The organism is Ferdinandcohnia sp. GQ5, assembly GCF_059759275.1.
Map to the genome: position 1 here is coordinate 1 of NZ_JCAXEW010000025.1, position 57,671 is coordinate 57,671.

The 57,671-nt window shown below is 37.2% G+C and carries 52 protein-coding genes (1 of these 52 running past the window's edge); 9 read left to right on the plus strand and 43 right to left on the minus strand.

Going from position 1 to position 57,671, the window contains the following annotated elements:
• Positions 1–1,216: 1,216 nt before the first annotated feature.
• The 12 genes from coaE to citZ all read right to left on the minus strand — a co-directional run bounded on the left by coaE (position 1,217) and on the right by citZ (position 14,987).
• Entirely contained in the window at positions 1,217–1,819 is a 603-nt protein-coding gene (gene coaE / locus AC6CHV_RS23130; protein ID WP_440273285.1) for a dephospho-CoA kinase, read from the minus strand.
• 27 nt (positions 1,820–1,846) lie between these two features.
• Positions 1,847–2,482, minus strand: a complete 636-nt coding sequence (gene ytaF, locus AC6CHV_RS23135; protein ID WP_121447448.1) for a sporulation membrane protein YtaF — start codon at positions 2,480–2,482, stop codon at positions 1,847–1,849.
• Positions 2,483–2,613: 131 nt separating this feature from the next.
• Positions 2,614–3,456, minus strand: a complete 843-nt coding sequence (gene mutM, locus AC6CHV_RS23140; protein WP_498079754.1) for a DNA-formamidopyrimidine glycosylase — start codon at positions 3,454–3,456, stop codon at positions 2,614–2,616.
• Between the two features lie 21 nt (positions 3,457–3,477).
• On the minus strand, positions 3,478–6,108 hold the full coding sequence (polA, locus tag AC6CHV_RS23145) for a DNA polymerase I (RefSeq protein WP_498079755.1): 2,631 nt from the start codon (positions 6,106–6,108) through the stop codon (positions 3,478–3,480).
• A gap of 140 nt (positions 6,109–6,248) precedes the next feature.
• Positions 6,249–7,178: a protease modulator HflC gene (gene hflC / locus AC6CHV_RS23150; protein WP_341330663.1), complete on the minus strand. Its 930-nt coding sequence runs from the start codon at positions 7,176–7,178 to the stop codon at positions 6,249–6,251.
• On the minus strand, positions 7,175–8,143 hold the full coding sequence (gene hflK / locus AC6CHV_RS23155) for an FtsH protease activity modulator HflK (RefSeq protein WP_341330662.1): 969 nt from the start codon (positions 8,141–8,143) through the stop codon (positions 7,175–7,177). The genes hflC and hflK overlap by 4 nt, the downstream gene beginning before the upstream one ends.
• A 394-nt stretch (positions 8,144–8,537) precedes the next feature.
• Positions 8,538–9,968, minus strand: coding sequence for a two-component system histidine kinase PnpS (gene pnpS, locus AC6CHV_RS23160; protein WP_498079756.1), 1,431 nt, complete (start codon positions 9,966–9,968; stop codon positions 8,538–8,540).
• Positions 9,961–10,677 carry a response regulator transcription factor gene (locus AC6CHV_RS23165; RefSeq protein ID WP_440273281.1) on the minus strand — a complete coding sequence of 239 codons (717 nt, stop codon included), beginning with the start codon at positions 10,675–10,677 and terminating at the stop codon, positions 9,961–9,963. Before AC6CHV_RS23165 ends, pnpS begins: the two co-directional genes overlap by 8 nt.
• Before the next feature lie 116 nt (positions 10,678–10,793).
• On the minus strand, positions 10,794–11,270 hold the full coding sequence (locus AC6CHV_RS23170; protein WP_341330659.1) for a MaoC/PaaZ C-terminal domain-containing protein: 477 nt from the start codon (positions 11,268–11,270) through the stop codon (positions 10,794–10,796).
• 86 nt (positions 11,271–11,356) lie between these two features.
• Positions 11,357–12,298: a malate dehydrogenase gene (gene mdh, locus AC6CHV_RS23175; protein WP_121447440.1), complete on the minus strand. Its 942-nt coding sequence runs from the start codon at positions 12,296–12,298 to the stop codon at positions 11,357–11,359.
• Between the two features lie 209 nt (positions 12,299–12,507).
• Positions 12,508–13,782 (minus strand): NADP-dependent isocitrate dehydrogenase, encoded by a 1,275-nt coding sequence (gene icd / locus AC6CHV_RS23180; RefSeq protein ID WP_341333508.1) that lies wholly within the window; start codon positions 13,780–13,782, stop codon positions 12,508–12,510.
• 86 nt (positions 13,783–13,868) lie between these two features.
• Complete coding sequence (gene citZ, locus AC6CHV_RS23185; protein ID WP_440273280.1) at positions 13,869–14,987, minus strand: citrate synthase; 1,119 nt, start codon at positions 14,985–14,987, stop codon at positions 13,869–13,871.
• A 571-nt stretch (positions 14,988–15,558) separates the two neighbouring features.
• Between citZ and ytvI the strand changes: the two genes are divergently transcribed.
• On the plus strand, positions 15,559–16,674 hold the full coding sequence (ytvI, locus tag AC6CHV_RS23190; RefSeq protein ID WP_121447437.1) for a sporulation integral membrane protein YtvI: 1,116 nt from the start codon (positions 15,559–15,561) through the stop codon (positions 16,672–16,674).
• A 33-nt stretch (positions 16,675–16,707) separates the two neighbouring features.
• Here the strand turns inward: ytvI and AC6CHV_RS23195 are convergent, their stop codons facing one another.
• From AC6CHV_RS23195 to AC6CHV_RS23230, 8 genes are all read right to left on the minus strand, one after another.
• Positions 16,708–17,100 (minus strand): FxsA family protein, encoded by a 393-nt coding sequence (locus AC6CHV_RS23195; RefSeq protein WP_498079757.1) that lies wholly within the window; start codon positions 17,098–17,100, stop codon positions 16,708–16,710.
• A gap of 256 nt (positions 17,101–17,356) precedes the next feature.
• On the minus strand, positions 17,357–19,117 hold the full coding sequence (gene pyk, locus AC6CHV_RS23200; RefSeq protein WP_121447435.1) for a pyruvate kinase: 1,761 nt from the start codon (positions 19,115–19,117) through the stop codon (positions 17,357–17,359).
• A 75-nt stretch (positions 19,118–19,192) separates the two neighbouring features.
• Entirely contained in the window at positions 19,193–20,152 is a 960-nt protein-coding gene (gene pfkA, locus AC6CHV_RS23205; protein ID WP_341330655.1) for a 6-phosphofructokinase, read from the minus strand.
• Between the two features lie 344 nt (positions 20,153–20,496).
• Positions 20,497–21,477 carry an acetyl-CoA carboxylase carboxyl transferase subunit alpha gene (accA, locus tag AC6CHV_RS23210; protein WP_121447433.1) on the minus strand — a complete coding sequence of 327 codons (981 nt, stop codon included), beginning with the start codon at positions 21,475–21,477 and terminating at the stop codon, positions 20,497–20,499.
• A complete protein-coding gene (gene accD / locus AC6CHV_RS23215) occupies positions 21,471–22,334 on the minus strand; it encodes an acetyl-CoA carboxylase, carboxyltransferase subunit beta (RefSeq protein WP_121447432.1) in 864 nt (287 codons plus the stop codon). Before accD ends, accA begins: the two co-directional genes overlap by 7 nt.
• Positions 22,335–22,828: 494 nt before the next feature.
• Positions 22,829–23,437: a GntR family transcriptional regulator gene (locus tag AC6CHV_RS23220; protein WP_498079758.1), complete on the minus strand. Its 609-nt coding sequence runs from the start codon at positions 23,435–23,437 to the stop codon at positions 22,829–22,831.
• Between the two features lie 19 nt (positions 23,438–23,456).
• On the minus strand, positions 23,457–24,686 hold the full coding sequence (gene ystJ, locus AC6CHV_RS23225; RefSeq protein ID WP_440273290.1) for an NADP-dependent malic enzyme: 1,230 nt from the start codon (positions 24,684–24,686) through the stop codon (positions 23,457–23,459).
• 213 nt (positions 24,687–24,899) lie between these two features.
• Positions 24,900–28,271, minus strand: coding sequence for a DNA polymerase III subunit alpha (locus tag AC6CHV_RS23230; protein WP_440273277.1), 3,372 nt, complete (start codon positions 28,269–28,271; stop codon positions 24,900–24,902).
• A 170-nt stretch (positions 28,272–28,441) separates the two neighbouring features.
• Here AC6CHV_RS23230 and ytrH point away from each other — a divergent pair, with 170 nt between their 5' ends.
• From ytrH to AC6CHV_RS23245, 3 genes are all read left to right on the plus strand, one after another.
• Positions 28,442–28,780 carry a sporulation membrane protein YtrH gene (gene ytrH / locus AC6CHV_RS23235; protein WP_099362160.1) on the plus strand — a complete coding sequence of 113 codons (339 nt, stop codon included), beginning with the start codon at positions 28,442–28,444 and terminating at the stop codon, positions 28,778–28,780.
• Complete coding sequence (ytrI, locus tag AC6CHV_RS23240) at positions 28,753–29,283, plus strand: sporulation membrane protein YtrI (RefSeq protein ID WP_341330652.1); 531 nt, start codon at positions 28,753–28,755, stop codon at positions 29,281–29,283. The genes ytrH and ytrI overlap by 28 nt, the downstream gene beginning before the upstream one ends.
• A gap of 150 nt (positions 29,284–29,433) precedes the next feature.
• Positions 29,434–29,622: a YtzJ family protein gene (locus tag AC6CHV_RS23245; protein WP_121447429.1), complete on the plus strand. Its 189-nt coding sequence runs from the start codon at positions 29,434–29,436 to the stop codon at positions 29,620–29,622.
• Positions 29,623–29,656: 34 nt separating this feature from the next.
• On the opposite strand, the gene AC6CHV_RS23250 is transcribed toward AC6CHV_RS23245, so the two are convergent.
• A complete protein-coding gene (locus AC6CHV_RS23250; protein ID WP_440273276.1) occupies positions 29,657–30,598 on the minus strand; it encodes a DHH family phosphoesterase in 942 nt (313 codons plus the stop codon).
• A 117-nt stretch (positions 30,599–30,715) separates the two neighbouring features.
• Between AC6CHV_RS23250 and AC6CHV_RS23255 the strand changes: the two genes are divergently transcribed.
• Positions 30,716–31,015, plus strand: a complete 300-nt coding sequence (locus AC6CHV_RS23255; protein ID WP_341330650.1) for a YtpI family protein — start codon at positions 30,716–30,718, stop codon at positions 31,013–31,015.
• Between the two features lie 52 nt (positions 31,016–31,067).
• Here AC6CHV_RS23255 and AC6CHV_RS23260 read toward each other — a convergent pair whose 3' ends face one another.
• From AC6CHV_RS23260 to AC6CHV_RS23270, 3 genes are all read right to left on the minus strand, one after another.
• Positions 31,068–32,378: a DRTGG domain-containing protein gene (locus AC6CHV_RS23260; protein WP_121447426.1), complete on the minus strand. Its 1,311-nt coding sequence runs from the start codon at positions 32,376–32,378 to the stop codon at positions 31,068–31,070.
• 357 nt (positions 32,379–32,735) lie between these two features.
• Entirely contained in the window at positions 32,736–32,978 is a 243-nt protein-coding gene (locus tag AC6CHV_RS23265) for a hypothetical protein (RefSeq protein WP_440273275.1), read from the minus strand.
• An 85-nt stretch (positions 32,979–33,063) separates the two neighbouring features.
• On the minus strand, positions 33,064–33,747 hold the full coding sequence (locus AC6CHV_RS23270; protein ID WP_440273274.1) for a metal-dependent hydrolase: 684 nt from the start codon (positions 33,745–33,747) through the stop codon (positions 33,064–33,066).
• Positions 33,748–33,964: 217 nt separating this feature from the next.
• Between AC6CHV_RS23270 and AC6CHV_RS23275 the strand changes: the two genes are divergently transcribed.
• Positions 33,965–35,059, plus strand: a complete 1,095-nt coding sequence (locus AC6CHV_RS23275; protein WP_440273273.1) for a M24 family metallopeptidase — start codon at positions 33,965–33,967, stop codon at positions 35,057–35,059.
• Positions 35,060–35,113: 54 nt separating this feature from the next.
• Here AC6CHV_RS23275 and AC6CHV_RS23280 read toward each other — a convergent pair whose 3' ends face one another.
• Complete coding sequence (locus AC6CHV_RS23280; protein WP_440273272.1) at positions 35,114–35,851, minus strand: hypothetical protein; 738 nt, start codon at positions 35,849–35,851, stop codon at positions 35,114–35,116.
• A gap of 136 nt (positions 35,852–35,987) precedes the next feature.
• Positions 35,988–37,109 carry an alanine dehydrogenase gene (gene ald / locus AC6CHV_RS23285; protein WP_341330645.1) on the minus strand — a complete coding sequence of 374 codons (1,122 nt, stop codon included), beginning with the start codon at positions 37,107–37,109 and terminating at the stop codon, positions 35,988–35,990.
• 211 nt (positions 37,110–37,320) lie between these two features.
• Between ald and AC6CHV_RS23290 the strand changes: the two genes are divergently transcribed.
• Positions 37,321–37,770, plus strand: coding sequence for a universal stress protein (locus AC6CHV_RS23290; protein ID WP_341330644.1), 450 nt, complete (start codon positions 37,321–37,323; stop codon positions 37,768–37,770).
• Positions 37,771–37,929: 159 nt separating this feature from the next.
• Here the strand turns inward: AC6CHV_RS23290 and argH are convergent, their stop codons facing one another.
• Together argH and AC6CHV_RS23300 are read right to left on the minus strand one after the other, a co-directional pair.
• Positions 37,930–39,306 (minus strand): argininosuccinate lyase, encoded by a 1,377-nt coding sequence (gene argH, locus AC6CHV_RS23295; RefSeq protein WP_440273271.1) that lies wholly within the window; start codon positions 39,304–39,306, stop codon positions 37,930–37,932.
• The gene (locus AC6CHV_RS23300) at positions 39,303–40,511 is read right to left on the minus strand and encodes an argininosuccinate synthase (protein ID WP_341330642.1); all 1,209 of its coding nucleotides are present in this window, start codon (positions 40,509–40,511) and stop codon (positions 39,303–39,305) included. The genes argH and AC6CHV_RS23300 overlap by 4 nt, the downstream gene beginning before the upstream one ends.
• A 185-nt stretch (positions 40,512–40,696) precedes the next feature.
• Between AC6CHV_RS23300 and AC6CHV_RS23305 the strand changes: the two genes are divergently transcribed.
• Positions 40,697–41,008: a hypothetical protein gene (locus AC6CHV_RS23305; RefSeq protein ID WP_440273269.1), complete on the plus strand. Its 312-nt coding sequence runs from the start codon at positions 40,697–40,699 to the stop codon at positions 41,006–41,008.
• Positions 41,009–41,138: 130 nt separating this feature from the next.
• On the opposite strand, the gene AC6CHV_RS23310 is transcribed toward AC6CHV_RS23305, so the two are convergent.
• From AC6CHV_RS23310 to sppA, 9 genes are all read right to left on the minus strand, one after another.
• The gene (locus AC6CHV_RS23310) at positions 41,139–41,660 is read right to left on the minus strand and encodes a MogA/MoaB family molybdenum cofactor biosynthesis protein (RefSeq protein ID WP_341330641.1); all 522 of its coding nucleotides are present in this window, start codon (positions 41,658–41,660) and stop codon (positions 41,139–41,141) included.
• A gap of 3 nt (positions 41,661–41,663) precedes the next feature.
• Complete coding sequence (locus AC6CHV_RS23315) at positions 41,664–42,497, minus strand: EcsC family protein (protein WP_341330640.1); 834 nt, start codon at positions 42,495–42,497, stop codon at positions 41,664–41,666.
• A gap of 135 nt (positions 42,498–42,632) precedes the next feature.
• Positions 42,633–43,820, minus strand: a complete 1,188-nt coding sequence (locus AC6CHV_RS23320) for an acetate kinase (protein ID WP_341330639.1) — start codon at positions 43,818–43,820, stop codon at positions 42,633–42,635.
• Positions 43,821–44,055: 235 nt separating this feature from the next.
• Positions 44,056–45,060 (minus strand): class I SAM-dependent methyltransferase, encoded by a 1,005-nt coding sequence (locus AC6CHV_RS23325; protein ID WP_341330638.1) that lies wholly within the window; start codon positions 45,058–45,060, stop codon positions 44,056–44,058.
• A 122-nt stretch (positions 45,061–45,182) separates the two neighbouring features.
• Complete coding sequence (gene tpx / locus AC6CHV_RS23330) at positions 45,183–45,683, minus strand: thiol peroxidase (protein ID WP_341330637.1); 501 nt, start codon at positions 45,681–45,683, stop codon at positions 45,183–45,185.
• Between the two features lie 1,320 nt (positions 45,684–47,003).
• On the minus strand, positions 47,004–47,480 hold the full coding sequence (gene ytfJ / locus AC6CHV_RS23335) for a GerW family sporulation protein (RefSeq protein WP_341330636.1): 477 nt from the start codon (positions 47,478–47,480) through the stop codon (positions 47,004–47,006).
• 20 nt (positions 47,481–47,500) lie between these two features.
• Complete coding sequence (locus AC6CHV_RS23340) at positions 47,501–48,199, minus strand: DUF2953 domain-containing protein (RefSeq protein WP_498079759.1); 699 nt, start codon at positions 48,197–48,199, stop codon at positions 47,501–47,503.
• Positions 48,200–48,320: 121 nt separating this feature from the next.
• Complete coding sequence (locus AC6CHV_RS23345; RefSeq protein ID WP_498079770.1) at positions 48,321–48,812, minus strand: RDD family protein; 492 nt, start codon at positions 48,810–48,812, stop codon at positions 48,321–48,323.
• 18 nt (positions 48,813–48,830) lie between these two features.
• Complete coding sequence (gene sppA, locus AC6CHV_RS23350) at positions 48,831–49,841, minus strand: signal peptide peptidase SppA (protein ID WP_498079760.1); 1,011 nt, start codon at positions 49,839–49,841, stop codon at positions 48,831–48,833.
• Positions 49,842–49,993: 152 nt separating this feature from the next.
• On the opposite strand from sppA, the gene AC6CHV_RS23355 reads away from it, so the two are divergent.
• A complete protein-coding gene (locus tag AC6CHV_RS23355) occupies positions 49,994–50,791 on the plus strand; it encodes an NAD kinase (RefSeq protein ID WP_341330634.1) in 798 nt (265 codons plus the stop codon).
• A gap of 46 nt (positions 50,792–50,837) precedes the next feature.
• Here AC6CHV_RS23355 and AC6CHV_RS23360 read toward each other — a convergent pair whose 3' ends face one another.
• The 6 genes from AC6CHV_RS23360 to ezrA all read right to left on the minus strand — a co-directional run.
• Positions 50,838–52,427, minus strand: a complete 1,590-nt coding sequence (locus AC6CHV_RS23360; RefSeq protein ID WP_498079761.1) for an amidohydrolase family protein — start codon at positions 52,425–52,427, stop codon at positions 50,838–50,840.
• Positions 52,428–52,518: 91 nt separating this feature from the next.
• Positions 52,519–54,099, minus strand: a complete 1,581-nt coding sequence (gene mbcS, locus AC6CHV_RS23365; protein ID WP_498079762.1) for an acyl-CoA synthetase MbcS — start codon at positions 54,097–54,099, stop codon at positions 52,519–52,521.
• Between the two features lie 169 nt (positions 54,100–54,268).
• Positions 54,269–54,472: a small, acid-soluble spore protein, alpha/beta type gene (locus tag AC6CHV_RS23370; RefSeq protein ID WP_121447407.1), complete on the minus strand. Its 204-nt coding sequence runs from the start codon at positions 54,470–54,472 to the stop codon at positions 54,269–54,271.
• Between the two features lie 98 nt (positions 54,473–54,570).
• A complete protein-coding gene (thiI, locus tag AC6CHV_RS23375; protein WP_121447406.1) occupies positions 54,571–55,770 on the minus strand; it encodes a tRNA uracil 4-sulfurtransferase ThiI in 1,200 nt (399 codons plus the stop codon).
• Positions 55,760–56,917: an IscS subfamily cysteine desulfurase gene (locus tag AC6CHV_RS23380; protein WP_498079763.1), complete on the minus strand. Its 1,158-nt coding sequence runs from the start codon at positions 56,915–56,917 to the stop codon at positions 55,760–55,762. The genes thiI and AC6CHV_RS23380 overlap by 11 nt, the downstream gene beginning before the upstream one ends.
• A gap of 92 nt (positions 56,918–57,009) precedes the next feature.
• A protein-coding gene (gene ezrA, locus AC6CHV_RS23385; protein WP_498079764.1) for a septation ring formation regulator EzrA crosses the window boundary here: on the minus strand, positions 57,010–57,671 show its final stretch. It continues 1,033 nt past the right edge of the window; the window shows 662 of its 1,695 coding nt (coding positions 1,034–1,695); its start codon lies beyond the right edge, outside the window; it ends in the stop codon at positions 57,010–57,012.

Sequence of the window (57,671 nt, forward strand, 5' to 3'; positions counted from 1 at the left end):
CTAAATCTGCGAAGACGTGTTCGAAATTCAGCTAGCTTCGGACAAAGATTAACTAAATCTGCACAGACGTGTCCGAAGTTCAACTAGCTTCAGACAAAGATCAACTAAATCTGCGCAGACGTGTCCGAAGTTCAACTAGCTTCAGACAAAGATTAACTAAATATGCGCAGACGTGTCCGAAGTTCAACTAGCTTCAGACAAAGATTAACTAAATCTGCGCAGACGTGTCCGAAGTTCAGCTATCTTCGGACAATGATTAGCTAAATCTCCTTAGTCGTGTCCGAAGTTGAGGTAACTTCAGACAAAAAATGGCTAAATTAAGCGACTTTGTCCGAAGTTGTGCTAGCTTCAGACAAATAATAGCTAAATCTGCGCAGATGTGTCCGAAGTTCAGCTATCTTCGGACAATGATTAGCTAAATATGCGCAGACGTGTCCGAAGTTCAGCTAGCTTCGGACAATGATTAGCTAAATCTCCTTAGTCGTGTCCGAAGTTGAGGTAACTTCAGACAAAAAATGGCTAAATTAAGCGACTTTGTCCGAAGTTGTGCTAGCTTCAGACAAAGATTAACTAAATATGCGCAGACGTGTCCGAAGTTCAACTAGCTTCAGACAAAGATCAACTAAATATGCGCAGACGTGTCCGAAGTTCAGCTAGCTTCGGACAAAGATTAGCTAAATCTGCTTAGTCGTGTCCGAAGTTGTGCTAGCTTCGGACAAAGATTAACTAAATCTGCACAGACGTGTCCGAAGTTCAACTAGCTTCAGACAAAGATTAACTAAATCTGCGCAGACATGTCCGAAATTCAGCTAGCTTCGGACAATGAACAGCTAAATCTGCGCAGACGTGTTCGAAATTCAGCTAGCTTCGGACAAAGATTAACTAAATCTGCACAGACGTGTCCGAAGTTCAGCTAGCTTCAGACAAAGATCAACTAAATATGCGCAGACGTGTCCGAAGTTCAACTAGCTTAAGACAAAGATTAACTAAGTCTGCTTAGTTGTGTCCGAAGTTGTACTATCTTCAGAAATGGGGTGGCTAAGTCACCACAGCTGTAGCCGAAGTTAAGATATATGCTATAAAACCACGCTCTAAACGATAATTTACTAACAAAAAATGAAAGCGTGAATTCGTTTATGAATTCACGCTAAATAAAAATGTTATGTTTGTACCCTAATTGAGAACCCGTTAGATTAGACATACACCTGTTTCTTCGCTATATTTTAACTCCCCATTGCTTGCAAATTTTGTGTAATTGATCCTTTGTGGACTCAATTGTACCGTTGTTATCAATTACAGCATCTGCAAGTTGAATTTTATCTTTAAGCGGCATTTGTGATTGGATCCTAGCTTCTGCTTCCCCCATGCTGAGATTATTTCGATTCATTAGGCGTGCTAATTGTGTCTCATAATCAACATAAACTAATAGGGTTCGATCAACTAATGCAGTTAACTTACTTTCAAATAACAATGGAATATCCAATATAACGGTTTCTTCTCCATTGCTAAGGTGTTCTTCTTTTTCTTTCAGCATTTGTTTTCGAACAGCGGGATGAACAATTGAGTTTAATAACAATCGTTTGTCTTCATTGAAAAAGACGATCGATCCTAATTTTTGCCTGTCAATCGTCTCATCAGGTAATAGAATGTCCTTGCCAAATGATTGAACAATTTGTTCATATGCTTCTTCTCCAACCTCAACTACTTTACGTGCAATAACGTCTGCATCTATAACTACAATTCCAGCTTCTTTGAACATCTGGGATACTGTACTTTTTCCACTTGCAATTCCACCTGTTAATCCGATTGTTAATGCCACGTTTCTATTCTCCCTATTGCATTTTTTTTAGAATTTCCATATACCAATTAAAATCAGTAAGATTCCCGGTAAAAATGAAAATTTTTGTACCCATCTTTTCTTTGAAAAAACAGCACCGCTTTTTATACCTGTATAAACAAAAAGCGAGCTCATTACGGCAACCAGTAAAGCCATTACCAATGGAGAAAATCCTAATAAAGCAGCACCAATTCCTGCACCAAAAGCATCTAGAGAAAGGGCAAACCCTAGTAAAAATGCTTCAAAACCGGTAATCGTTCCTGACTTATCAAGGTCAGCTACCATTGGCTTTTTCAAAATATTGATAACAAGTCCAAGTGATTTTATTTCAACTTTCACTAATAGTTTTTCTTCATTTTGTTCAGATGCTTGGGAAGTTGGTCGAAAAAACTGAACCAATACCCAGACACCAATTAACATGAGTACAATACCACCTAGTCGATCAGCGATTGCAGGTGATAGCAATAACGCAATAGACTTTCCTAATCCCATGGCGGCTGCCATCGTTACTGCTGAACAAAATGCGATTGTAATGATTGATTTAAAAGGTATTTTCATCTTCCTCATACCATATGTGAACCCAACACTAAAACTATCTAAGCTTACTGCAAATGCTAATAAAACAAGTGATGCCAATTGGGACATCTCACAAAGTCTCCTTCCTATCGATTGCTAAGATAGTATATGGAGAGAGCCCATTCCATGTGAAATGTCCTTTGGCAGTCAAAAGTCGAAAGAAAATGATGGATCGAATTTCACTGCATGCTTACTATACATTATTTGGTTTTCGTTTTATTTCTTTGGCATTTTGGACAGAAATGGGTGCCCCTGCCACCAACAACTGTTTTTTCAATCTCAGTTCCACATGTTTGACATGCTTTCCCGTTTTGACCATATACAAAGAGTTGCAATTGGAACATGCCAATTTCACCTTGCGTATTAACGTAAGAACGTATTGTACTACCACCTTTCTCAACAGCTTCCTCCAGGGTTTGAATGATCTCTTGGTGGAGTATTTTCATTTCCTTTTTGGAAAGGGAATTGGCTGCACGTTCCGGATAAATGCCCGCTCTAAACAAAGCCTCATCAACATATATATTCCCAAGCCCTACGAACTTTGTTTGATCAAGCAGCGCCACCTTAATTTTACGGTTGGTCTTAGATAGCTTTTCTTCCAAATATTTTAATGAAAATTCTTTTGAAAATGGTTCTGGTCCTAATTGAGATAGGGGCAGGCTATTTTCTTCTTCACCTTTTTTAAATAAATGCATCGTTCCAAATTTCCGAACATCTCGATAGCGCAGTTCGGTTCCATCAGTAAAAGTGAACAATACATGTGTGTGTTTGTCGTAGGTTTCATCTTTATCGTAGAGGCCGTACCTGCCTTCCATACGCAAATGAGAAACCATAACATAATCATCTAAAATAAACTTTAAAAATTTACCTCTTCTGTCCACATCATGAATTGTCTGTCCACGTAGTGCATCACAGAACTGCTCTGGTTCTTCCGGTTTTTTGATGATTTTTGACCATAAAACCGTTACCTTTTCAATTGTTTTGCCATTTACAAGCTGGATTAACGTGCGACGAACAGTTTCGACCTCGGGTAACTCTGGCATATGATCACGTCCTTTTTCGTCTTACTTGGCATCATACCAAGTCTTACCGTATTCATAATCAACCTTTAAAGGTACTTTCAAGGAAATGGCATTTTCCATAACTTCAGGCACGATCTTCTTTAAAATCTCAATTTCTTCTTCTGGTGCTTCGAAGATCAATTCGTCATGAACTTGTAATAGCAACTTCGTTTGAAGCTTTTCTGCTTCTAATCTGTCCGCCATATCAATCATTGCTTTCTTGATGATATCAGCTGCACTTCCTTGAATTGGAGTATTCATTGCTGTTCTTTCAGCAAAGCTACGGACATTAAAGTTACGAGCAGTAATTTCAGGAATGTATCTTCTTCTATGTAGAAGTGTAGATACGTATCCTTTCTGTCTTACGTCTTCAACAATTTCTTCCATATATTCTTTAACACCTGGAAAGCTTGCAAAATACCGTTCAATAAAGTGGCCTGCTTCCTTCCGAGTGATTCCAAGATTCTGAGACAATCCGAAATCACTAATACCGTACACAATCCCGAAGTTTACAGCCTTTGCCTGACGACGCATATTGGAGGTTACTTCACCTTCTGTTACATGGAACACATCCATGGCGGTCTTTGTATGAACGTCAAGATCATTCGTAAAGGCACTAATCAGATTTTCATCATTAGCTATATGCGCTAATACCCTTAATTCAATTTGGGAATAGTCAGCGGCAAATATAAACCAATCCTTTTTTGAAGGGACGAATGCTTGTCTGATCTTTCTTCCTTCTTCCAAGCGAATTGGAATGTTCTGTAGGTTCGGGTCTGTTGAACTTAGTCTTCCTGTTTGCGTTAAAGCTTGCTGGAAACGAGTATGAACCTTACAAGTATCTTCATGCACAACTTTTAATAAGCCTTCAATATAAGTTGATTGAAGCTTACCTATTTGACGATAATGCAAGATATATTCAATAATTTCATGTTCTTTAGACAGTTTCTCAAGGATATCAGCAGAAGTGGAATACCCCGTTTTTGTTTTCTTGTACACAGTTAGTTGAAGCTTTTCAAAGAGAATGACACCTAGCTGCTTAGGGGAATTAATATTAAACTCCTCACCAGCGAGTTCATAAATTTTTTGTTCTAGCTCCTGAAGGTGTTCCTTTAACTCTTCTCCCATTCCTTTTAGACGTTCTACATCGACCTTTATCCCTATCGATTCCATGTCTGCAAGGATTAGGGATAATGGCATTTCCAAATCAGTAAAAAGCTCATACTGTTCATTTTCTTGAAGTTCGTGCAAGAATAAATCTTTTAATTTTTTAAGGCTAACTGCTTTTCTCACTAAGTGTTCAGAAAGAATTTCTTCGTTAGGAATGCTTTGTTTGGCTCCTTTTCCGTACACTGCTTCATCGGATTTTACATCTGTTATTCCCTTTAATTTTGCCACAGCCGCAACATCTTCAGTTGATTCAGACGGATTTAAAATATAAGATGCAATTAAACAATCAAAGTCAATTCCTTGTAGATTAATACCCTTCCATCTCAAAGCCACAATTGATTTTTTTGCATCAAAAACGATTTTCTTTTTCTCTTTATCGTTTGCCCACTGTTGAAAAGCCTCTGACTCGAGAGCTAGCATTGTTGGAATATAATAATTTCCATTCTCGTTTGAAATTGAAAATCCTTGGACGTCTGCCTTATGATAACTTTCATCAAGCACCTCCACGATTAATGAAGATTCAGCTGTTAGCACATCTTCTGTAATTTCATCGACGATTGTATAGGAAATCTTTTCTAAAGGCTTGTCCTCATCTGGCTCGCTACCCTCTACTTTATCGAGTAAGGAATTAAATCCAAGCTCTTTGAATAGTTTTGTGACTTTTTCTGCATCATAGCCGTTGTATTCCAGCTCAGGAATTCCAATTTCAATTGGGGCTTCACGATAGATAGTCGCAAGCTGCTTACTCATGATCGCTTGGTCTTTATTTTCCTCAAGTTTTTCTTTTAGCTTCTTCCCGCTCACCTTATCGATTGAGTCTAATAGTTCTTCTAATGTTTTGAACTCCTGCAATAATTTTAGGGCTGTTTTTTCACCGACACCAGGAACACCTGGAATGTTATCAGAGTTATCTCCCATTAGCCCTTTCATGTCAATTATTCGTTCAGGTGTAATCCCATACTTCTCTTTAATAAACTCAGGAGTGTAAGAATCTACATCTGTGATCCCTTTTTTCGTTATATCTACTGTAATATGCTCTGAGGCTAACTGTGTTAAGTCTTTATCACCTGTGATAACTTTAACCTCAAAGCCTTCTTTTTCAGCTTGAAGAGATAAAGTTCCGATTATATCATCGGCTTCATAGTTTTCTAACTCATATCTGGCAATCTTGTATGCATCTAGCAATTCGCGTAAAAATGGAAACTGTTCCGAAAGCTCAGGAGGAGTTTTTTGTCTGCCACCTTTATATTCGCTAAAAGTACTATGTCTAAAAGTTGTTTTGCCTGCATCAAAGGCTACTAATATATGTGTCGGTTTCTCCTGTTCTAAAATTCGATTTAAAATCATAGTAAAGCCATAAATGGCATTGGTATGTACACCTTTATCATTATTAAGAAGTGGTAGAGCAAAAAATGCACGATATGCGATACTATTTCCATCCACTAAGACAATCTTTTTATCCAAGAAAAATCCTTCCCTTCTATTACGGCATTCGGACCTTCCATGCACACATCCCTTAAATCATTAAAAATAGCCGTTATTTCCTACTGTTCATTTTATCATGTCATGAACAGAATGAAAAATAACGGCTACCTAATTAATTGTTATTCAGTATATCCCATTAACAATCTCGCATATGGAGAGTCCGCTGGTAAAATGATCACTGTTTCTCCATCAATTGTAGTCTTATAAGATTCTAATGTACGGAATAGGTTATAGAATTCCGGGTCCTTTGAGAAAGCCTCATTGTATATACGAGCCGCTTCTCCTTCCCCTTGGCTTCGGATAATTTCTGCTTCTGCCTGCGCTTTTGCAATAATTTCTTTTACTTCCCTGTCAGTTTCAGCTTCGATTTTGTTTTTCTCAGCATCTCCTTCAGAGAGATAATTTTGTGCTGTTGATTGACGCTCAGAAATCATTCTAGTATATACGGATTGTTCGTTTTCGGCTGGAAGATCTGTACGCTTCATCCGAATATCTGTTACAACAATTCCATATTTATCTTCCTCAAGGTTTTTATTTACAATTTCCGTAATCCGGTCATTAAGGCTACCACGTTCTGATTTCTCATCATTAATGATTTCATCATAATTCAATTGACCTAGCTCTGTTCGAATGGCAGAATAAACGAATTCATCGAGTTTTGCTTCGGCATTCACAACCGTTCTTGTTGTAGAAATCATTTGTTTTGGATCTTCAATACGCCAAATAGCGTAATTATCAATCATCATTCGCTTTTTATCTTTCGTATTGATTTCAGCCTCTTCAACATCATAAATCATTTGATATTTTGGTAATGTCTCAACAGACTGGATAAATGGAATTTTATAGGAAAGTCCAGGTGTTTCTATAATTCGGACAACTTCACCAAATTGGCGAACAACTTTGTATTCTCCTTCTCTTACAATGAAAATATTTATTATTACGATTCCAAGTAAGATGATAGCTATTAGGATGCCAATTCCACCCTTTGTATATTTGCTAAAATTATTGGAACCCTTTTTTTCGTTTAAATCCACAACGTTTTCACTCATTGGTTACCACTCCCTTCTGTTTCTACAGGAGGAACCTGCGTTTGGCTTCCAGCTTGTCGAATTGGCAAGTACTTCATTGTATTGCCATCATCCTTCATAATGTAAATCTCTGTATGTGGTAATACTTCATCTAATGTTTCAAGAACTAGACGTTTTCTAGTAATCTCTGGATTTTTCACATATTCGTTATATAAAGCATTAAATGTGGCAACATCCCCTCGAGCAATTTCGATACGTGCTGCTTTATCCCCATTAGCTCTAGAAATAAGAGCTTTTTCCTCACCTTTGGCTTCATTCATTTTTTGGTTACGGTATTTATTTGCTTCGTTTACTTTTGTATTTCTTGTTTCACGAGCATCTGTTACATTCGTAAATGCCTTACGAACTTCATCGTTTGGTAATTCAACATCCTGTAATTTAACAGCTGTTACTGAAATTCCAATATCATATTTCACTAAAAGATCTGCTAATAAATCTCTTACTTCAGCTTCAATTTCCGCCTTACCAGAAGTTAATGCATCATCAATTTTTGAACTTCCGATAATACTTCTTAAAGATGCAGAAGTAGAATTATATAGGATTTGCTCAGGATCCTCAGAATTAAATAGGAATTTTGATGGATCTGTAATTTGCCATTGAACAACCATATCTGCTAAAACAATATTTTCGTCACCGGTGATCATTTTTGTATCCTTTGGCACGTCAGTGATTTCGCCATTCTTCTGATCATAGCCAAATTGTAAACTAAATGTTGTTTTAGGCAGTTTCTCTACATCTTGAATTGGCCATGGCATTTTAAAATGAAGTCCTGGTTCTGTAATTCCTTCATCTGCTTTCCCAAAGGTTAATATAATTGCTTGCTCTGACTCATCAACAGTGTACCATGATGTAAAACCAACGACACCTAAAATCAAAACGAGCACACTTAGTCCAACAATCGTATATATTCGTTTTAAACTAACCATGCTTTCCCCCCTCAATTTATTGCTACATTGTTTTATACGAATATCATGTAAAAAGGTTTCAAAATTTATCAAAATACGCCTTGGCGTATTTGCGCCCAGATTTTAGTCCCACAGGAAGTGGGTCATAAAGACGTTGCCACAGGAGGTGGCGTTTTTAGTCTTTGATCCTACTGCTCGAAAAGTTACCTTTGAAGATCTGTGGCATCCGCCGGGGGCTTTTTTACTTTATTCAGTCATTTACTGAATAAAGTAAAAAAAATGACAAGGATATTACGTCCTTGTCAAAAAAGTTTGGCCTTCTGAATGAAGGGGTTCTCATATACATCATACGGTTTGTATATTAAGAGAATGTTTTTCCAGTGTAAACATTTTGTAAATTAGGACTTCCTATACATTATATTTTCTTCTTTAAGCGAAATGTAAAAGTCGTTCCTTCCCCTACTTTACTGCTTACTTGTACAGCCCCTTCATGTGCCTCAATAATATGCTTAACAATTGCAAGACCTAAACCTGTTCCTCCAGAATTTCGGCTCCTTGCTTTATCGACGCGATAAAATCTCTCAAAAATACGCGGAAGTTCTTTTTCTTCTATTCCAATCCCCGTATCAATAATTTGAATTTGAACATAATCACTAAGGTTTGTTGCTTTTACCTCAACCTTAGCTCCATCCGGAGAGTAGGACAAACCATTATTAATCACATTGATGAAGACCTGCTTCAACCGATCCATATCTCCATCGATCACTGTTGATTCATCATCTAGTGTAAGCTCTAATTGGATCTCTCTTTCTACTGCTTTGGATTTAAGCATCTGTATACTATTTTCTAAGAGCTCTTTCACATTAACCTGTGAAAGATTAAGTGAAAAACCTTTGTTCTCTATTTTCGATAAATCCAATAAATCTTGAATGAGTAATTGGAGACGATGACTTTCTTCAAGGATAATGGTTAAAAATTGTTTTAAGACATTCCTGTCATTCATAGCACCGTCCAGTAAAGTTTCCGAAAATCCTTTTATAGATGTAATAGGTGTACGAAGCTCATGGGATACATTTGCAACAAAATCCTTCCGCATCTGTTCAAGCCTTTTCAGGTTTGATATATCGTGAAATACAAGAACAACTCCCTTCCATTCTACCTTCGCTCCTAAAACGGGTGCAGCGTATACTTCAAAGTCCTTTTGTTCATTTCCAATTATGAGGTGGACTTGTCTTCGTAATTTTTGTTCGGTCATAAAAATCTCTTCGACTAGCTTTACAATTTCTTTGTGGGTAAGAGCTTCATAATAAAGTTGACCCAATAAATCATCTTGATCAACCTTGAAGATCTCATTTGTTGAGCGATTAACAATGCTTATATATCCTTTACTATCGATAAATAATAAGCCGCTCCCCATATTTTCAATCAGGGTATGTAATCGGTCATGCTGCATTTCATAGGATTTTGTCATTTCTTCAATATTTCTAGCAACGATATTGATGGACTTGCCTAGTAATCCAGCTGTACTTACCTCGTCTTCATATGTTCTAGCACGATAATCTCCTTTGGCCAATTCTTTGACCGCTTCTGTTGCTGAATCAATCGGTTTTGTATAGGTAGTCGTGATTCTAACAATAAGTGAAAGAATAATAATTAATGCGATACCTAGGCAAATTGCCAGAGCAATCCAGACCTGCTTAACTGTTTCTTCGATTGAGGTTCCATGCATTGCATTATTCGTGATAAGACTACTAATAAATTGCCCCAGCATAAAACCCATACAAAGAAAAACAATAATGATTAAAAAGATAATCGCAGTTAGAAGCCTCGAGTGAAACTTATTCATAAATTTTAGGCTCCTCGAGCTTATAGCCTAATCCCCTAACTGTTTTAATAATATTTGGCTTTTTAGATTCTTTTTCAATTTTCTCACGCAAATGACTTATATGAACATCTACAATTCTTGTGTCACCAGCAAAATCATAATTCCAAACCGCACTCAGGAGTTGGTCTCGTGTTAGTACTCGCCCCTTATTCTTTGCCAAATAGGCAAGAAGTTCAAATTCCTTAGGTGTTAAATCAAGCGCTTCTTCGTTAAAATAAGCCTCAAAATTTTCTGGTAAAATACGTAGTGGTCCTATTGTGATTTGCGGAGCTGAAGTATCATCTTGGCTTTTGACAATGTTTTTACTTGTTCTCCTTAGTATTGCTTTAACACGTGCCACAACTTCTCTTGGGCTAAATGGTTTAGTCATATAGTCATCTGCTCCAAGCTCTAAACCTAATACCTTATCAAATTCGTCATCCTTCGCGGTCAGCATTAAGATTGGGATATCTACTTTATTTAAACGAAGCTGCTTACATACTTCGATCCCATCTATCTTGGGCAGCATTAAGTCAAGGACAATAATTTGCGGTTTTTCCGCTAAGGCTTTTTCTAATCCTTCTTCTCCGTCCATTGCAGTAATAACCTCGTATCCCGCCTGTTGTAGGTTATACTGAAGTAATGTAATGATTGACTGTTCATCTTCCACAACCAATACTTTATTCTTCATTGTTTTCCTCCATAAAAAAAGATAAACCCCATCATTTTTCTATCTCTATATAAGATTATTATAGATTAACATTTCGATACTTACCACGAAAACAAAAAAAAGAGAGGCTAAGCTCTCTAAAAGTTCTCTAATATTTTTCCGTCCATTGGCGTTATTCGGTGTGGAGGACAGACTAAAAGTCTTCCTTCAATTGCCAATGATTCATCTTCGTCAAATGCCGTTACTGCTATTTCGACAGTATGGTCGTGAATATTAATTTTGGATACTTCAAATAAAAATTGTATAGTTGCATAGTGATAAAGTGGCTGCAAAAATTCAATTTCCTGTTTGAGAATATGACTTCCTGGCCCTGGTAAATACTTCGAAATCGCAGCTGTGATAATTCCAGTCAGCATGACAGTTGGAACAATCGGTTTCTTAAATGGAGTTTGGGATGCATAATCATGTTGAATATAAAGCGGATTCGCATCATTCGTCAAACCTAAGTATAAAAGCAGATCTTTATCTTCAATTTTTTCAGTTAGTGATAGCTTTTCACCAACTGACATTTCCTCAATCTTTCTACCTAGTTTTCGCTTTTTCCCTAATAGCATGAAAAAGGTTACACCTCCATAGAAATTAAATAGAATATGTACAAAAAATTCGGGGGTTAACCCCGAATTTTTTTGTTAACTCATTATTAGACTAGGATATTCATTACATTTTTAACAGAATCAGCGGATTTGGCAAGTTCAGCTTTTTCTTGTTCTGTAAGGTCTAGCTCAATGATTTTCTCAATACCATTTGCACCTAAAATAGTAGGGACCCCAAGGTAAATTCCGCTGAATCCATATTCACCTTCAAGATATGCAATGGCTGGGAGGACACGTCGTTGGTCTTTTAAGATGGCTTCAACCATTTCCACCAAGGAAGCCGCCGGTGCATAATAAGCACTTCCGTTGCCGAGGAGGTTGACAATTTCACCGCCACCTTTACGTGTACGTTCAACGATAGCATCTAAACGATCTTTTGAAATTAAAGTTTCTAGTGGGATTCCTCCTGCATAGGAGTAACGAACAAGTGGAACCATGTCGTCACCATGACCACCAAGGACAAAACCAGTGATATCTTTTACAGATAAATTTAGTTCTTGGGCAATAAATGTACGGAATCTTGCAGTGTCAAGTACGCCTGATTGCCCTATGACACGATTTTTTGGAAATCCTGATTCCTTAAACACAGTATAAGTCATAGCGTCAACTGGGTTTGTTAAGACAATGATATAGCTATTTGGAGAATGTTTTGCAATTTCCTGAGCGACACTTTTCATGATTTTTTGATTTGTTTGAACTAGGTCATCACGGCTCATACCAGGTTTCCGAGCAATTCCTGCTGTAATCACAACGATATCTGAATCTGCTGTATCCTCGTAATTTGCAGTGCCAGTAATATTTGCATCAAACCCTTGGACAGGACTAGCTTCCAACATATCGAGAGCTTTCCCTTTTGTTGGATTTTCCATTTGTGGGATATCAACTAAAACGACATCTCCTAATTCCTTTTGCGCAAGTAAGAAAGCGGTTGTTGCACCAGTAAAACCACTACCAATTACAGAGACTTTTTTTCGTTTAAATTGACTCATTTTAAATCCTCCCTATTCACATATACAAATAACTACCCTAAGAGGATGTTCAAAAAGTGCAGTGAATATGACGCATCGAATTTCTCTGTTGGCTTGTTTAGCGTTCCTCACGTATTAACTGCTCGGGAGCTTGCGTCGCCTTGAAATTCTCCGCCACTTCATCCTCCTTTTTGAACTCCAAACTATTAGGGTAGTTACTTGTTCTATGATTAGCCTAAGTTTTTGATTAGTTCATTAGCGAACTCTGAACATTTTACTTCTGTAGCGCCTTCCATTAGACGAGCGAAGTCATATGTTACAACCTTAGATTCAATTGTTTTTTCCATTGAATTCATAATTAGAGTTGCTGCTTCATTCCAACCAAGGTGTTCAAGCATTAATACACCTGATAATAGTACAGAAGAAGGGTTAACTTTATCTAAACCAGCATATTTTGGTGCAGTTCCGTGTGTTGCTTCGAAAATTGCATGGCCAGTTTCATAGTTAATATTTGCTCCTGGTGCGATTCCGATACCACCAACTTGTGCAGCTAGAGCATCAGAAATGTAGTCACCATTTAAGTTCATTGTAGCAACAACATCGAACTCACGCGGACGAGTTAAGATTTGTTGTAAGAAGATATCAGCGATTGAATCTTTTACAATGATCTTACCTGCAGCCTCAGCATCAGCTTGTGCTTTATTTGCAGCATCTTTACCTTCCTCTTCAACGATGCGGTCATATTGAGCCCAAGTGAATACTTTATCGCCAAACTCTTGTTCAGCTAGTTCATAGCCCCAATTTTTGAAAGCTCCTTCTGTAAACTTCATGATATTACCTTTATGAACAAGTGTTACAGATTTACGGCCTTGTTCAATAGCGTAGTTGATAGCAGCACGAACTAGACGCTTTGTTCCTTCTTCAGAAACTGGCTTGATACCGATACCAGAAGTTTCTGGGAAACGGATTTTATTTACACCTAGTTCATTTTGCAGGAAGTTGATAAGCTTTTGAACTCCTTCAGAACCTTGTGCATATTCGATTCCAGCGTAAATATCTTCAGTATTTTCACGGAAGATAACCATATCTGTGTCTTCTGGACGCTTAACTGGTGAAGGTACACCTGTAAAATAACGTACTGGGCGAAGACAAGTAAATAGATCTAATTCTTGACGTAATGCAACGTTTAATGAACGAATACCGCCACCAACTGGTGTAGTAAGAGGTCCTTTAATCGCAATTATGTACTCACGAATAAGATCTAATGTTTCTTCTGGTAACCATTCACCAGTTTGGTTAAAAGCTTTTTCCCCTGCTAATACTTCTTTCCAAACAATTGATTTTTCGCCGTTGTATGCTTTTTCAACAGCTGCTTCTAATACACGTGACGCTGCTGCCCAAATATCTGGACCAGTTCCATCACCTTCAATAAAAGGAATAATTGGATTGTTTGGTACGTTAAGTACACCATTTGATACTGTAATTTTTTCTCCTGCCACTAGTATTACCTCCTAAAGTTCTTAAGAAGTATTTCGGGGAAAAAATTCCCCTGAAATACTTCAACCTATTAATATATATATTGTTAGATTTATTAACCTCTTTGTTCCATCGGAACGTATGTCTGCATTCCTGGACCAGTATATTCAGCACGTGGACGGATTAAACGGTTGTTATCATATTGCTCTAGAATATGAGCTAACCATCCAGAAACACGACTTACTGCAAAGATTGGAGTAAATAAATCATGATCAATACCTAAGCTATGGTATACAGATGCTGAATAGAAGTCAACATTTGGTGGTAAAGGTTTTGCACTTGTAACAATTTCTTCAATCTTTGTTGACATCTCATACCATTTTGGTTCGCCAGTAATCGCTGTTAACTTTTGAGACATTGCCTTTAAGTGCTTTGCACGTGGGTCGCCTTTACGGTACACTCTATGACCAAACCCCATGATTTTTTCTTTGTTAGCTAATTTTGTATTAATATAATTCTCTACATTTTCAACTTCACCAATTTCAGTAAGCATCTTCATTACAGCTTCATTAGCTCCACCGTGAAGCGGACCCTTTAAAGCTCCAATTGCAGCAGTAATACCTGAATAAACATCAGATAGAGTTGCAACACAAACACGTGCTGTAAATGTAGATGCATTGAGTTCATGGTCAGCATGAAGTACTAATGCTTTATTGAATGCCTCTACTGCAATTTCGCTTGGTTCTTGCCCGCTAAGCATATATAAGAAGTTTGCTGCGAAGCTTAGATCTGTGCGTGGAGCAACTGGCTCTAATCCTTTACGAACACGAGAAAAAGCGGTAACAATTGTAGGTAATTTTGCTTGTAGGCGGATTGCCTTTTGATAATTAGCTTCTGGTTCCATTACATCTGCTTCTTCATCATATAGTCCTAATAGTGAAACAGCTGAGCGAAGTGCCCCCATTGGATGAACCTTATCAATTGGGTAAGTTTTGAAATGATTGATTAATTCTTGAGGTAAACTCGCATTTTCAGCAAGTTGCTGTTTTAATTCAGCTAACTCCTCTTTATTTGGAAGTTTGCGATGCCATAATAGGTAGATAACTTCTTCAAAACTAGCATTTTCAGCTAAATCATCAATATTGAATCCTGCATACGTTAAAGTGTCATCAATAATTGAACTGACAGAAGATGTTGTAGCTACAATTCCTTCAAGCCCCTTTGTTGCTGTCATATGACCCTCTCCTTTTTTTTATTCCCCTAATCATTTTATAAGGTAAATTGAGCGCACGCTCAAAAACAAAACACATTATCACATCGTTATTTATGCTTTCAACATTGTAATCTAGTGAAGTAAATGCTTTCATTTTTGAAAAAACGCTCATCGTCACAAATATCAATATAATATTGATCGTGACAATAAAAGTTGTTTATGCAAGTGAAAGCGAATCAATAAATATGTAGGAAATAAATAACCTTGACTCTATTATAATAAATAATCAGACTTTTGTGAATCAAAAGCGACAAATTTCCCCTAATAAATTATTATTACACAAAAACATTTTTACGAATAGTTTTGATTTTTCCAGTTAACAGAGCCGTTTACTAGATTTAAAATCATTTAATATGGCTTATTTTGTATTTTGCACTTTAAATTTTTCACTTGCTCATAACGTATGATATCATAAATAAAATTTTTTCTCCATAATTGGAAACTTTATATTTCATTTCTTCGTAATACTTTTAAAGTAATCAAAGAGATTGTAAAATAAAAATATGCAAGAAATTCCTAGGGAGGAAAAAGTTTGAACATTAATTATGTGTATGGTTTTCTTCGATTTTTATTGGTTGTTGCATTAATTGTGATAGGTTTCATCTTGTTCTATTTTCTATTTAGACTTACATATCCGTTTATTTTTGCCTTATTCATTGCATTCCTTATTAATCCACTTGTCAATTTTTTGGAGCGTAAAGCCAGGATACCACGTGGGTTATCGGTATTTATAGGGATTTTGCTTGTATTTGGCATTGTAACAGGTTTACTTACATTATTAATAGCAGAGATTATCTCAGGTGCAAACTATTTAGCAAAAGAAGTACCACAGCATTTTGAAAACCTAGTTGTTTATTTCGAAAATTTAATAGTTGGTCAGATTATTCCTTTTTATGAAAGAATAACGAGTATGTTTGATAATTTGGACCAAGGCCAACAACAAACGATTATGGATAATGTCACAAATGTTGGTACAACTATTGCGACAAATGTTGGAGAATTTGTTAAAGCGTTTTTAGAAAATATTCCAAAGTTCCTCGGATGGCTACCAAATGCAGCAACAGTGATTGTTTTCTCTCTATTAGCCACATTTTTTATTAGTAAAGACTGGAATAAGTTTGTGATTATGGGCCGAAGATTTATTCCAACAAAAGCTCGTACAAGTGGTAAGTCCGTATTTATTGAATTGAAAAAGGCATTATTTGGTTTTATCAAAGCACAAGCAACATTGATTTCCATCACAGCAGGGATCGTATTAGTTGGCCTGTTAATATTACGAGTTGACTATGCAATCACAATTGCGTTATTAATTGGAATCGTTGATCTACTTCCGTATTTGGGAACTGGACTTGTGTTCGTACCATGGATAATTTATTCGGCTTTCAGTGGGAATCTAGCATTTGCAATAGGGCTTGGTATATTATACCTTGTTGTAATTGTACAACGCCAGGTAATGGAGCCTAAGATTATCTCTTCTAGTATTGGATTAGATCCATTGGCAACATTAATATCACTGTTCGTTGGATTTCAATTATTTGGATTCGTTGGGTTAATTATTGGACCCGTCACGTTAGTAATCATTAGAACTCTATATACTACAGGTGTATTTCGAGATGTATGGGGATTTATTATTGGAAAAGAAACATAAATAAAGCCATTGCTTCGCAATGGCTTTATTTTTTTACCAACGACGAATAACTGTGAAATTACCTCTCTCCATTCTTCGTCTTATCCAGTTAGCAATAATCGGTTTTATCAGATTTCTAGTTGCAGGAATAAGTAAGAAAAAACCAGTAAGATCAGAAATATAACCAGGACTTAAAAGCAATACTGCCCCGATCATGATGCAAATTCCATCCATAATGGCTTCACCAGGGACCTGTCCATAATTCATTTGCTGTTGAGCGCGGTGAAGTGTATCAATTCCTTGTTTTTTCGCTAACCACGCCCCCATTACACCCGTAAGAACAATCGACAACAGAGTAATTGGAATTCCAAGTGTTTTACCTGAGAATATAAGGACACTTATTTCTAATGCCGGTACGATAATAATCAATGCTAGTAAAATTCTCATATTGTCCTCCTTAGATGAAGGCTTTTCTTATATTATACGTTTCCTTTACAAATATGAGTAGTAAAACCTAAAGAAAACTGCATGCGGATTTGAAGAGGAACATCGACTAACTATTGCCAAGTCCTATGCATGTACGACAAGTACAATTCAATCCAACTGTATGGTTGCTCTTTGACCTTTTGGATTGACTTGTGACATCGAGGGGCTAAGCGCAGGAACTAGACATCAAAAAAAGAGAAGGTTTCCCTTCTCCTTTTTATAAAACATTTGCATGTCCTTCGTATATCACTCCACGAGATGAATCAACAGTAATATCTTGTCCATCTTTTAAAAGTGTTGTTGCATTTTCTACACCAACAATCACAGGAATTCCGATACTTAATCCTACTACAGCTGCATGGCTAGTAAGACCGCCTTCTTCCGTAATCAAAGCAGATGCCTGTTCCACGTATTTTACCAAATCACGATCTGTTGCAGTTGTGACTAGAACTGCACCGTCATACATTTTTGCTTCTGCTTCCTCAGGAGAGTTTGCTACAACTACTTTACCAAAAGCAGATTTTCTTCCAATACCTTGTCCATTTGCAAGGGTATTACCAACAACATGAATCTTCATAATGTTTGTAGTTCCGCACTCACCAACTGGTACACCTGCAGTTATCACTACCAAATCCCCAGGTTTAATAATTCCAGTATTTAATGCACTTTCAACTGAGTTGTCAAGCATTTCATCTGTTGATTTAGCTACATTACCTGTTTGCGGGTACACACCCCAAACAAGAGAAAGCTTTCTAGTTGTTGATTCGTTGGAAGTAACGGCAATGATCGGAGCCTTCGGACGATATTTTGAAATCATTCTTGCAGTATGACCACTTTCTGTAGGCGTCACGATTGCAGATACGTCCAAATTAAGCGCTGTATGGGCAACTGATTGTCCAATTGCATCTGTAATTGTGATTCCTGAGATTTTACTTCGTTGTGATAAAATTTCACGATGTACTAAAGCACTTTCTGCACGAGACGCAATATTATGCATCGTTTGTACTGCCTCAACTGGGTATGAACCTGCAGCAGTTTCACCTGAAAGCATAATCGCATCTGTACCATCAAAAATAGCGTTCGCAACATCACTTGCTTCTGCACGAGTCGGTCTAGGATTTCGTTGCATAGAGTCTAACATTTGTGTCGCTGTAATAACTGGTTTTCCAAGGGCATTACATTTCTTAATTAATGTCTTTTGCACTAGTGGTACTTCTTCAGCAGGAATTTCAACACCTAAGTCACCACGAGCAACCATTAATCCATCAGATACTTCAAGTATCTCATCGATGTTATCTACACCCTCTTGGTTTTCAATTTTAGGAATAATTTGTATAGCTTCCCCATTATTTTCTTCAAGCAATTCTCTGATTTCTAATACGTCAGAAGCACGACGAACGAAAGAAGCAGCAATATAATCGACATCTTGTTGGATACCGAATATGATATCTTTTGCGTCTTTTTCAGTGATACCAGGTAAATTCACACGAACCCCAGGTACGTTAACACCTTTTTTATTTTTTAATGTTCCACTATTTAATACTTTTGTTAGAATCTCACGCTTTTGTTGATTAATTTCTAATACTTCTAATCCGATTAATCCATCATCTAATAGAATTCTGGAGCCAGGATGAACGTCTTCAATTAAGCCCGGATATGTAATTGAGAATTTTTCCGGTGTACCGACAACTTCTTCCATTGAAAGAGTAATAGTTGAACCTTCAACTAATTCAATCGCACCATTTTCCATTGTATTAGTGCGAATTTCTGGTCCTTTAGTATCTAGTAGGATCGCAATGTTTTTGCCAGTGATTTTGGCAGCTTCACGAATGTTTTTAATACGTGCGCCATGCTCTTCAAAGTCACCATGCGAAAAATTAAGTCTAGCTACATTCATTCCTGCATTCGCTAAAGCAACAAGTTTTTCAATACTTTCACTGGCAGGTCCTATTGTACAAACTATTTTTGTTTTTCTCATTACATTTTCCTCCTCTATAATCGCTTTATATCAGCGATTAGCAACACTTCTATAAGAATTTTACTCAAATGTATTTTAAATGGATAGCTCTTGGGATAGGTCATACATCTTCTTATCAACTGTATGTTTACGGTCTAAAATTTCCATAATATCATGGTCAACTAAATTGTTTTGTTGAATCCCCACAGCTCGTCCACCTTTTCCTTCAAGCAACAATTCAACAGCCTTTGCACCTAGACGACTTGCCAATACTCTGTCTGATGCAGTTGGAGAACCACCACGCTGAATATGTCCAAGGACACTCACTCTAGTTTCAAAGTTTGTAGCTTCTTGAATCTTATTACCAATTTCAACACCACTACCTACACCCTCAGCTACGACAATAATACTATGCTTCTTCCCACGTTCATGGCCACGGTTAAGCTTAGCGATAACTTCATCCATGTCGTGATCTGCTTCTGGAATAATGATTGTTTCAGCACCACCAGCTAATCCCGCCCATAATGCAAGGTCACCAGCATGTCTACCCATAACTTCAATTACATATGTACGCTCATGTGAAGTTGCTGTATCTCTTATTTTATCTATAGCATCAATTACTGTATTTAGCGCTGTATCAAAACCAATCGTAAAATCAGTACCTGGGATATCATTGTCAATTGTACCTGGAACACCAACGCAAGGGAAACCAAGTTCAGTTAGTTTTTGGGCACCACGGTAAGAGCCGTCACCACCGATAACAACTAAGCCTTCTATTCCTAGCTTTTTTAATTGCTCAATACCTTTTTTACGACCTTCTTCTGTTTTGAATTCCTCACATCGAGCAGTATAAAGCATTGTACCACCGCGATGAATGATATCTCCAACAGATCCAATCTCTAATTGTTTTATCTGTCCACTTATTAGTCCAGAATATCCTTGATAAACTCCATATACTTCAACGTCGTGATAGATTGCTTTACGTACAACAGCACGAATCGCAGCATTCATTCCTGGTGAATCCCCACCACTAGTTAAAACACCTATTCTCTTCATTTTTCCACCTCTATGTAAAAAATAATCTAAAAATAATCATAAATCACGAATTGTGATTATTCGCTTTTACTATTTTGTGCAATATGTATAAAATAACACTAATATATAAGTAAAACAACTAAGATAATGTAATAAATACAGAAAAAATTGTGAAATTGTGTAGAAAAATCGAGAATTAAATAGAATACTATGTAGGGGGAATTTTGAATACTGTGTATATTTTAAAATCAGTTGAATATCACTTTCCGATTTCGAAGAATTTCGATTTATTCAATCGTTTTCTAATTATGCGGAAACAAAGTAAAACGTGCCCTAAACATTTCGTTAGATGCACGTCCACTTTATTACTGAACTCCGATAAACTCTTCTTCAGCTATTGTAAATTGGCCTATCTTTTTATATTTTTGATAGCGTTGCTGAACTAACTCATCTTTGTTTAATTTGCGTAATTCTTTTAATGATTGTAAGAGAACGGTATCGATGGAAGCTGCTTGTTCTGCAACATCCTTATGAGCTCCACCTCTTACTTCCGGGATGATTTCATCTACAACCCCTAGTTCTTTTAAGTCTGGCGCTGTTATTTTCATAGACTCTGCAGCTTTTTTAGCAAGTCCTGCATCTTTCCAAAGTAGTGCAGCAGCACCCTCAGGAGAAATAACCGAATAGGTTGAGTTTTCGAGCATATGAATTTGATTTCCTACACCTAATGCTAGTGCTCCACCACTTCCACCTTCACCAATTACAATACATATAACAGGAACCGTTAAGCCTGCCATTTCAAATATATTTTTTGCAATAGCTTCACTTTGACCACGTTCTTCGGCTGCTTTGCCTGGATATGCGCCCTTCGTATCAATGAAACATATGATTGGACGACCAAATTTTTCAGCCTGCTTCATTAAACGTAGTGCTTTACGATATCCTTCTGGGTGTGGCATTCCAAAATTTCTTCTAATATTTTCCTTTGTATCTTTACCTCGCTGGTGTCCAATTACAGTTACAGGTAAACCGTGGTACTTGGCAATACCACCTACTATAGCAGCATCATCGCCATAGTAACGGTCACCATGACACTCGAAAAAATTTGTAAAAATGCGTTCAATATAATCAAGGGTAGTCGGTCTTTCTGGATGACGGGCAATTTGAACGCGGTCCCATGGTTTTAAATGACTATAAATTTCATTCTCCAGTTTTTGAAGTCTTGTTTCTAGTTTTGAGATTTCATCTGTTAGATCCATATTCGAATCGCTTGTAAATTCTTTTAACTCAGTAATCTTTTTCTTTAATTCTACAACTGGTTTCTCAAACTCTAGTTCACCTACCAATTAACCGCACCCCCGTTCATATGAATATCAACAATATTTGCTAATGTATCTTTTAAATCCTGACGATGAATAACAGCATCCAGTTGACCATGTTTTAATAAGAACTCAGCTGTTTGGAAGTCTTCTGGGAGTTCTTCGCGAATTGTTTGTTCAATGATTCTTCTACCTGCAAATCCAATTAAGGCACCAGGTTCTGCGAAATTAAAATCACCTAATGATGCAAAGCTTGCAGATACACCACCCGTTGTTGGGTGTGTCATGACTGAAACAATGAGGCCACCTTGATCACTAAATAGTTTTAATGCGGAACTTGTTTTAGCCATTTGCATTAGGCTTAGAACACCTTCTTGCATTCTTGCACCGCCAGAAGCTGTGAAAATAAGAAATGGAACCTTCAATTCCATCGCCTTTTCAACTGCCCTAGTAATCTTCTCACCAACAACAGAACCCATACTTCCCATACGGAAGCTTGAATCCATGATTGCCAAAACGATACGATTTCCTTCAATAGTACCTTCACCGGTTACCACGGCTTCATTAATACCTGTCTTATCTTGGTCCTTTTTCAGTTTTCCAAGATAATCAGGAAAGTCTAGCGGATTTTCAGAAACCATTTCTTTATCAAGTTCGATAAAAGATCCTTCATCAAGTAAGCTATCGATTCTTTCATAAGCAGTCATTTGATAGTGATAGTCACAGTTCATACAAATTTTATCGTTTTTCATTAATTCTTTCGTGTACATTATTTTTTTACAATTTGGACATTTGCTCATAATACCTTCTGGAACATCTTGTCTAGCTTGTTCCGAAGGAATTGAAGCATATTTTTTCTTTTTTACAAAAAAGTCTTTTAGCAAAAAGGAACCTCCTCACACTTTCAATAGAATAGCTTTTTCGACTTAGTTTATCTGCTTATATTAAGACAAAAAGTTGTGTAACGAAAAAAAGGAAAATCTTATATCTTCCTTCGTTGCCAAAAAAGCATGTACTTATACTTTACTGAATGTCTTCTTTATTTTTTGTAGGAATATGTCAACAAAAACACGACAAATTCCTACAAATGAGAGTGTTCAAAAAGAAGGATGAAAAGGACCACGTCGACAAGAACGCCACGGCCTCATGTCTTGTCGACACTAGCACAGCCTGTGCGTCGAAATTTCAAGGCGGCGCAACTTTGAGTACCGGAGCGAGGCAACTGCTTGAGTTAACTCCTTTGCAGCCTTGCGCTGAGGCATTGACATCTTGAATAATCTAGTAGACGCAAGTGTATAACCAGGTTATTCACAATGTACTTGGAGCAGTTTACGCAGAAATTCGACGTATCATTTTCACCGGACTTTTTGAACATCCTCTACAATTTTATTTTTTCATAGGCAGATAGAGCTCTTGCCACATCTTTTTCACGTAGTCCAGTTACTAACTCTTCAAAGCCTTCTTTGTTTATTACATGAGTCTGTTCCTCATAAATAAACTTAACATATTCATATATGACGACCCATATTCGTAGTAATAATCGATTATTCGTCGCTTCTACAATAGATTTAAAAAGGAATTCCTCTGGGTCCTCAGTATCCCAAAGCTTTTCTTCCAACTCTGTAAGCATCTCTTCGTTCATCTTAGGACATGCTATTTCGATACAAGATTTTTCAAGAGTTTGTTTTGTTTCAAGGAGATCACCCTTTGTTTTATCTCCTTGAATTATGAAGGTACCTAATAAATGAATCAGTTGATGATCACCGAAATCTTTTAAAAAAGTACCTTCACCTCTTCTTGTCTCTATGAGGCCTAATAATTCTAATGACCTTAGTGCTTCCCGAACAGAGGAACGACCTACATTTAGACGCTCGGAAAGTTCCCGCTCAGACGGAATTTTATCACCAGCGGAAAGTCCATCATCTTGAATGATGGACCTAATTTTCTTAACAATTTCAATGTAAACCTTAGAGTTAGGAGATGTCACATTAACCTCTTCCAATCCATTATTCAATGATTGCTAAACGACGTGTCTTCTCTGCAACTTCCTCTGGATTTACAGTAATTCTAGCTACACCTGTCTCCATTGCCGCCTTAGCCACACTTGCTGCAACAGCAGGTGCCACACGTGGGTCAAAAGGTGCAGGGATTACATAATCTGAACGTAGTTCTTCAGAGCTTACCAATGATGCAATTGCTTCTACAGCCGCAATCTTCATTTGTTCATTTATATGAGTTGCTCTTGCATCTAAAGCTCCTCTAAAAATTCCTGGAAATGCGAGAACATTGTTTACTTGGTTTGGAAAATCTGATCTTCCTGTACCAACAACTTTAGCACCCGCTTCTAATGCTTGATCCGGCATAATTTCAGGATTAGGATTCGCCATAGCAAATATAATTGGGTCCTGATTCATCGTCTTTACCATATCAGTTGTTAGTGCTCCTGCAACAGACACTCCAATAAAGACATCAGCATCCGCAAGGACATCTGCAAGAGTGCCTTCTAGACGGTTGCGATTTGTATATTTCGCTACTTCTGCTTTTACGTTATTCATTCCATAGGTACGCCCTTCATAAATAGCACCCCTAGAGTCACACATGATGATATCGCGGACTCCATAGCGATATAAAAGCTTAATAATTGCAATGCCTGCAGCACCTGCTCCATTTGCAACAACTTTTATTTCTGACATTTTCTTGCCCACCAGCTTTAATGCATTCACTAATCCCGCTACTGTAACAATTGCGGTTCCGTGTTGATCATCATGAAAAACTGGTATATTCGCTTCTTTCTTAAGACGCTCTTCTATCACAAAGCAATTCGGAGCTGCAATATCCTCTAGGTTGACTCCACCAAAAGTAGGCTCTAATAGTTTGACTGTTTCCACAATCTTGTCAACATCTGTTGTGTTTAAGCAAATTGGAAATGCATCTACTCCTGCAAAGCTCTTAAATAGCACAGCCTTTCCTTCCATTACAGGAAGAGAAGCTTCTGGACCTATGTTACCTAATCCAAGTACGGCAGTCCCATCAGATACTACCGCTACCATATTCCCCTTCATCGTGTATTCATACACTTTAGACTTATCGTCATAAATAGCTTTACATGGTTCAGCTACTCCCGGTGAATAAGCTAAACTTAAATCCTTCGCATTTCTTACTGGTATTTTTGACTTTGATTCAAGCTTACCCTTATGAATTTGATGAATATGTAGAGCTTCTTCTCTTAGAGTCATTTCCATATTTCACTCCTTGTTATAAAGACAACTTGGTAGTAGCAATTTTCCCACCAGTTGTTTGTCATATTAATTAGGTAGTTAAATCTTGTACAACATATTATGAATAAAGCTGGTAAAATAGAATTTTCTAATTAATCAAAAATAAGTGGTATGGCCACTTCGCTTTTCTATTACAATATAACATAATTGCTGGTCATGTAAAGTGGTTTATTAGTGAATCACCACATTTTGAGGTCCCATCAATTCTCTTAATTCGGATAAAAATTCTTGATTAGGAGTAACCCATAGTTCTTGTTGAAGCTGCATTGTTTTTTGCGTTTCTTCATAATACAAGACCACTGGGGTATCCCCAGGAAATTGCTTTAATAATTTTTTTAAGTGTACTAGTACTTGAGCTGCTTGAACCTTTTTTTCCATTCTGACAAAAAGTTTCTTTTCATCTTCCGGCATCTCGATTTTATCGGGTAAGGCCCCAACTTGATTAATAATCAGTTGTAGTTGATTATTTCGACTATCAAGCTTACCCTTTAGTAAAACTAAAACATCATTTTTTAAAAGCTTTGCCGACTGTGTGTAGGTTCTTGGAAATGCAACTCCTTCTAATTCACCACTTTCATCACTAACCGTCAAAAAGGCCATTACCTCGCCTTTTTTTGTACGAATCGTTCTTTCTTTTGTAATGAATCCACCTATCACAACATTTTGATGTAGATAATGTGAAGCTTCCGAAATCGAGATTGCTCCGTGCTTCTTTAGATAAGCCGAATAACTACTGATTGGATGACTTGATAAGTAGAAACCTAGTGCATCCTTTTCAAAGCGCAGTTTTTCCATTTCCTTAAAAGGTTCAACCTCTACATATTTAGGTTTAAGTCCAAAATCATCTTCAAAAAACATTTCGACTTGATTCTCATCATTTTTTGGTCGTACGAGTTCAGCATGTTCTATCGCAACATCCAAAGTTGCTAATAGAGTCGCTCGGTGTTCCCCGAATTCATCAAAGGCTCCTGAACAAATTAGCGCTTCTATTGTACGACGATTAATACTCCTCATCGATGTTCTGACACAGAAATCAAAGAGGTCTGAATAAGGCTTAACTTTTCTCGTCTCAATAATTTCCTTTAAGGCTGCAACCCCTACACTCTTAATTCCCGCCAAACTAAAACGGATTGCTTTTTTCTCTACATTAAAAGGATAATAGCTTTTATTAATAGATGGGGGCAAAATGGAAATCCCCATTTGTTTGGATTCTCGTATATATTGCCCAAGCTTGTCATCATTACCTACTACACTTGTAAGTAATGAAGCCATAAAATAGAGCGGATAGTTTGCTTTTAAATAGGCAAGCTGATAAGCAATCATACTGTAAGCAACAGCATGGCTTCGGTTAAACCCATAATTAGCAAACCGAACGATTAAGTCATAAATTTCGTTTGCTGTTTGTTCGGTGTATCCTTTTTTTAAACTACCTTGCACAAAATGTTGTCTTTCTTTATCTAGTACTTCTTTTTTCTTTTTACTTACGGCCCTTCTCAATAAATCAGCCTCTCCAAGACTAAAACCAGCCATTGTAGAAGCAATCTGCATAATTTGCTCTTGATACACAATCACGCCATATGTCTTCTCAAGTATGGGTTCAAGGTCTGGGTGCGGATATTGAACCGGTTCCTTTTTATGTTTCCTAGCAATATAGAGCGGAATATTTTCCATTGGGCCCGGCCGATATAGTGCGTTTACAGCAACAATATCCTCTAATTCGCTTGGCTTAAGCCTTACGAGAACACTGCGCATTCCACTTGACTCGAGTTGGAATACCCCCGTTGTATCTCCTTTACCTAACAATGCAAATGTTTTTTGATCATCCATTGCTATCTTAGAAAGATCCAATTTCTTTCCAGTTCCCCGTTGAATCAAGGAATGAATATTATCAATCAACGTTAAATTTCGTAGTCCTAGGAAGTCCATTTTTAAGAGGCCAATTTCTTCAAGCACTTCCATCGGAAATTGCGTTAAATAGATTTCATTATGTCCATCTTGAATGGCAATTAATTCAGTTAATGGCTGTTCACTAATCACAACACCAGCCGCATGTGTAGAAGTATGTCTAGGAAGACCTTCAATTTTTTTTGCTGTTTCAAAGATTTTCCGTCCAATTTCTATATTTTGAATATAGTCCCGTAATCCCTGTGATTCCTCGTATGCTTGCTGTAGGGTAATTCCGAGCTTACTGGGAACTTGTTTGGCAAGAAAATCTGCCTCCTTAGGAGAGATACCCATTACTCTTCCAACATCACGTAATGCAGCTCTTGCAGCTAAAGTTCCAAACGTGATAATTTGGGCAACATGAAGTCTGCCGTATTTTTTTGAAACATACTCAATCATTTCATCTCGTCGATTATCAGGAAAATCTATATCAATATCAGGCATAGAGATTCGTTCTGGGTTTAAAAATCGTTCAAATAATAATTGATGTTCGAGTGGATCAACGTCAGTGATATGCAAAACATATGCCACCAAAGAACCTGCAGCAGAACCCCTTCCTGGACCCGTCACTATTCCTTTCTCATGAGCATACTTCATAAAATCCCAAACAATTAAGAAATAATCACTAAAATTCATTTTTCGGATTACTTGAAGCTCATATTGAAGTCTTTCAAACTGTTCATCCGTAGGATCGTGATATCTTTCATGCAATCCTTTTAAACATATTCGTGATAAATAATCCTCTGCAGATTCTTGATTTGGTACTGGATATTTGGGTAATGCAAATTTCCCTAATTCTATATCCACATTACATCGCTCAGCAATCCGCAATGTATTTTCAAGAACCTCTGGAGTATCAGAAAAAAGCTCACTCATCTGTGATGGACTCTTTAAATAATATTCGTTGCTTGGAAAAACAACTCGATTTTCATCTGATAGTTTTGTATTGTTTTTAATCGACAATAAGCATTCATGAGCAAATGAATCTTCTTGATCTATGTATTGAACCTGGTTTGTAGCAACTAATGGGACTTTTAGTTCTGTTCCAATTTGGAATAGTTTATTATTGACCTGTACATTCTCTCGCAAGTTATGATTTTGAACGGCTAAGTAAAAACTATCCGGTTCAAAAATTTGTTTATAAGAATTTGCTCGTCGAATGGCTTCTTCATAATTTCCATCCTTAATACTTCGTTCAATGTCTCCTTCACGACCAGGAGAAATCCCAATGATTCCTTCTCGATATTGCGAAAGCCACCTTCTTGGGATTCCAACCTTTGACCTTGTCTGAATAGCACTGCTAATTTTTAATAGATTTTGATAACCTTTATTATTCTTTGCAAGTAATACAACCGGATAAGCCATTTCATGACCTTGTTCCTCTTCTGATAATACCGAAGCCGTCATGCCAATAATCGGCTTAATACCATGTTTCCTGCAATGCTTATAAAAGGCTATCGCCCCATACATTATGTTTTCATCGGTTAATGCCAATGCTTTAAACCCTAAGCTGCTAGCTTTTTCAACCAAGGCTTCAACTTTTGCAGCACTTGATAACAGGCTATACGCACTTTGAACCTGAAGATGAACAAAAGGCAATCAAATCACACCTTTTTCATATAATTAATTTCTTCGTCCCACCTATTTGATATTTCAATTATAGACCTATTTATGAAACAAGCAAAACAAAACTCATAGAATGGATTGTTTGTCCATATACATGTATTAAAAGCTTCCGCAACTACAATTATTTAAAAGAAGGTGTCCATATGGAAGTAAAAGAGGCGTTTATGCCTGCATTTATTCATAGTTTTTTTATTGCACTTGGGGTACTTTTAGGTGGTTCCCTTATTGGAGGTCTTGGAGCCTTCATTTCGGGTCAAGCGCCTTTATCTGAAATCTATTCGGTTGCCAGCAAGTTAAAGATTTGGGCACTTGTTGCTGCAATTGGTGGAACATTTGATGCTTTTTATAGTTTTGAAAGAGGAATATTTTTAGGTCAAACGAAAGATGTTTTTAAACAATTTCTGCTAATTGTTTCTGCTATGGGTGGAGCACAATTCGGATGGAGAATAATTGAATGGTTCACCCAGGAGCATATATCATAATGAGAGTCCCCCCTTATCATCAAAAACCAGGCTGGCAACGATTTTTCGCAGGTGTCGTAATCGGTGCCTTGATTAGCTGGTTTGTCTTTTTATTTCAATTTGGGATACTGCAAGATAAACAAATACAAAAAATATCAGAACAAGAGCTTGAAATTGCCGATTTAAAAAAAAGCAAAGAAATTTTAATTGAAGATGCAAAAAAGCTAAATGAAGAAAATAAAAGCAAGTTAAAAATCCAAGATTTTGAAATCGTGTTTGCGAACAGAAAAAAAGTAGAACTCAGTTCACTGGATCTCCACCATATGAAAACCGCTGTGTTGGAGGACCTTAACTCATTAATCGGACAGGATATTCAATCATTATCGAAAAACAAAGAACTTCTTTTTAGAACAATTGAAAATAGACTTTACGAAATGGATGATAAAACTTACAAACTCAAAATCCACACGGTTTTTGTCGATACAACACTTGAAATTTCATTAAATATCGAACTTGTTAAATGACAAAGCTTCCTTCCGGAGGCTTTTTTTGATTTAGGAAAAAGTGACTATTTTGTTACAAATATGTATTAATTTTTAGAAAATTTAAAAATAATGTAGCATTTTTAGGCAAAAATGCAATAAAATAAAAGAAAACACTTAAGGAGGGAATTTATGTATATTAACCGGAGAAAATTATTAAATGAAAAAATGGCTAGAATCAAAAAAGGGTATTCAGCTTATGCAGAATCCCCAGAAGTTGTAAATGCGTTAAAAAAAGAAATTCAAGCATTAGACCTCAATGTCCTTGAAGAAGTAACAGATCTAGGTTCATGGTTCATTCCCGTAAAAGTAGATAGCTGATAAAGTCGCACGCAAATGGAGCGACTTTATTTTTTTAGTTTACCTGATTGCATACCTTCCGTAGGTCAGAAATGACGTTTTCTACCTCTTGCCACGAGTAAATGGTGGCTCCTGATGCAAGTGGGTGCCCACCACCATTGTATTTTTTTGCTACCCCGTTTATCACAGGTCCCTTAGAACGCAGGCGAACACGGATTTGTTCTTTTTCCTCCACGAAAAACACCCATGCCTTAATATTTTCAATATTTCCTAAGTTACTAACCAATTGAGATGCTTCTGTAGGCGTTACTTTGTATTCTTTCAGGATCTCATTTGAAATTACCATAGACCCTACACCATCTTCGGTGACTTTGTAATTTTGAAGGACATAGCCACTTAGGCGTGCTACATTTTCCTTTGTTTTATATAAATTTTCGTAAACATCTGGAAAATGAAAACCAAATTCAATTAATTCTCCAACGTATGTAAATGTCTTTGGATTTGTACTAGGAAATAAGAATCTACCTGTGTCTCCTACAATTCCAGCAAAAAGAAGTCTCGCTGCATCCGTTGAAAGAGTTAATCCGTGATTCTTCCCTTGGAGGTAAAACTCATAGACCATCTCACTGCAAGAGCTGGCACTTGTATCCACCCATAAAAGGTCTCCATATGGATCTTCATTGGGATGATGGTCGATTTTAATTAATTTTTTCCCGCGATTATACCGCTCGTCTGAAATTCTGCCTTGGTTAGCTGTATCACAGACAATCACTAATGCTCCTTCATACATCTCATCTGAAACTTGGTCCATTTCCTTTAGAAAAAGTAAGGAGGGTTCATCCTCTCCAACAACAAAAACTTTTTTAGAAGGGTAGGATGCTTTTAGAATTTCTGCTAGACCACACTGTGAGCCATAGGCATCAGGGTCTGGTCGTACGTGGCGATGAATGATGATTGTCTCAAAATCACTAATTGTTTTAAGAATAGATTGAATCATTAGAGTTCTCCTTTTTCGCTTCTTTTCGTCACCAAGTTTCCACATTCTATTCACTAGCAATTTGAATTGGTTCTGGTTACAATAGGTATAGTAATCTAGAATTGGAGGAAACTTCTCATGCAAATTCTCGTTTTTCTAATCATATTTGCACTTGTATTTTATTTTTATTATAAAACAAAATACTTCCGCACAAGACGTCCAATTGAAAAACAATGGCTCTCAGCGAAATCTAGTATTGCCTTAGGACTTTTTGTTGCGCTATTTGGTTTAAATACGTATTTCGTTCATCCATCTACAATCTCATATGTAATTGGGACAGTCCTACTATTAGTTGGTGGTGGAAGCATTTGGGCAGGCATTCGTGCTTATAAGCATTATCTTCCATACGTACTTAAAGAAGCTGAACAACAAAGTTAATTAGACCGAGAAAAAGACGCGTAACAGCGTCTTTTATTGTTCCTGCTTATCCTTATCGTTCAATTAGCTGTGCCATCATCATAGCTTTTCCTACAACGACTCCGCCATGGAAAACTTCAACATCAACCTTACCAAATCTTCTTCCAACCTCTAGAACTCTTGGATGAATTTCCATTAGACTATCAATTTGAACGGGTCTCATAAAATAAACCGTCATATTCTCGATAACCAAATCTCCCTTTTTAAAGGATTTTAATACCCTACTTGCTGCCTCAGTGACAATCGTTGTAAATACCCCATAGGAAATAGTGCCCAAGTGGTTTGTCATTTGTGGAGTTACTTCACATTGATATATGGCTTCACCATCAGCAGAAATATCCACGAATTGATTTGTCACGATATCATCAATCGTTTCTCCTACTTGAGGTTGGCGACCAATCATTTGCATAGCCTTTAGTACGTCCTGACGACTAATAATCCCTTGCAAACGATTCGATTGGTCCACGACTGGCAGCATTTCAATACCTTCCCACACCATCATATGTGATACAGATGCAACCGATGTTTTTCCATTAACAGTCATTGGTTGTTTGGTCATCACCTTTTCAATGAGCGTATTCAGGTCCTGTCCCATAATATCCTTTGCTGTTACCATTCCAACAACCTTTGATTGATTATCAACAACAGGATAGCGACCATGACCAGTTTCGATATTATGTTCATACCATTTCTCTACCTTATCCGAGGTATGGAGGCTTACCGTCTCAGTTTTTGGCGTTAAGATATCCTCAACTAAGACAATTTCTTTTTTTATAAGTTGGTCATAGATAGCACGGTTGATCATAGTCGCAACCGTAAACGTATCATAACTACTCGAAATAATTGGAAGTTGGAGCTCGTCTGCAAGCTTTTTCACTTCATCTTCTGTGTCAAAACCACCTGTTATTAAAACAGCAGCTCCTGCATTTAAAGCATACTCATGTGCCTTTGTCCGGTTACCAACTATTAAAAGGTTTCCTGCACCTGTATAACGCATCATTGCTTCTAGTTTCATAGCACCGATAACAAATTTATTGAGTGTTTTATGCAGCCCTGCTTTTCCCCCAAGCACTTGTCCATCAACAATATTGACAACCTCAGCAAAAGTTAGCTTTTCGAAGTTTTCTTTCTTTTTTCGTTCAATACGAATGGTTCCGACACGTTCAATAGTACTCACGTATCCCTTATTTTCCGCATCTTTTATAGCTCGATAAGCCGTTCCTTCGCTCACTTTCATATCCTTTGCAATTTGTCGAACTGAAATTTTCTCACCAATCGGAAGTGTGTCAATATACTGTAAAATCTGCTCATGCTTTGTCGCCAAGCTCTTCACCCTCTAATAATCATTCTTTGTCTAGTCCGTTAAATTCTATCAAATGCGCCTTGGCGTATTTGCGCCCAGATTTTTTAGGCCCACACGAGGTGGGTCACAAAGACGTTGCCACAGGACGTGGCGTTCTTATTCGTCTTTGATCCTATGCTCGAAAAGTTTCCTTTGAAAATCTGTGGCATCCACCGGAGGCAGTAACTTTATTCAGCCAAAGTTTGTTCCCATACTGAATTTAGTTACTCTAACGGCATTCATTCTCACTAATAGAAGTAGAGAATTTCTGATGAATAAAGTTATATCTTATTATACGGGTGAAGCAAGGTTTATTCAATTTTATTAGTTATGGAGATATTAGTAATTCCGCATTCTTTGTCGACGTTTTGCAGAGACTGCTTGTGGACTTGTCGTTTTCTGAGCAGACTTCGGGTTATATAATAACCCAATTAAATTTCCACTAACTACAATCAAGGCAAAAACTAACCATGAAAGAGCGAATACTCCTTCTAATCCTTCCGCCCCGATTGATAGTCTAGGAACCCCGTAGTAAAGTAAGACACCACAGAGCAATAAACATAGTAACAATCTATTATGCATCCTTTTACCTCCTCTAGCCTATGCTTGTATCATTCTATGAAGCATGCATAAAAAAAAGACGTGATTCCTCACGCCTTTGTTCGATTTACAATTCAATTGTGTCACCTGCTGTTAAAACCTTGCCATCAGCAGATGTAAGTCTTGAGACAAAATCGTCCGCATCCTGCTTAATAACAGGGAAAGTATTATAGTGAATTGGCACGACAGTTTTTGCTTTTAACCACTCTGCTGCAATTAGCGCATCGTCTGGTCCCATCGTGAAATTATCTCCAATTGGTAGAAAGGCAACGTCAATCTCATTAAGCTCACCAATCAATTTCATATCATAGAATAGTGCGGTATCTCCTGCATGGTAGATTGTTTTTCCTTCAGCACTAAACAAGATACCACCTGGCATTCCTGTGTATACAAATTCCTGTTTTTCAGGAATTTCAACGCTTGAACCATGAAAGGCTAGGGTAAACTTTACCTTCCCAAAATCAAACTGATGGGCACCACCAATATGCATTGGATGTACATTCAAGCCTTGCCAGCCTAAATAGACTGCAAGTTCATTTGGCGCTACCACAAGACTCGAGTTGCGTTTAGCAAGGTCTACAGTGTCTCCGACATGATCTCCATGACCATGTGTAAGTAAAATGACATCCACCTTTTCCTCAGATGCTTTTAAATCTGTATTAGGATTTCCTGTGATAAATGGGTCAATGATGATCGTTTTTCCACCTGTTTCAATTTTTACAACAGAATGACCATGATAGGATACTTTCATATGTATCTCCCCTTCCATAATTCTATATCGGAACCTTACTATATAGTACTTCTTTTTAAAAGCTTACTTTCCTTCTTTTTTATACCCTTTTCCTTCGTAAAACAAACCCTGCTCCAAAAACGAATATGATAATAGGAAAAGGCTCACACCTTCCGCTTCATTCCACAAAGTGCTAAAATAAAAAATGTCGCTTATTATTAAAAAGGAAGTGTTATGAATGAATCAACGATTACAACAACTTTCTAGTTGGTTAACAGAAAAGGACATTACATGTAGTTTTATTACGTCTACTCCAAACGTATTTTATTTAACAAACTTTTATACCGAACCACACGAAAGACTCCTTGGTTTATTCGTTTTTCAACAGGAAGAGCCCATTTTAATTTGTCCAAATATGGAACTTGCCCAAGCACGTAATGCTGGCTGGGAATATGAAATCATTGGATATAGTGATACAGATAATCCATGGGAACTCATCCAAAATTCACTATCTAAACGAAACATTACTGTCTCTACATTAGCTCTTGAAAAAGAACATTTAACCGTTGATCGTTTTGAACAAATTCAAAAATTATTCCCATCCACATCTTTCGTTTCTGCTGAGGAAAAATTACATACTTTACGGATGATTAAAGAAGAGAAAGAGATTTCTATTCTAGAAGATGCAGCAAAGCTTGCGGATTATGGAGTAGAAGTGGGTGTACATGCAATTGCCCAAGGTAAATCAGAATTAGATGTTCTTGCCACAATTGAATTTGAATTGAAGAAAAAAGGAATCCGTCAAATGTCCTTTGATACAATGGTACTAACAGGTTTAAAAACCGCAGCTCCACATGGAAAACCTGGACTTGAAACCATTCAAAAAGGAGATTTTGTTCTTTTCGATTTAGGTGTTGTTCTTGATGGTTATTGCTCCGATATAACTAGAACAGTTGCATTTGGAGAGGTCTCTGACCAACAACGTGAGGTTTATGACACTGTGTTAAAAGCTCAATTAGCAGCGGTGGATATTTGTAAGCCAGGAACCAGAATTGGCGATATCGATCGTGCAGCTCGTACCATTATATCCAATGCTGGATTTGGTGAATATTTTACCCACCGAATTGGACACGGACTTGGAATTGATGTTCATGAATTTCCTTCTATGAATGAAACAAATGATATGCTCTTACAAAAGGGTATGGTATTTACAATTGAACCAGGAATCTATGCTCCAGAAATTGGCGGAGTTCGAATTGAAGATGATATGATTATCACCGCTGATGGAGCCCAAACACTTACAAAATTCCCTAAGGAACTACTCATAAAATAAATGAAAAAAGGACCCTGAGCGGTCCTTTTTGTACTTTATTAGTCGTGAGATTTCCTAATTCACTGCATTTTTTTCCTCCTCAAATTGTGAGCAGAGGTATTCAAACAGTTTATGGTTAAAATTATCCTGATTACGTAAATAATCAAATAAAATATCGTATTGCTCTTTATTATCCTGTAAACCATTTAGTACCTTGAAAAATAGTTCCTTTTGCTCTATCATGGTTGATGCAAATTCTTGGTCTTTTTCGTCATTTTTCTCAAAGTAATTAGCAATGGTTTCATTTATTATTTCATGATTTTTTAGAGAATCAATAATTTGGTCAAATTGCTTTTTCACTAGGTTAATATTTTCAGAGACTTTATTGTTAAATAGTTCTTGATTTTGTACAATTTTTTGGAGAATTTCAAGCTGTTCTTTATGATCCACTTGTTGCTTCGCAGTTGTCTCATTATATTTTTCCTGTTTCTTCATAAAGCCAATAAATACCTCCAATAAGTTTTTCTGTTCCGTTATTTTTTTAGAGAACTTTTCATCCTTCTCCATTTGATTTTGTTCAGATTTAAAAAACTGGCGTTGTAGTCCTTTTTGTTCTTCTGCTAAATGCTTGATTAGCCCTTCATTACTTTTAATGTACTCTTTGACGAGCCCATTATATTTTTCCTGCTGTTTAATATGTTCAGAAACAAAATTAGAATAATAAGTTTGTTGATTTGGATTATCTGGTGAGGAACTAGCTGGTCGATGAACAAATCGGGCTAACGATTCATTATAATAAACAGATGAACCCATTTTTCAGCACTCCCTTACTAGTTAGGTAGACGTTTGTCTTCATTCAGACTTTCTTTATCTTATTTTTATGCATAAAAAATGGTGACAATGATTAAGAACATAAAAGGGATACCTAAGGAAAGGTATCCCCAAAAAATTATCTGTTTTCTAAGAGTGTTTTTGCATCTGAGTAAGAAGTTCCATGTGCTTCTGCAACTGCCTTGTAGGTAACATATCCATCTAATGTATTAATCCCTTTAAACAACGCATCATTTTCTATACAAGCTTGTTTAAATCCTTTATTAGCAATTGACAATGCATATGGAACGGTTACATTTGTCAGTGCAAACGTTGATGTACGTGGTACAGCTCCAGGCATGTTCGCAACTGCATAGTGAACCACGTCATGTTTGACATATGTTGGATTATCATGGGTTGTTATTCGATCTGTCGTTTCAAAAATTCCGCCTTGGTCAATCGCGATATCTACGACCACAGAACCTGGTGTCATTGTTCTAATCATTTCTTCCGTTACTAGTTTTGGCGCCTTTGCCCCAGGAATGAGGACTGCACCGATTACAAGATCTGATTCCTCAACCGCTTCCGCTATGTTAAGTGGGTTTGACATTAGTGTAGTTACATCCGCACCGAAAATGTCATCAAGCTGGCGAAGTCGCTCAGGATTTAAATCAATAATTGTCACTTGGGCACCAAGACCAATTGCCATTTTAGCTGCATTCGTACCTGCAACTCCTCCACCAATAACCGTTACTTTACCACGATGAACGCCTGGAACACCAGCAAGTAAAATCCCTTTTCCGCCATGTGGCTTTTCTAAAAATTGCGCGCCTATCTGAGTTGCCATTCTTCCTGCAACTTCACTCATTGGGGTTAGTAATGGAAGTGAACGGTTTTGGAGCTGCACTGTTTCATATGCTATCCCAATTACTTTTTTCTCGACTAGAGCTTTCGTTAATTCAGGCTCTGCAGCTAAATGTAAATATGTAAATAAGAGTAAGCCTTCACGGAAATATTGATATTCCTCTGGAAGTGGCTCTTTTACCTTCATAACCATGTCCACTTGCCATGCCTCACTTGCAGTACTAACAATGGTAGCCCCTGCATTAACATATTGTTCATCCGTAAAACCAGATCCAAGCCCCGCATTTGTCTCAATATACACTTCATGACCGAAGCCTACAAGATTCACAACACCTGCCGGAGTCATTGCAACACGGTTTTCGTTATTTTTTATCTCCCGAGGTACACCAATTCGCATGAAAAACACTCCTCATCTCATTTTCAATAGATTAATTACTTGAACTAAAAATACGATTACAACAATGATGAAAACACTTACATAATAGTATTTTTCTTCCTAATAATCAAGGAAAAGTTCAAATATTATACAATTATGTATGATATTCAATGTTCTTGCCAGGACTATAATAAATGTAGAAAGATAATTTTATATTTTAGGGGGCTAAAAAATGCTAGTTACCTATAAAAAAGTTCTTGTAGCTGTTGATGGTTCAAAGGAAGCGGAATGGGCATTTAAGAAAGCAATCGATGTTTGCAAGCGGTATCATGCCACACTTAGTATTACTCATATAATTGATTTAAAACAGTTTGCGACGATAGGAGCTTATCAATACAATTTAACAGAACAATCAGAGCAATATGGAAAAGAATTACTTAATCAATATAAGGATATTGCAAGTGAAGCTGGTATTGATGACATCGAAACAATACTAGAATTCGGTTCACCTAAAATAAAAATCGCTAAAGAAATTGCACCAAAACATGATATCGATTTAATCATATGTGGTGCAACTGGGTTAAATGCTGTCGAGCGCTTCCTATTAGGCAGTGTATCTGAAAATATTACACGATATGCAAAATGTGATGTTATGGTTGTACGAACAGAGAAAGACCTTTAACTTAATCAGTTAGGTTTGTAACCCAACTGATTAAGTTAATGCCTCCGGCGGATGCCACGATTTTTCAAAGGAAATTTTTCGAGCAAGCTCGAAAAAAATCTGGCGCAAATACGCCAAGGCGCATTTGATCATTAAACAAACAAAAAAATCGTGAATCAATCACGATTTTTTTGTTTGTTTTATTTTCTCTAAAACCTTACGTACTTCTTCAAAGCCAGTACCGCCTGCACTCTTGCGGCGAGCAACAGCTGTTTCAGGCAGCAATACTTCATAAATATCATCTTCAAATAATAAAGAAGCTTCTTTCAACACATCAAGTGGTAAATCGCTTAAAAAGACACCACGTTTAATACAAATTAACACAAGCTTTCCTACCACTTCGTGTGCTTCCCTAAATGGTAGTCCCTTTGAGGCTAAATAATCAGCTAGTTCTGTCGCATTGGAGAAATCCTTTTTAACAGCTGTTGCCATTACTTCCTTTTTCACCTTCATTGTTGAAACCATTCCTGCAAAGATCTTCAAAGATCCTTTTACCGTCTTCACAGTATCAAACATGCCCTCTTTGTCCTCTTGCATATCTTTGTTATAAGCAAGTGGTGTTCCTTTGAGAACCGTTAATAAGCCAAACAGATTTCCATAAACTCTTCCTGTTTTACCACGAATAAGTTCAGCCATGTCCGGATTCTTCTTCTGTGGCATAATACTACTTCCCGTTGCAAAAGCATCATCCATCTCAATAAAGTTAAACTCCTGTGAGGACCATAAAATCAATTCTTCACAAAAACGTGATAGATGCATCATAACCATTGAACTATTGCTTAAAAATTCAATGATAAAATCACGGTCACTAACAGCATCAATACTATTCTCATAGATTTTTTCAAATCCTAAAAGCTCAGCACTGTAGTATCGGTCAATCGGAAACGTGGTACCCGCTAGAGCACCTGCCCCTAATGGGGATATATTGATTCGCTTTAGCGAGTCTGTTAAGCGTTCCTTATCACGCTCAAGCATCCAATAATAGGCTAATAGATGATGGGCAAATGAAATAGGCTGTGCTCTTTGTAGATGGGTATAACCAGGAGCAATTGTTTCTACATGTTGCTCCGCTTGTTCCACGATTGCATCTTGAAGCTCCTCGACAAGATGAATGATTTCGTCTACCTGTTGTCGCAAATATAAATGCATATCTGTTGCAACTTGGTCATTTCTGCTTCTTCCCGTATGAAGCTTTCCACCAACCTGTCCAATTTCATCAATTAGCATCTTCTCGATATTTAAATGAATATCTTCATTTGCAACAGAGAATTCTAATTCATCACTTTTGGCTTTTTCTAATAAGGTAAGTAGCCCCGACTTAATAGTAGTTGCTTCTTCCATAGAAACAATGCCGCATTTCCCCAGCATTGTCACATGTGCAATACTTCCTTCGATGTCTTCCTTCACCAGTTCCTGATCAAAGGAGATCGATGCACCGAATTCATCTACCCAGCTTTCCGCACTTTTTGTGAATCTTCCTCCCCAAAGCTTTTTCATACTTCAACCTTCTTACTGTTATTTACAATGCTGTTAACCTTTGTTGGTAAGCCCCATAATGAAATGAATCCAACTGCTGCATTATGATCGAACTCATCATCAGAAGTATAAGTTGCAAGTTTCTCATCGTACAATGAATTTTCAGATTTACGTCCTTCTACAATTGCATGACCTTTAAATAGTTTTACACGAACAGTTCCATTTACATTTTTTTGTGTTTCCTTTAAGAAACCAAGTAATGCATCCTTAAGTGGTGAGAACCAAAGCCCATTGTAAATTAATTCAGTAAGCTTTTGTTCGATGACTGGTTTGAAATGAGCGACTTCTTTTACAAGTGTAAGGTCTTCAAGTTCTTTATGTGCTGTAATTAAAGTCATCGCACCAGGACATTCGTAAACTTCACGAGATTTAATACCTACAAGACGGTTTTCTACATGATCGATGCGGCCTACACCATGTTTTCCAGCGATTTGGTTTAATTCAAGAATTAATTCAGATAATGGGTACTGTTGACCATTAATCGACTTTGGAACACCTTGTTCAAAATCGATTTCGATGATGTCAGGTGTATTTGGTGTTTCTTCAAGAGCTGCTGTTAATTCATATGCATCCGCTGGAGGAGCAGCCCATGGATCTTCTAAAATACCACATTCATTACTACGTCCCCAAAGGTTTTGGTCAATAGAAAATGGGCTATCTAGATTGATTGGAATCGGAATATTATGCTTCTTCGCATACTCAATTTCTTCTTCACGAGACCAGCTCCACTCACGAACAGGTGCCAATACTTCAAGGTCAGGATTTAATGCCTTAATTGAGACTTCAAATCGAACTTGATCATTACCTTTCCCAGTACAACCGTGTGCAACGGCTACAGCATTTTCTTGTTCAGCTACTTCAACGAGTTTTTTCGCGATTAGCGGACGAGATAAAGCAGAAACTAACGGATATTTTCCTTCGTAAAGGGTATGTGCTTGTAATGCAGCAAGCGCAAACTCATTTGCAAATTCTTCCTTCGCATCAATTACGTATGAAGATACGGCTCCAACTGTAATAGCTTTCTCTTTAATAAAGGCAAGGTCTTTTCCTTCACCTACATCTAAACAGCAAGCAACGACTTCATATCCTTGCTCCTGTAACCATTTAACTGCAACGCTTGTATCTAGACCACCTGAATATGCTAAAACAACTTTCTTTTTGCTCATGTTGTATCTCCCTCTCGAATATTAATTCATCTGATTTTATATTTATACATTTATAATGTATTACTTTAGCAACTCTTTCTACTTTTTTCAATAGTAAACTGAGAAAAATAAAAAAATTCTTTTAAGATAGAATATAAATTAGTAGTATTGTAAAATGATAGCAAGACCTACGAGGGGTGGTAATAATGGATTTTTTTCATTTTAATGACCGACTTGGGATTCTTCTACCGTATTTAGAAAAAGAGTGGGAAGAATATACAGTGGAAACACAGCAGCTTATCTTGTTCCATTGGGAAAAAATCAGAGGACATATTCCTGATCGAATTGCAGAAATTGAAACCATTATTAACGAAAAACAAGAACAACTCGGCAATGAACTTGATTTTGTCCGTTCATGTGAACTAAACAACGAAATCTCCGATTGTGCGTCCATCATTAATGATTTATGGATATGGTATAGAATGAATCAAGGAATATCTAAAAAAATTCACCAATAAATAAATGCGAAAGGATCCTGTTCACCGGTGACAACCATAAGACGAGCCTAACCTTCAGAAGCGACTGGCTTATGACCTCGAGCAGACGGCTCCTCGAGTTAGACAATATAAAAGGTCTAATCCAATATGATTAGACCTTTTTGATATCCTTTTTTATTTCACTGACAACATGGCCAAGTTCCGGTAGGATTAATTTATTCATTGCAAGCTTTACAGCACCGGAAGAACCTGGTGTTGAAAAGATCGCTGTATCATTGCTAACACCGGCAATTGCTCTTGAAAGAATAGCCGCTGAGCCTATGTCCTCTGTATAACTTAACATTCGAAACAGTTCACCAAACCCGACAATTTCTTTATCTAATAATTTTGTGACCGTTTCAATTGTGACATCACGTTTAGCGATTCCAGTGCCCCCATTTGTTAAAATTACATCAATCTCTTCATGTTCACAGCCTTCACGTATCACTTTTTCGATAAAAGATTCCTCATCCTTTACAACCTCATATTGTAAGACTTTGAAATTATTTTCCTCTAGTAGCGAAATCATAAGCTTACCACTTTTGTCTGTTTCTTTCGTTCTTGTATCACTTATTGTAACCACTTTGCATCTGACTGAGGAGGGTGTAGCTTTTTTATGCTCTTGAACGCTCATTTCTTAATACTCCTTTTCCTTCAAAAAACGTAAACGGTAATAATTATGGGCATAATCGCTAACCTGTCTTGTTAGTTGATAATTCATTCCTGCCCCAATCGCCATGCTAACAAGAGGAATTCCTTGTATCATCCGCTTTCGTAGAATTGAAATGGCCACCGCTTTTACAATATGTTTTAATGGGAGTTCAAGCCAAGTTTCGTCGGTTAAGTCCTCTGATCCATTATAAAAGTATTGGTTCTGGTTAGACCCATCAGTTCCCTGGGTGAGTTCCTCCCAGCCCTGGAAGCGCATGCGCTTTGGCAGCGTAGCAGCATGAAACACTTTTAAAGATGTCATCATTTCATATGGTGTATTTACTTCATAACCATATGTCATCGCAATGAGTTGAACAATACGAAGATTAAGGACCGTTATCCCAGGTATATCCGTTCCAAGTAGGAGAAGTCCCCCTGTACCAGATAGGCCCCCTTGTGCAAAAGAATAAAGGCGATGCTTCGCAATCTGGTTTTCGGTTAAATATATAAGCTGATCTATAGTTAATTCTTTTAAATCAGATATTTCTTCAATATCCTGATTAAAAACACGTGCCGAACGAATAAGACGCTCCCTTGCATCCACTTGAATTTGTGTTCCTTGAAGTATGGCATGTAAATGGAATAGCCAATTATCTAATTTTGAAAAGAACTCCGTTCGTACATTCTCAGGGATAAGGCTTAACGAGTTTTCCAGCCATTTGTCATACGTCATTTCAAAATCGGTTTGCTCATGTTGCATTTGATCCGACCATTTTTCAATCTCGGTTAAAATTTGTATTTCTCGTTCGGTAAGACCCATAATCATCCTCCGTTTCCAGCATTCACTATGTGTATTATACCACCACAAAGAAAAAACCGAAAACCATTAGGAGGAGAATCAACCGTTAGAAAAAGGAAAAAGACAAACCCACTAAGAGTTTGTCCTTCAAATCCTTTATTTTGTTAAACGCATAACATCACGAGCAATCATGACTTCTTCATTCGTAGGAATAACGATAACCTTCACAGGTGAATGTGGATAGCTAATGAAAGTCTCCTTACCTCTTACTTTATTTAAAACTGGATCCCAATATACACCCATGAATTCAAGTCCTGTTAATACCCTTGCACGGATGGTATCACTGTTTTCACCAATACCCGCTGTAAAGATAATTGCATCAACACCATGCATACGTGCTGCATATGATCCAATGTATTTATGAATTCTGCTTGCAAATACTTCAAGAGCTAATTCAGCACGGTTATTTCCTTCAGTTGCTTCTAACTCAATATCACGTAAGTCACTTGAAAATCCAGAAACGCCAAGCATTCCACTTTCTTTATTTAAAACATCTAAAACCTCATCTGCAGTTTTACCTGTTTTCTCCATGATAAATGGAATTAATGCCGGGTCAATATTTCCGGAACGTGTCCCCATTGTTACACCAGCAAGCGGTGTAAAGCCCATAGATGTATCAATTGATTTTCCACCTTCAATTGCAGCAATACTTGCACCATTACCAAGATGGCAAGACAATATACGAAGCTGTTCTACAGGTCTTTCTAAAATTTCAGCTGCACGTTGTGAAACGTATTTATGAGATGTTCCGTGGAAACCATATTTTCGAATTCCATAGTCTTTATAGTAATCATAAGGAAGGCTGTATAAAAATGATTTCTCAGGCATTGTTTGATGAAATGCTGTATCAAATACGGCTACCGCTGGAACATTTGGTAATACTTCTTTAAATGCCTTAATTCCTGTTAAATTAGCTGGGTTATGCAATGGAGCTAATTCTGATAGCTTGTCTATTTCATCAATAACCTCATTCGTAATCACGGCTGAATCTGCAAAAGTTTCTCCTCCATGAACAACCCGGTGACCGATCCCGTCGATTTCATCCAACGATTGAATAATCCCTAATTCTGTCAATTTATCAAGGAGTATTTTTACAGCAACAGCATGGTCAGGAATTTCTGTTTCAGTTGTTTGTTTTTCATCATTAACTGAGATTGTGAAAATTCCCTTCTCAAGTCCAATCCGTTCGAAGATCCCCTTTGTAATAACCTCTTCACTCGGCATTTCAAATAGTTGAAATTTAAGTGACGAGCTTCCTGCATTTATGGCAATGATTTTCGACATTATGTCCGCTCCTTTGTTTAAATCTATACATGTATGTAAATTTTTACTCTACATTATTCTATGCAAAACGACATTGTTTCATAGATACCATTTTCATTTAAACATCGGTACCAAAACATTTCAAGGAGAGTTCTTAATTGGTACCGTTTTCGCCATAAAGTTCTTTAATTCAGATAATAGAAAACGCTACAATTCAAAAAAAGACCCCATTAGTGGGGTCTCCGTGCTCAAACATTTATAGTTTAATTTCGTGTTTCTCTTGTTTAAACCAATCATCAATTTGTTTAATGATACCTGCCATTGCCGTTTGATTTGAAAACTTCGGTAAATTGACAAGTAACGCTTGCTTTGGTGCCTTTACTTCTGGCCCCTTTTTCTGAATGACAAAGATGCTTTTAGCAGCATTTTCATTTTTAAATAAGGATAAAGGTAACTGAATCATCCCTTGTATAACGGATTTCTCTTTGAGGAATGCATTTAATTCCTTAGCATATTCGCTTGTAAATAAATGATTAGGAACTAAGAAAAATAAATAGCCACCCTCTTTCGTATATTTAAGACTTTGCTCGATGAACAGATGATGGGCATACGAATGACCTTCTTTAGCATGCAGCTCAAAGTTAGCCGCTCCAATATCATTCGGATAATAACCGACAGGTAAATCACAAACAATCACATCAACTGGGTCTATGTATAATGGCTGTAGACTATCTTGATTATAAAACTGAATGGAGTGCTGTTGCAGGTTTGCACTTACATATGCCACTTTAACCAAGAGATCATCAACATCGATAGCTGAGGCTTCAATTTCTTTTGATTGATTTTGATTAAGTACGGTTGTGAGTAAGTTTCCTGTACCTACTGCCGGATCAAAGATACTAAATCCCTTCCAGCCTTCTGTAAATTTTGAAACAAGGTATCCAACAAAAATAGAAACAGCATCTGGAGTCATTTCATGGTTTGGTTGGGTCGCCTCTTTCATCCCTTTTAAAGCAGCAAGCTGATAGGCTTTGCGAATTTCTTCAGCAGAATATTGTTTTAGGTTTACCTGGCTGTATTCTTTCTCAATACGCTTTTTTGATATTTCACTTACCTCCTCCTGAAGAATCGTGTTTTGGAAGAGGTTTTCGCCTGTTTCTGCAACTGCCTCAAGATAAGTACATGATAATTCTTCGACCAAGATCATTGATGTGTTATCGATAACGGTAAATAGTTTTTCAACTGCGGATAATTGTGCCATTGTTTTACTCCTTTTTTCGAACTCTCGACATATCACTCTATTTTAAAAGAAATCGTGGTGTAGTTCAACAAAGTTAAAAAAAGAACCCCAAACATGATTGGGATCCTCTTCGTTTTAATCTATTAGTTAGCTGCTTTTGCTGCTTCTAGGGCTGCTTCGTAGTTTGGATGGTTTGTTGCTTCACTAACGTACTCCACATATGTTACAGTATCGTTGCTATCAACAACAAATACTGCGCGAGCCAATAAGCGTAGTTCTTGAATTGCTACACCATAAGCTTCTCCGAAAGAAAGATCACGGTGGTCGGAAAGAGTTTGAACATTTTCAATACCGTTTGCACCACACCAACGTTTTTGTGCAAATGGCAAATCAACACTGACTGTTAAGATTTTAACATTATTTAGACCGGCTGCTTCTTCGTTAAAACGACGAGTTTGTGCATCACATACACCTGTATCAAGTGATGGTACAACGCTAATTAAACGAACAGATCCTTTTGAGTCTGCAAGTGATACTGGTGATAAATCGTTTGCTAATACAGTAAAATCAGGAGCCTTGTCCCCAACTTTTACTTCATTCCCCAATAAAGTGACTGGATTGTTTTTAAATGTGATATTTGCCATTTTACCAAAATCCTCCTTAAATTTTTATGTACAGTGTAAATCATATCTTTTATCTCCCACAATTGCAATTATTTGGTTTTATATTTGTTAAGTAAATCCTTGTGTTTAGTCAGTTTTTTATATCGGTTCTAGCAGGAAGTGAGTATAGAGGTTTTGAGGTATTAGGTTCCTTTTTCTTAGTGTAGGTGGGCTCAGTAGAGTAGAGTTTTGGGGACTGAATTTGAGGATAGGCGAAAAAGTTTGATACGCACTTAATTAGTTTGGCTGAGAAGGGAAAGGCGTTCAGAATCTTGGGCAGAATCCTCTTCATAGGCTGAATGAAGAGGAAAAGCATTCAGATTCTTGGGCGGAATCCTCTTCATAAGCTGAATGAAGGGGGGATGCATTCAGAATCTTGGTTGAAATCCTCTTCATCAGTCGAATGAAGAGGAAATGCATTCAGTTTCTTGGGCGGAATCCTCTTCATAAGCTGAATGACGAGGAAATGCAGGATGATTCTTGAGTTGAATCCTCTTCATAAGCTGAATGACGAGGAAATGCATCCAGTTTCTTGCACGGAATCCTCTTCATAAGGCGGATGAAGAGGATATGTAGGATGATTCTTGAGTTGAATCCTCTTCATAAGCTGAATGAAGGGGATATGCCGGATGATTCTTGAGTTGAATCCTCTTCATAAGCTGAATGAAGGGGATATGCAGGATGATTCTTGAGTTGAATCCCTCTTCATAAGCTGAATGAAGGGGATATGCAAGCTGATTTTTGGACTGAATCCTCTTCATAAGGCGGATGAAGAGGATATGTAGGATGATTATTGAGTTGAATCCTCTTCATAAGCTGAATGAAGGGGATATGCAGGATGACTTTTGGACGGAATCCTCTTCATGAGCACGATGAAGGGGATATGCAGGCCTGATTCTTGGACGGAATCCTCTTCATGAGCACGATGAAGGGGGATGCAGGATGATTCTTGAGTTGAATCCTCTTCATAAGCTGAATGAAGGGGATATGTAGGCTGACTTTTGGACGGAATCCTCTTCATAAGCTGAATGAAGGGGATATGCCGGATGATTCTTGAGCTGAATCCTCTTCATAATCTAAATGAAGGGGATATGCCGGATGATTCTTGAACGGAATCCTCTTCATATGTAGGATGAAGGACCGCACGTATCGGCAATCCCTACATAAAGTCCTTCATACAACTGATGAAGGACCAATCGTTTCGACGAACACAATGTAAAGTCCTTCATCGCAGCCATACCCTTGTTAAATCACCACAAAAAAGGAGTTAACTGTGTGGTGTCCAGTTAACTCACAAAGTTCTTATATGTCAAAATCAGATTTTTTGTCTTGATTTTGTTGGTCTTGGTTATTCTTTTTTAACATTTGTTGGATTTTATCAACTGCCTGTGGTGCTAGTTCAAGTAGTTTTTCATATAAATGAGTGCTTTCATCAAGATGAAGCATTTTCACACCGTTTGCACTAACAATTAAAAAAGCGATTGGTGTAATTGAAACTCCACCACCACTTCCTCCACCGAATGGGAGTTTGGATCCCTGTTGTTGTTGTTGCTGTTGGTCTCCACCTCCACCTCCACCACCGCTATCTTTTCCACCCTCACCTTGTCCTTTGAACTCACTACCTCCTGCAGCAAATCCAAAGCCAACCTTTGAGACCGTTAAAATCACGCTCCCATCAGGTGTTTCAACAGGGTCACCAATAATTGTATTTACATCAATCATCTGCTTTAAGTTTTCCATTGCGGTTTTCATTAAACCCTGTATTGGATGATCAGACATATTAAATTCCTCCTGACATTCTAAACTGATTTTTTATCCGAATCGGTTTCGTTGAGCTTTGAGAGGGTTGAGGAATGAAATTTAGGTATTCCTCCTCGCCACCTTTTAATCACTCTGATTCCTGCCACCATAGCATGCCCGATACGGAAATGAAACATGCATCTTAGACTTGTTTCAGAAACAACAAACTGGAATGAAGGTGTAATTGAATAATCAGGATGAGTTTTGAGATTGAGATGGTGACTAATCAAACCCACAATCGTTCCTTTAATAGACCAACCAAGCCCAGTAAGTACCCCTGTATGAGCAGCATCACCAACACCTATATGGGAATGCCATTCAAATTTTGTCACCGATATTTTCTTTAAAAAGCTTCTAACAATTGGAATCATATCAACAACCCTACTTAAAATTAATTTAGAGTCATGATAATCTGCTAACAAATTTTTAACCGAAAATTTTTCTTTTTTCTTATTAGCACCAGTCGATACGCTTGCTTTCTGTTCCTTTTTAAAAACAATGCTCGGGGATTCCTTATCGACAGCAACCATAGGAATATTAATCGTATATCTAATCAGCCCAAACCAAATGCTGAATCTTATTTTAATATGGTCATCGTCCCTTAAGTGATTTGCTTCTATATAGATTTTTAGCCTCGAAATCATTATTAGCAGTAGTAGTAGGACTAGAAATAATACAACGAATAAGAGCCACTTCATGACACGCACTCCCTTTCAATGTTTAGTTATCACCTACTAGATGGTGAAAAATACATAAAAAGGGGGTCTATGGTAATGTGTTTATAAAAAAATAAGAGTGTCCATGTTGGACACCCTACCCTTACTTTGATGCATGTATAACAGTTGTATCTGAAAGTAAATCATGAATTCCTTGCTTTTTAGGAAGAAAAGCAACAATTAAATAGCCTATAAAGAAAAGCTTTGAGATATATCGTCCTATGAACTCCCTAAAAAGAACTGTCATCCAAGTAAGCGGTTGTTCCTCGAGGGTTACAACCTTTATACCAAACACCATTTTTCCAAGTGTTTGACTAAAAAACTTTGTCATCAGCACAAAATACAGATAAAAAACAACTGCCGTTGCAATTGCTGCAGCACTAAACATATCACTATCAGATAATGGAATGTCTAAAGCTCTAAATATTGGATATATAAGGATACGGTTTATACTTCCAATTACAACAAGATCTAATAAGTATGCCCAAAAACGCATCCAAAAGCCCGCATAGCGAGTTGTGGCATTGGTAATTGGACGGGATGTATGATCGCGAAGATAATTATCTCCCTGTACGCCTTCGTGTGTAAGATCCATATTCAATTTGGTTCCCCCCTATTCCGCATACAAATACATCATTCTAGGTGAATTTGGCTGTGATAGTAAATGAACCATGGTTGCCATTTCGATGTCATCACTAAAGATTTTTTTTGCACTCATAGAGAATAAAGATCCAAAGCCAAAATTAGCTGTGTACTCAACAACATTAATGTCCCCAAGATCATAGTCCTTCTTCATTGCTTCAACCGTATCCTCAAAGTATCCTAATTCATCGATTAAATGATTTTCCTTTGCTTGTCTGCCATCATAAATGCGTCCGTCTGCAATTTTACGAACTTCCGACTCCGACATATTACGTCCATCTGCAATTACATCTACAAACCCTTGATACGCATTATCGACCATCGTTTGCATGATTTGTCTCTCTTCGTCCGTCATGTCACGGTATGAAGACATGATATCCTTGTATGGACCACTTTTGATTGTTTCAAATTTTACACCATATTTTTCAGCAAGTTCACTAAAATTAACGCCTTGCATTATAACTCCTAAAGAGCCAGTCATTGTATCAGGTGTAGCAAATATTTTATCAGCTAGAGCAGAGATGTAATAACCGCCAGAAGCAGCCATAGCGCCCATCGATACATAAATTGGTTTATCTGTAGCTTCTTTTAGATCCGTTAACTTTTTATGTATTTCCGCACTTTCAACAACACCACCACCTGGTGAATTAACCTTTAGAATAATACCCTTTACAGTTTTATCCTCTTCAGCTTTTTCAATCATTTTTAGAAATGATTGATGCTGGTAACCAGCTGATTGGAAAAAAGAAGTGACATCACCTGTGTCTTGAATCACTCCATTAACAGATAGAACGAGAATCTTATTCATTCCCTTTCCTTCGATTACAACATTTTCGAGAAATTCTTCATTGGATGCCCCCAAAATCTCATCTGAAAAATTACTAAAATTTTTCGAGGCTAAGTTAGTTGCAAAATTAAAAAAGATCGAAAATACAAATATGACTGCAGCAATCCCTAAAGCTGCCCATCGTTTCCCATTCATTTCTTTTCCTCCTAGATTTATGGATACTATTCACGAATTGTTCAAAAATAAATACGAATCAAATCCAAAATGGTTTCATTTTATTGTTAAACTAAAATAGATACATATGTACTTTTATTGCCATCATTTGAAAAACACTGGGAGGTAATTACATGGATCGTCGTAACGTCTACTTCTTTTATCGGAAAGAAGATAAAATTATTGAATATGTAGAGAAATTGAATCAGATTGCAAAGGAGCATCAATTTACAATTGTAGATGATGCTAAAAAAGCAAATGTCATTGTTAGTATTGGAGGAGATGGAACTTTCCTTCAGGCAGTTCGCAAGACAAATTTCCGTCAAGACTGTCTATATGTTGGAGTTTCAACAACTGGAGCTTTAAACCTCTATTGTGATTTCCATGCAGACGAAACAGATAAAATGGTTGAAGCGATGTTAAATGAAAAAATTGAAGTTCGCCGTTATCCAATTCTTGAAGTGAAAGTTGATGATAATCCATCTTTTTATTGTTTAAATGAATGCTCCATTCGTTCCGGAATCATTAAAACCTTTGTGTTGGATGTGTATATTGATGATTTGCATTTTGAGACATTCCGTGGCGATGGAATGATTATCTCTACTCCAACCGGCAGCACCGCGTATAATAAATCAGTTAGAGGTGCAGTTGTCGACCCACTTCTTCCTTGTATGCAGGTCACTGAACTGGCATCCTTAAATAATAACCAGTATCGAACATTAGGTTCTCCATTTATTTTAAATGGCGCGAGAAAATTAACTTTACGTGATGTCCAGGATGGAAATGACTTTCCTTCAATCGGTATGGATAATGAAGCACTCAGCATCCGGAATGTAAAGCAAATCGACATTAAGTTGAGTGAAAAAAGAATTAAAACAGTAAAATTAAAGGATAATTCATTCTGGGAAAAGGTAAAGCGCACCTTTTTATAAAAAAGGAATCAAAGTTTTAAGACCAAGCCAATGCTTGGTCTTTTCATTATTTTTCAAACATGATTGTATCGTCAACAACCGTCATCTTCACATTTGTAGCCAGAATATCATCTTCATTTATATGTAAGATATCTTGATCGAGTATTGTAAAGTCAGCCTTAAATCCGGGTGCAATCTTACCCATACACTCTTCTTTTCCAACAGCATATGCACTTCCTGTGGTAAATAACTGTACCGCCTCGAAGACCGAGAGTTTTTGTTCGGGCATGTACACCTCATCTCCACCTGGTTTTTTTCTGGTAACAGCAGCATGAATACCGAGAATGGGGTCAATCGGTTCAATTGGAGCATCTGATCCACCTGCACAATGTAAGCCCTCTTGTATCAATGTCTTCCATGCATAGCAATATTCCATATTCATTTCGCCAATTCTTTCAATTACCCATGGAAAATCTGATACAACAAACCTTGGCTGTATATCAAGAATAAGTGGCAGTTGTTTCGCACGGTCGATTAGTTCTTTCCGTAATATTTGCGCGTGAATCAAACGATCACGATGATTTTGTAATGGCGGTAATTCTTCTATTGCATCCAAGACATATTCAAAAGCCAGGTCACCAATCGCATGGATAGCAACAGGCATCTTAAAACTCCTTGCTTTTTGAACAAGTTTTTTGAGGTTATCTAATGAGTGGATTGCTACACCAGGCGTCTCTGGTGAATCATTATAAGGATGACTTAATAAGGCCGTTCTACCACCAAGTGAACCATCTGCAAAAATTTTCATTGCACCAAGCTCTACAAGATTATCCCCATCTCCATATGAATATCCTAAACCATGCATGTCATTAACAGCTTCATGATGCACTAAAAGATTTGTTCTAAATTTGATTCCTTCATCTTTGATTACTTTTAGAAATCCTCTATATGTTCGCTCAAATCCCCCGTAGTAATTTAAATCCTCTGTATGTCCTCCAATTAGACCTTTGCTTAGACAATCCTTAATGGATAAACGAAGTGCACTTTGAATGTAGTCTTCCGTTACCTGCGGAATTACATTTTTTACGAGTTCCTGAGCCTGATCCAATAAATAACCTGTAGCATGTCCATCTGTATCTCGTACAATAATGCCACCCTCGGGGTTCGGGGTATGTTCCGTGATACCTGCTAATTCTAGTGCCTTTGTATTCACGACAATTGCATGCCTGCAAATTCTTTTTAACATTAGTGGATTATGGGGGGAGAGTTCATCTAACTCCTTGCGATGAAATATCTTTCGGTCAGGAAGCTGATTTTCGTTCCATCCTTCTCCGATAATCCATTCGCCTTCAGGCTTATCTTTTACAAAAGCTTGTATGGAAGTCGCAATTTCCTGGGAAGATGTCATCTCCGAAAAATCCAGTTTCATTAACTTTTCCCCGTGGCCAATAAGATGCATGTGGCTATCAACAAAACCTGGAAACATCGTGTTCCCTTTTAAATCGGTTACTCTTGAAATTCTATTTTTATATCGTTTTTCTAAATCACATAATAATCCTGTATCAACAATGATGCCGTCTTCCACAAAGACAGCTTCTACCGCGGCGTGTTTACCTTCCATTGTGTATATTCTTCCGCCTGTCCAAAGAGTTCCCATTTTCACACCTACTATCCCTACTAATTTAAGCTTACTTTAACATGCAAAAAGCAGATAGTAAAAATACTAGCTGCTTTTTTGTATTTTAGGATTAAGCTTTTGCTTTTTCAGATTCAGCCTGTCTAAGCTCAATTCTTCTGATTTTTCCTGAAGTTGTTTTTGGTAAGTCACTAACAAATTCAATTTTTCTAGGATATTTATATGGTGCTGTCAATTGCTTTACATGTTCTTGTAGGTTTTTGATGAGTTCCTCATTAGAAGTAATACCTTCACGTAATACAACAAATGCTTTTACAATATTACCTCGAATTTCATCTGGACTTGCTACAACCGCACACTCTTTTACAGAAGGATGTTTTACGAGTGCATCTTCTACCTCAAATGGCCCAATTGTGTATCCTGAACTAATGATAATATCATCGGCACGTCCCTCAAACCAGAAATAGCCATCTTCATCTTTTTTCGCTTTGTCACCTGTAATATAGTAATCGCCTCTAAATTGCAATGATGTTCTTTCAGGATCCTTGTAATATTCTTTAAAAAGCGCAGGTGTGTTCACATGAACGCCAATATCCCCCACTTCACCAACACCACAAGGCTTACCAAACTCATCGACAATTTCAACATTATTACCAGGTGTAGGCTTGCCCATCGATCCAGGTTTTATTGTCATTCCTTTTAGTACTCCTACTAAAAGAGTATTTTCGGTTTGTCCGTAACCATCGCGTACCTCGATATTAAACTCTCTTCTAAAAGTGTCAATCACTTCACGATTTAACGGCTCTCCTGCTGATACAGCACTATGCAAATTTGGAAGTGAGTAATCAGACAAATTCTCAACCTTTGCCATAAGTCGATATTCGGTTGGTGTACAACATAACACATTAATATTATGCGAACCCAACAATTGCAAATATTTATTTGGATCAAATTTCCCGTTATACACGAATCCAGTAGCACCACTACCTAAAGTTGAAAGAAATGGACTCCAAATCCATTTTTGCCAGCCAGGTCCCGCTGTTGCCCATACCGTATCCGATTCACTGATGCTTAACCAGTATGGAGCTGCTGTTTTTAAATGTGCATATGCCCAGCCATGTGTGTGAACAACGCCTTTCGGATTACCAGTTGTTCCGGAAGTATAAGAAAGGAACGCCATATCGTCCTTGCTTGTTTCTGCTGCTGCAAGTTCTTCAGATTGACTTTGCATTTCCTCTTCTAATGAAACCCACTCTGCCACCTTTTCGCCAACTGCAAACTTCTGGATTTGCTCAATACTTTCGATAGATGAAAATTGATCACAATAAGGGTGATAGCTAATAATGGCTTTTACATCGCCATGAGTGATTCGGTATTGAAGATCTTTTGTACGAAGCATTTCTGAGCTAGGGATGACAACTAGTCCAGCTTTTAACGCCCCTAAATAAACCATATATGCTTCCACTAATCTCGGAATAATAACTAATACCTTATCCCCTTTGTTTAGACCATTGTTGATAAATGTATTCCCAATTTTATTTACATTCTTGAAGAGGTCAACGTATGTAATTTCCTTTTTGCTTCCCTGCTCATCTTCCCATTTCAACGCAATTTTTTTAGGATCTTTTGCATATTTTTCAATTTCCTGAACAAGGTTATACCGTAAGGGTGCAAGTAAATCTTCTCTTTTCACAATCATTCCTCCTCAATCTTTATCTTCTAATTATATAAAAAATTCCAAACAATTTGGAGGGGTTTTGTGAAAAAATTGTGACCTGGTTATAATATCTGATTTCAATTTTTTCAAAATACAAAAAAGGACGGGAATGAACCCGTCCTTGTAGCCATCTATTTTTTTGTTTTTAGAAATTACCTCCGCCCATTTGTTGTTGAGCGAAAGATACTAAACGCTTAGTGATTTCTCCACCAACAGATCCGTTAGCACGAGAAGTTGTATCAGCACCAAGGTTTACACCAAATTCAGAAGCGATTTCATATTTCATTTGGTCAATTGCTTGTTGTGCACCAGCTACTAATAGTTGGTTGCTGTTGTTGTTGTTTGCCATGTGACTTCACCTCCTTGTGAGTATATAATGTGTAAAATCACATGGCACAATACATGTAAACTACTGGTAAATGTTCACAACAATAGAATGATTTTCTATTAGAATAAGTCTTCTATCTCTTCTTTCTTAGATCCATCTAAAGTAATGATTTCCGTTTCATTAACGGCTTTTTCAATCAAGCTCTCAAAATCAGTGTAGCTTTCATAATGAGTTACATTTTCCAGCTTTGGTCTTGTTTTGGGAGCTGAAGGTGTAAAAATAGTACAACAATCTTCAAATGGACGAATTGAGATATCATGTGTATTGATTTTCTTAGCCATATCAATAATATCAAATTTATCTACAGTAACAAGTGGACGAATAATTGGTGTACTGGTTACGTTGTTGATGACATGCATACTCTCTAATGTCTGACTTGCCACCTGACCAAGGCTTTCACCAGTTACAATCGCAAGTGCATTACGTCTTCTTCTTATTTCATCTGTGATTCGTAGCATCATACGTCTAGTTGAAATTAGCGTATAGTTTTCAGGAATTTGTCTTTGTATCGTTATCTGAATGTCAGTGAAAGGGACGATGTGCAATTTAACCGTTCCCGAAAATTCAGTAAGCTGCTGTGCAAGGTCAATCACCTTTTGGCGTGCACGGTCGCTTGTATATGGGGGACTGTGAAAATGTACAGCCTCAATTGTTAATCCCCTCTTCATGGATAAATAACCGGCAACAGGGCTATCAAGACCACCCGACAGCATAAGCATCGCTTTCCCGCTTGAACCAACTGGAAGTCCTCCTACACCTTTTTCATCTTTAAAGGTAATATAAGTGGCTTCCTTTCGTACTTCAACACGGATATTGATATCAGGAGTGTGCACATTTACGTAGATTTCCTCGGTATTCTTTAAAATATGACTTCCTAATTCATAATTTAATTGATTGGAATCAAGTGCAAAGCTTTTATCTGATCGTCGTGCAGATATTTTAAAGGTCTTTCCTTGATGATCTAGTTGTTTAATGGCAGCTAAGACACCATCTTTTATTTTTTCGATTTCACTTTCAACCTTTAAAGCAAGACTAAAGGATTGAATTCCAATAATATTTTTGAGAACTTCCACAATTCCTTCATGTGGTTCTCCATTTAACTTTATATAAATTCGATCTCTTGTTTTTTCAAATGTGATACCTTTGTAATCAGTAAGCTTCCTTTTTATATTATTTAAAAGTTTATTAATGAAATGATTACGATTTCGACCTTTTGTAGTAATTTCGCCAAATCGTATTAAAATGTGATCATATTCCATTTTGTTCCCCCATTACATGTTGTAATTTCTTTATTGCATTTTCAATAGCATTTATTAAAATCGGAATCTCATCCAGTTTGTTTTGATGCGACAGGCTGATTCGTATTGAACTATTAGCAAGGGCTTCATGTACTCCCATCGCAAGCAATGTTTTACTGGGTTCATTATTTTTGGATGAGCATGCGGAGGTTGTTGAAACGTAAATCTCCTTCTCTTCTAATAAATGAACAAATACTTCAGGCTTTAAACCGTTAACCGAGAAATTGATGATATGTGGGGCACTGCTAGCCTCAGGTGTGTGTATTGTAATACCATTCAACCTTGATAATTGATCTATAATAGTTTCTTTTAGTCGAGCTAGATGTTTAATATTTCCATCTCTATTCTCTATGGTCAACCTTAATGCTTTGGCAAGGGCTACAAAACCTGCAACATTTTCAGTTCCCGCCCTTTTTTGCATTTCTTGGTCACCACCACCGATTAGAGCCTTAATTCTAACACCTTGACGGACGTATAAAACCCCTGTTCCTTTAAGCCCATTAAACTTATGTCCCGAAATCGTACATAAATCAAGTTTTGCCTTATTAAAATCTAGATGGGTTTTACCTACTCCTTGTACATGATCAACGTGATAAATAATCTTCGGGTAATTTTCTAGAAGTTTTCCAATTTCTTCTATTGGTTGAATGGTCCCTACTTCATTATTTACATGAATGATAGAAACTAAGATCGTATCTTCACGAATTGAATTTCTTAAATCTTCAATCGAAACAACACCCTTTTCGTCTACTGGAAGATAGGTGATTTCAAACCCAAGTTCTAGTAATTGCTTACATGCCTCAGTTATCGAAGGATGCTCTATTGATGTTGTAATAATATGTTTGCCTCGATTACTGTATTGTAATGCAATTCCTTTAATCGCAAAATTATTCCCTTCAGACCCTCCAGATGTAAAAATAATTTCCTGTGGCTTTACCTGTAAAAGGGAAGCAATCTGGTTCCGGGATTGACTTAATAGCTTTTCAGCTTGTCCACCTATTCCATGTAAGGAAGAGGGATTGCCAAAATAATTTTTTGCAACTTTTATATAGGAATCAATTACATCATCAAAAGGTTTTGTTGTTGCACTATTATCTAAATAAATCATCTTATTACCCCTACTATGCGATATTTTGCAAACAAAATGATAACATACATTTATAAAATAAAAAAAGGAAAAGGACCCCAATTTGAGGCCCTTTACTTAGAATCATCTTCAAGTAAAACTTCAATTTTTTTCAACGCTCCAGGATCTACATCTTCAATTGCTGTTGCAGCTTGTTCTAATGCAAGTGCATATTCATAATTTCTAAAAGATTTCTCAGCTTCAAGTAAACTAACTGCAACTTTTTGATCCCTGCTTCGATATCGGTTTCCATATTGGATGACCTTTTCTGCAAGATATACTTGCTCAATCATTTCTTCTGCTTGCTTATATGTCTGTGAAACTAAATCAGACGCATTTTGTAATGTTTGATTGACCGTATTCATATTAAGTGGTTTTTCTTCGAGACTATTCATTACTTGTGTAAGAGACAATCTTGCTTCCGAAACGAGTTCAGCATATTTTACTGGAAGACCAGGGATATTACTTTTTGAGATAAGTCGTTTCGCATCTGTAAGTTGCTTCTTCATTTCCGAAATTTGTTCTCTTGCATGAAGTTCATCCTTACGAAGTGTTTTCAGCATTTCTGAAAATTGTAAGTGCTCTTCCTTTACATCCTGTATCTTACCGTACACCTCTTCTAACTCCGTTTTGATTAGAGAATAGGCAATTTGCTCCGCTTCAAGCTTTGATTGAACAGATACATATTGCTTCACCAGTTGTTTAATTTGTTTTACGATATTCCGGTGTTGTTCTA

Excerpts from the sequence above, each read along its gene's own strand:
- pyk (WP_121447435.1), bottom strand. The coding sequence starts at position 19,117 with ATGAGAAAAACAAAAATAGTTTGTACAATAGGACCTGCCAGTGAAAGT.
- tpx (WP_341330637.1), bottom strand. The coding sequence starts at position 45,683 with ATGGCAAATATCACATTTAAAAACAATCCAGTCACTTTATTGGGGAAT.
- AC6CHV_RS23380 (WP_498079763.1), bottom strand. The coding sequence starts at position 56,917 with ATGATTTATTTAGATAATAGTGCAACAACAAAACCTTTTGATGATGTA.
- mdh (WP_121447440.1), bottom strand. The coding sequence starts at position 12,298 with ATGAGTCAATTTAAACGAAAAAAAGTCTCTGTAATTGGTAGTGGTTTT.
- pnpS (WP_498079756.1), bottom strand. The coding sequence starts at position 9,968 with ATGAATAAGTTTCACTCGAGGCTTCTAACTGCGATTATCTTTTTAATC.
- thiI (WP_121447406.1), bottom strand. The coding sequence starts at position 55,770 with ATGGAATATGATCACATTTTAATACGATTTGGCGAAATTACTACAAAA.
- ytfJ (WP_341330636.1), bottom strand. The coding sequence starts at position 47,480 with ATGTCTGATCATCCAATACAGGGTTTAATGAAAACCGCAATGGAAAAC.
- hflC (WP_341330663.1), bottom strand. The coding sequence starts at position 7,178 with ATGAGTGAAAACGTTGTGGATTTAAACGAAAAAAAGGGTTCCAATAAT.
- AC6CHV_RS23340 (WP_498079759.1), bottom strand. The coding sequence starts at position 48,199 with ATGAAGTGGCTCTTATTCGTTGTATTATTTCTAGTCCTACTACTACTG.
- AC6CHV_RS23280 (WP_440273272.1), bottom strand. The coding sequence starts at position 35,851 with ATGGGTTCATCTGTTTATTATAATGAATCGTTAGCCCGATTTGTTCAT.
- pfkA (WP_341330655.1), bottom strand. The coding sequence starts at position 20,152 with ATGAAGAGAATAGGTGTTTTAACTAGTGGTGGGGATTCACCAGGAATG.
- AC6CHV_RS23315 (WP_341330640.1), bottom strand. The coding sequence starts at position 42,497 with ATGGGTCTTACCGAACGAGAAATACAAATTTTAACCGAGATTGAAAAA.
- AC6CHV_RS23195 (WP_498079757.1), bottom strand. The coding sequence starts at position 17,100 with ATGAGAATTTTACTAGCATTGATTATTATCGTACCGGCATTAGAAATA.
- AC6CHV_RS23310 (WP_341330641.1), bottom strand. The coding sequence starts at position 41,660 with ATGAGCGTTCAAGAGCATAAAAAAGCTACACCCTCCTCAGTCAGATGC.
- AC6CHV_RS23250 (WP_440273276.1), bottom strand. The coding sequence starts at position 30,598 with ATGATTCAATCTATTCTTAAAACAATTAGTGATTTTGAGACAATCATC.
- AC6CHV_RS23255 (WP_341330650.1), top strand. The coding sequence starts at position 30,716 with ATGCAAATTCTCGTTTTTCTAATCATATTTGCACTTGTATTTTATTTT.
- AC6CHV_RS23325 (WP_341330638.1), bottom strand. The coding sequence starts at position 45,060 with ATGGCACAATTATCCGCAGTTGAAAAACTATTTACCGTTATCGATAAC.
- AC6CHV_RS23275 (WP_440273273.1), top strand. The coding sequence starts at position 33,965 with ATGAATCAACGATTACAACAACTTTCTAGTTGGTTAACAGAAAAGGAC.
- hflK (WP_341330662.1), bottom strand. The coding sequence starts at position 8,143 with ATGGTTAGTTTAAAACGAATATATACGATTGTTGGACTAAGTGTGCTC.
- AC6CHV_RS23270 (WP_440273274.1), bottom strand. The coding sequence starts at position 33,747 with ATGAAAGTATCCTATCATGGTCATTCTGTTGTAAAAATTGAAACAGGT.
- argH (WP_440273271.1), bottom strand. The coding sequence starts at position 39,306 with ATGAAAAAGCTTTGGGGAGGAAGATTCACAAAAAGTGCGGAAAGCTGG.
- ytaF (WP_121447448.1), bottom strand. The coding sequence starts at position 2,482 with ATGTCCCAATTGGCATCACTTGTTTTATTAGCATTTGCAGTAAGCTTA.
- ytrI (WP_341330652.1), top strand. The coding sequence starts at position 28,753 with ATGGTTCACCCAGGAGCATATATCATAATGAGAGTCCCCCCTTATCAT.
- AC6CHV_RS23355 (WP_341330634.1), top strand. The coding sequence starts at position 49,994 with ATGGATCGTCGTAACGTCTACTTCTTTTATCGGAAAGAAGATAAAATT.
- AC6CHV_RS23360 (WP_498079761.1), bottom strand. The coding sequence starts at position 52,427 with ATGGGAACTCTTTGGACAGGCGGAAGAATATACACAATGGAAGGTAAA.
- AC6CHV_RS23305 (WP_440273269.1), top strand. The coding sequence starts at position 40,697 with ATGGATTTTTTTCATTTTAATGACCGACTTGGGATTCTTCTACCGTAT.
- ytrH (WP_099362160.1), top strand. The coding sequence starts at position 28,442 with ATGGAAGTAAAAGAGGCGTTTATGCCTGCATTTATTCATAGTTTTTTT.
- AC6CHV_RS23290 (WP_341330644.1), top strand. The coding sequence starts at position 37,321 with ATGCTAGTTACCTATAAAAAAGTTCTTGTAGCTGTTGATGGTTCAAAG.
- AC6CHV_RS23370 (WP_121447407.1), bottom strand. The coding sequence starts at position 54,472 with ATGGCAAACAACAACAACAGCAACCAACTATTAGTAGCTGGTGCACAA.
- AC6CHV_RS23165 (WP_440273281.1), bottom strand. The coding sequence starts at position 10,677 with ATGAAGAATAAAGTATTGGTTGTGGAAGATGAACAGTCAATCATTACA.
- AC6CHV_RS23300 (WP_341330642.1), bottom strand. The coding sequence starts at position 40,511 with ATGAGCAAAAAGAAAGTTGTTTTAGCATATTCAGGTGGTCTAGATACA.
- AC6CHV_RS23345 (WP_498079770.1), bottom strand. The coding sequence starts at position 48,812 with ATGGATCTTACACACGAAGGCGTACAGGGAGATAATTATCTTCGCGAT.
- sppA (WP_498079760.1), bottom strand. The coding sequence starts at position 49,841 with ATGAATGGGAAACGATGGGCAGCTTTAGGGATTGCTGCAGTCATATTT.
- mutM (WP_498079754.1), bottom strand. The coding sequence starts at position 3,456 with ATGCCAGAGTTACCCGAGGTCGAAACTGTTCGTCGCACGTTAATCCAG.
- AC6CHV_RS23320 (WP_341330639.1), bottom strand. The coding sequence starts at position 43,820 with ATGTCGAAAATCATTGCCATAAATGCAGGAAGCTCGTCACTTAAATTT.
- ald (WP_341330645.1), bottom strand. The coding sequence starts at position 37,109 with ATGCGAATTGGTGTACCTCGGGAGATAAAAAATAACGAAAACCGTGTT.
- AC6CHV_RS23170 (WP_341330659.1), bottom strand. The coding sequence starts at position 11,270 with ATGCTATTAGGGAAAAAGCGAAAACTAGGTAGAAAGATTGAGGAAATG.
- AC6CHV_RS23265 (WP_440273275.1), bottom strand. The coding sequence starts at position 32,978 with ATGCATAATAGATTGTTACTATGTTTATTGCTCTGTGGTGTCTTACTT.
- AC6CHV_RS23245 (WP_121447429.1), top strand. The coding sequence starts at position 29,434 with ATGTATATTAACCGGAGAAAATTATTAAATGAAAAAATGGCTAGAATC.
- citZ (WP_440273280.1), bottom strand. The coding sequence starts at position 14,987 with ATGACAGCAACAAAGGGGCTTGAAGGAATTGTAGCTACAACATCTTCT.
- ystJ (WP_440273290.1), bottom strand. The coding sequence starts at position 24,686 with ATGACTCTAAGAGAAGAAGCTCTACATATTCATCAAATTCATAAGGGT.